Source organism: Exiguobacterium sp. Helios (genome assembly GCF_014524545.1).
Classification (GTDB): Bacteria; Bacillota; Bacilli; order Exiguobacteriales; family Exiguobacteriaceae; genus Exiguobacterium_A.
Genome location: NZ_CP053557.1, coordinates 342,672 through 392,500, shown reverse-complemented (window position 1 = coordinate 392,500; position 49,829 = coordinate 342,672). Strand labels below are relative to the sequence as shown.

The window sequence follows — 49,829 nt, the reverse complement described above, 5'->3', positions numbered from 1 at the left end:
TTGACGGAAACCGTCGATTTTCCGACGCCGCCTTTACCGGAAGCAATCGCGATGAATGTCGTGCCCGACTCCGGTTTAAGAATCGATGGTGTCGTCGCAGCCTGGATCCCGTGGTCACCGAGCGCCTCGAAACGTAAGCCGACCGTCTTGAATCCTTTTTCTTTCAACTCTTTGACGATCTGTTGCTGTAAGGCAAGCTGTTCGCCGGATCCTGCCTGCGCCAGTGCGATTTTGAGACTGACATAGTCTCCTTTGATTCGGACATCACGAATCCCGTTCGTATCTGTAAGCGAGCGTTCAATCGTCGGATCGATCAATTGCCCGACCACCTCGCGAATTTCTTGTTCATTCAACATAGTGCCTTCCCCCTGAGAACGTTCGATTTAATCCATTTCAGTATAACAAAAATAAGATAGCGCTTGCACATTTCGACTCGGAAAGCATGACATTTCCTTGAAGACTCGTAAGGAAGCTACCCGAAAGATGAAAAAAAGAGATCCTCCTCTTCACAACTGCAAAAAGGGAACCTCTACACGGTTAAAACATCCGATTCCATGTTGCGGGTCCGACGACACCATCGACCGCTAATCCTTGACGTGCTTGATAGGCACGTACTTTATCGACGGTCTCCGCATCAAAACGTTTCGTGACAGTTGCCTTGACTGCCCGCTGAATCCGTTCGATGTCCCGACTGTTCATATTGACCGCTCCTTTATAGAGCGGTTGTCCCGGATAAGGTACTAAGACATCCGTTGTCGTTTTGTTCAGCTCAAAGTGCGGGTAGTCTTTAAATCCACTCCAGTCTCCGCCCCAGGAGAAACCTTGCCGCTTCATCGCCTGGACGATTTGCTGAAAGTTGGCATCGGTATTAAAGATGGCTTCCGTCCCGTCCATGGAGTATTGAAACAGATCAACGGCAATCCCCCGGTTATGATTCGATTGTCCCCCACGGGCGTTCGTCACAATCGCGCCCGGAGTTGTCCGTCCTTGTGCATACAACTTCTCCTGCTCGGCGTAGGACCGGAATCCTTGCGCCACCCCGACATAAATGCCTTTGACATGAAGTTCACGGATGACTTGTCGTGTCTTTCGGGCAACTTCCGGTGAAAGTCCCGGAACATTCAGTTTCTGGTTGGCCCGTTCTATTAACCAACTGACTGATACAGTCATCGTTCACCACACTCCTTTGTAGACTGTTCCCGAAAACGGATTGCAGTATACTTGACGAAGGCTTGTTTCACTCATTATTCGGAAAAAGGAGTTTTTTGATGAAAAAAAATTTCGTCTTCGCGGGCGGCTTGACCGTTCTCTTACATATCGGTTATGCGATCTACTTTTATACAGTGCATGAAGCGAACGCGACTTATCAGCCCACCCTTCCTAAAAATAGCACCGTGCTAAGTCAGGATACGTCCTTCGTCGGGAAAGTCGGTTCACAAACAGAGTCCGATCCCAGCTCTTTTTTTCAGGACCTGTTCTTGTGGAGCATCCCGCTGACCTTCATTAGTTTGATGGTACTTCTATTCTTCATTCAAAACATACAACGTCGTACATCTTGAACAATAGACCGCTTTTTGACCATTTCCGGTCGAGAAGCGGTTTTTTAACAAAAAAAATCTCCCACCCGTAAGGATGAGAGATAAAACGATTAACGTTTTGAGAACTGAGGTGCACGACGTGCTGCTTTAAGACCGTATTTTTTACGTTCTTTCATACGAGCATCGCGTGTGAGGAAACCTTTAGCTTTAAGTGTGCCACGGAAGTCTGGATCCGCTTGAAGAAGAGCACGTGAGATACCGTGACGGATTGCGCCTGCTTGACCAGTGAAGCCGCCGCCTTTAACCGTTACCATGATATCGTATTTGCCTTCTGTTTCTGTGAGTACAAGTGGTTCTTTTGCAGTCATGATTAAAGTTTCATAACCGAAGTATTCGCTGATATCGCGCCCGTTAACTGTGACTTTACCGTCTCCAGCAACGAGGAAAACGCGAGCTGCCGCGTGTTTACGGCGACCAGTGCCGTAGTAACGTACATCTGCCATCGTGTAGTTCCTCCTAAATTCGTATTAATTAACCGCGAAGTTCGTAAACTTCTGGTTGTTGTGCTTCTTGCTTATGAGTATCTCCAGCATAAACGTGGAGTTTGTTGAACATTTGACGACCGAGGCTACCTTTTGGAAGCATCCCTTTGATCGCGAGTTCAAGCATACGCTCAGGTTTGTTAGCGAGTAAGTCGCGTGCGACAGTCTGCTTCAAGCCGCCTGGATGACCAGAGTGACGGTAGTAGACCTTTTTGTCGAGTTTGTTACCAGTTAAAACGATTTTCTCAACGTTGATGAGGATAACGTGATCCCCACAGTCAACGTGTGGTGTGAACGTAGGTTTGTGCTTACCGCGGAGAAGTGAAGCCACTTCGCTCGAAAGACGACCGAGTGTTTTGCCTTCTGCGTCGATAAGGAGCCATTTGCGTTCTACATCAGTAGCTTTCGCCATGAAAGTTGTGCGCATGTAAAATACCTCCTAAGGAATTTAAAAATTTCTTTTTTGATTTTTCATTTATTCACTGTTTGAATCTATCAGAATCTTAGGTGTACGGGGCTAAGATTGTGGTTTCATAATAAATGAAATGCCAATAAACATTGTATGTTTTTTAGCGGCTAATGTCAAATGCCTTTTTTAGACTCTGGGTAGAAAACTTCCCAAAGGTATAACCCGTGCGGTGGTGCCGTCACACCAGCGACGTTTCGATCCTTCGCTTCGAGCATTCGTTTGATGTCTTCCGGAGTAAATCGACCGTGTCCGACATCAAGCAACGTGCCGACCATGATCCGAATCTGATTGTAGAGAAAACCGCTTCCCTGAAAACGGAAAATCAACTCTGCTCCTTGTTCAATCAGTTCCGCTTCATAAATCGTCCGAACACGATTGTCCGTCTCTGTCTTCGCGACACAGAACGAACTGAAGTCATGAGTCCCGACTAAATGCGCTAATCCCAGACGAATTTGCGCAACATCGAGTGAATACGGAATCAAGACGGATTGATGACGTCGAAACGCATCTTCCGTCTGGCGCACGAAGTACCGATACTCTTTCCCTACTACATCATACCTTGCTTCGAAGTCAGAAGCGACCTCTTTACAGTCACGAACGCGAATATCGTCCGGTAATAACGTATTTAGGGCCTTCACCATGCTTGCGGGGGCAATCGCCAGCTCCGTATCAAAATGAATGACCTGCCCCTGCGCGTGTACACGCGCATCCGTTCGTCCGGAACCGATCACCTTGACCGGGTGCTTATGCATCCGCCCAAGCGTCTTCTCGAGGACTTCCTGAATCGTCAGACCGTTCGGTTGTACCTGATACCCGGAATAGTCCGTCCCGTCATACTGAATCGTACATTTAAAGCGTCGCATCAAAAGCCTCCCCGTAAATAGACCAGAAGCAGTCCGAGGACGATCAGAAGGACGATCAGTCCCGTATCGCGACCTGTCCATTTGGACTCACGGAGTCTCGTCCGTCCTTCGCCGCCCCGGTATCCCCGGGCTTCCATTGCCGTCGCAAGATCTTCTGCCCGTTTAAACGCCGAGATGAAGAGTGGAATCAGCAAAGGAATGATGGCCCGCAGGCGTTCTTTGATCGGACCCGCCGATAAATCGACACCGCGTGCCTGCTGTGCCTTCATGATCTTTTCAGTCTCTTCTGCCAATGTCGGCAGGAAACGAAGTGAAATGGACAACATCAAGGCAATCTCGTGCGTCGGGACACGGACGACTTTAAACGGTTTGAGTAACAACTCAATCGCATCCGTCAGTTCGATCGGTGACGTCGTCAACGTGACGAGTGTCGTAATCGATACCAAATAAAAGAACCGGAGCGATACGATGATGGCAAGGCGCAATCCTTCTTCATAAATCTTGAACCAGCCAAATTCAAACAAAATGGCCCCTTCACGCGTAAACAACAGCTGAATGATAAACGTAAAGACGATTAAGAATAAGATCGGTCGCAGCCCCTTTAAGACGTAACGAATCGGTAATTTACTACTCGCTAACGCAAAAAACGTAAACAGCAGTAAAAAAATATTCGTTGCCGCATTATTGGCTAAAAAGACAAGGGGAATGAAACAAAAGGCAAAAATGATTTTCGCGACGGCCGACGAACGATGTAAATACGACGTCCCTGGTATATGTTGTCCTACGATCATCGTCCGTCCCCCCGTACACGTAAAATCCATTCAATCAATTCCGCTTCCGTCTGAAGCGACGGGCGCAGCTGTTTCAATTGATCGGCCATCTTCCAGGCAAACGCCAGAACATGGGGTAAATCGAGATGGAATTGACGCAGTAACGTTTCTTGACGGAATAGACCCATTGGTTCTCCATCATATGCGACTTGTCCCTCTTCCATGACGACGACCCGGTTCGTATACTCAAGCACCTGGTCCATATCATGCGTAATCAACAACAAGGTCATCCCGGATTGTGCATGCAACTCAGCAAAGAGAGACAGCATCTGCTTTCGTCCTTGCGGATCAAGTCCCGCTGTTGGTTCATCGACGATCAACACGTCTGGTTGACTAGCGAGTACGCCCGCAATCGCAACACGCCTCATTTGCCCACCAGACAGGTCAAACGGAGAACGTGACCAGAAGACTTCATCGAGTCCGACGGTACGTAAGGCATCTTTCGCTAACCGTTCTGCCTCTGCCGGTGCATGACCAAAGTTCATTGGACCAAACATGACATCCTTCAGGACGGTTTCTTCGAACAATTGATATTCCGGATATTGAAAGACAAGACCCACCCGTTTACGGAGCGCTTTTAAATCTTGTTTTCGTTTTGGTTCGATGACGATGTCATCGACCTGTACCTTACCGGCAGTTGGTTTCAACAAGCCGTTGATATGTTGGACGAGCGTGGATTTCCCAGAACCGGTATGCCCCACAAACGCAACAAGCGCCCCTGACGGAATCTCAAGATTCACATCACGCAGCGCGACTCGTTCAAACGGACTATTGAGTTGGTACGTATAGTTCAATTCCTGGATTAAGATTGGCATAAGCGGTTCACCAAGTCTCTTTCATCTAGTATCGTGTCCTCATAAGTAAGACCACGTGCCGAAAGTTGCTCCTGCACCCGGACGACAAATGGAACATCTAGTCCAATCTGCTCAAGAAACGCGGATTGTGCAAACACCTCTTGCGGTGTGCCTTCTAAAACGATTTGCCCCGCATCCATGACAATGACACGACTGGCCCGTAAGACTTCATCGAGTTCATGTGTAATGGCAACAACGGCCATCGGGTGTTGCTCATATAATTCCTGGACGGTCGACATAACCTCAGTTCGTGCAATCGGATCAAGCATCGATGTCGCTTCATCGAGCACGAGAACATCAGGGCGCATCGCAAGCGCCGAGGCGATTGCGACACGCTGCTTCTGTCCGCCGGATAGTTGATGGGGTTCCCGATCAACAAAATCCGTAAGGCCAACGCGCGCTAGACTGTCGTCGATACGACGAACCATTTCCTCGCGTGGCACACCCCAGTTTTCAAGGGCAAATGCCACGTCGTCGCGCACGGTCGTGCCGACGAATTGATTATCCGGATTCTGAAAGACGATACCGATTGCGCGGCGCATCTCCCACAGTTGCTCCGGTACTGCACTCGAGAATGTCTCGTTGACAGTGACCGTTCCTTCTTCAGGAAGCAACAATCCGTTAAACAGCTTCGTCAGCGTTGATTTTCCAGAGCCGTTGTGTCCAACGATCGCGACCCATTCCTGCGAATGAATCGAAAGAGAGACATTCCGTAAGGCTGGTTGTTCTTGTTCCGGGTAACGGTATGTCACCTGTTCCAACTCAATCAGCTTTGTCATGTCTGCTCCTCCTTCATCAAATCAAAATAATTTCATTTGTAACAAAAGGGCAGAAGCGAGTTACGCACTGCCCTTTTATTCGAATCATTTAAAAATTAAACGAGTTCGATGATGACCATTTCTGCGCCGTCACCACGACGTGGTCCCATTTTCATGATGCGTGTGTAACCACCTTGACGCTCAGCAAAACGTGGAGCAACATCAGCAAACAATTTTTGGATTGCATCTTGTGTTTTACCAGCTTCGTTTTGACCAGCAGCTTCGCGACGAACGAACGATGCAACTTGACGACGAGCGTGGAGATCACCGCGTTTACCTAAAGTGATGAGTTTCTCAACGACTGGACGAAGTTCCTTCGCTTTTTGTTCTGTAGTTTGGATACGCTCATTGATGATGAGATCAGTCGCAAGGTCACGCAAAAGTGCCTTACGTTGTGAGCTTGTACGGCCTAATTTCGAGTATGCCATGGATGGATTCCCTCCTTCGTGCAATTAATAGTTTTAGTCTTCTTTACGTAGGCCCAGTCCGAGTTCATCGAGTTTCGCTTGAACTTCTTCGAGTGATTTACGTCCGAGGTTACGAACTTTCATCATCTCGTCTTCGCTCTTGTTCGCGAGTTCTTGAACCGTATTGATGCCGGCACGTTTCAAACAGTTGTACGAACGAACTGAAAGATCGAGTTCTTCGATCGTCATTTCAAGTACTTTTTCTTTCTGATCCTCTTCCTTTTCGACCATGATTTCGGCATGGAGCGCTTCGTCCGTAAGACCAACAAAGATGTTTAAGTGTTCTGTCATGATTTTTGCACCGAGTGACACTGCTTCTTCAGGGCGGATTGAACCGTCCGTCCAAACATCAAGCGTCAACTTATCGAAGCTCGCATCTTGACCAACACGTGTTTTTTCAACTTGATAGTTTACACGTTGAATTGGCGTGTAAATCGAATCAATTGGAATGACGCCGATTGGCATATCGTCCCGTTTGTTATCTTCAGCCTGAACGTAACCACGGCCACGACGAGCTGTCAGACGCATATGAAGTGATGCACCTTCTGCAAGTGTTGCGATGTGGAGTTCCGGGTTGAGGATTTCGACGTCGCTGTCATGCGTAATGTTCGCAGCAGTAACAACGCCGGCGCCTTGAATATCGATCTCAAGTGTTTTCTCTTCTTCCGAGTAAACTTTGAGGGCGAGTTTTTTAAGGTTCAAGATGATTTGGGTAACGTCTTCTACAACGCCATCAATCGTCGAGAACTCATGAAGAACGCCATCGATTTGGACTGCAGTGACTGCAGCACCCGGAAGTGAAGATAATAGGATACGACGCAATGAGTTACCAAGCGTTGTACCGAATCCACGTTCAAGCGGTTCTACCACGAATTTACCAAACGTAGCGTTATCGCTTAATTCGACCGTTTCAATCTTCGGCTTTTCGATTTCGATCATCTGAACCCCTCCTTGAATATCGTCATGTTGGCCATCGCGTTCAATCGCCAACCGTCTTGTGTACGTTTCTACTGCCTTGCTTGGTCAAACGATCAACGAAAGTCTACTCGAATTCCCGCTTTGCAGTACAAGACGGGTTACACGCGACGACGTTTTGGAGGGCGGCAACCGTTGTGTGGAACTGGAGTTACGTCACGGATCGCTGTTACTTCAAGACCGATTGCTTGGAGCGCACGGATTGCAGCTTCACGACCTGCACCAGGACCTTTAACGTTAACTTCTACAGTACGCATACCGTTATCCATTGCTGTTTTCGCAGCAGTTTCAGAAGCGAGTTGCGCAGCAAATGGAGTTGATTTACGTGAGCCTTTGAAGCCCATGTTACCTGCAGTTGCCCAAGAGATTGCATTCCCTTGCATGTCAGTGATCGTAACGATTGTGTTGTTGAATGTTGAACGGATATGCACGATACCAGATTCAATATTCTTTTTGACTTTACGTTTACTACGAACATTCTGTTTACGTTTTGCCATCTTAGTTTACCCTCCCTTACTTCTTCTTGTTCGCTACTGTACGGCGTGGGCCTTTACGAGTACGCGAGTTGTTTTTAGTGTTTTGACCACGAACTGGAAGACCACGACGGTGACGAACACCACGGTAGCAACCGATTTCGATCAAACGTTTGATGTTGAGTGAGATTTCACGACGAAGGTCACCCTCAACTTTTACTTTATCTAATCCATCACGGAGTTGGTTGAGTTGTTCTTCAGTCAATTCACGAGTACGAGTATCTTCAGAGATACCAGCTTCTTTCAAGACTTTCTGAGCAGTCGTTTTACCAACACCATAGATGTAAGTGAGTGAGATAACGATGCGTTTCTCACGTGGAATATCTACACCAGCAATACGTGCCATGTGTGCACCTCCTTGTTTATTACCCTTGTTTTTGTTTATGCTTAGGGTTTTCGCAAATAACCATTACTTTGCCTTTACGGCGGATAACTTTACATTTTTCACAGATCGGTTTAACCGAAGGTCTTACTTTCATTGTGAATACCTCCTCCTGAAAAAATCGGAGTTTTTATTTGAAACGGTATGTGATCCGTCCGCGAGTCAAGTCGTATGGTGACAACTCAACCGTTACTTTATCTCCTGGTAGGATCCGAATGAAGTGCATCCGAATTTTTCCTGAGACGTGCGCGAGGACCGTGTGGCCGTTTTCTAACTCCACCTTAAACATCGCGTTTGGAAGCGGTTCGATAACCGTACCTTCCACTTCGATTACATCTTGTTTCGCCATCAATTATACCCCTTTCTCTATAAAGTTGATTGGGAGCCCAGACGATTTGTAGCGCTTAGGGGCTTTCTACAGTAGCCGTGAGAGAATCATCGGTCACAAACACGAGTGGATAGCGGCTTATAGAAAGGTGACACCAATAACGCGCACAGCTCACTCTGCATCGACCGTTAAGATCTCGTAGCCTTCGTCTGTGATGGCGATGGTGTGCTCAAAGTGGGCGCACATGCTACCGTCCACTGTCACTACCGTCCAATTGTCGGATAGCGTGCGAACATAGCGTTTTCCAACATTGACCATTGGCTCAATCGCCAAAGTCATGCCGGTTTTCAGGCGCGGCCCTTTCCCCGGTGGTCCATAATGTGGAATTTGCGGATCTTCATGCAAATTTTGTCCCACGCCGTGGCCCACATATTCGCGGACTACAGAAAAATTCGCTGCTTCAACATGTGACTGAATCGCATGCGAAATATCTGTCAGGTGCACGCCAGCTTTGGCGCGCTCCAATCCTTTATACAGAGATTCTTCAGTTACGTCAAGTAACCGCTTCGTCTCTTCAGAGATTGTACCTACCGGATATGTCCAGGCTGAATCTCCGTGATATCCGTTATACTCCGCCCCGATATCAATCGAGATGATGTCTCCATCGTGGAGTACGCGGTCACCCGGAATACCATGGACAAGTTCTTCATTTACTGAAGCACAGATGCTGCCAGTAAACCCATTATAACCTTTAAACGATGGTGTTGCCCCTTGACTTCGAATATAACGTTCAGCAATCGCATCGAGTTGCCCCGTTGTGATCCCTGGACGAATATGAGCTTGCAGCTCCTTATGCGTCCGGGCGACGATTTGTCCTGCCTGACGCATGATGTCGATTTCACGCGGCGCTTTCGTAATGATCATTACTGATCACCAAGAAGTGCTTGAACATCGGAATAAACTTCATTAATCGGACGATCACCGTCCAAATTACGAAGATACCCTTTTTCAGCGTAAAAGTCAATCAAAGGTTGCGCTTGAGCGACGTTGACTTCAAGACGACGGCGAACCGTTTCTTCTTGATCATCTTCACGTTGAACAAGTGCTGATCCGTCGATATCACAGACACCCTCCACTTTTGGCGGGTTATAGATGACATGATATGTTGCTCCACATGTCGGGCAAATCCGGCGGCCTGTCAAACGAGGGACAAGTTTCTCCGGGTTCACACCGATGTGAACGACGTGATCAATTTGTTTATTTAGATCCGCAAGCAATACTTCAAGAGCATCCGCTTGTTTCACTGTGCGTGGGAAACCGTCAAGAAGAAAACCATTTGCACAGTCTTCTTTGGCGAGACGTTCACGTACGATGCCGATTGTGACTTCATCCGGAACGAGTTCCCCCTTATCCATGTACGATTTCGCTTCCTGCCCGAGCGGTGTTTGATCTTTGATCGCCGCGCGGAACATGTCGCCTGTCGAGATGTGTGGAATGGCGTAGTCTTCGATAATTTTCGCAGCCTGCGTCCCTTTTCCAGCACCCGGCAAGCCCATCAATACAAGATTCATGTCGGTAGCCTCCACTTCTATAGACTCTATAGACACAACAGAAAGGAAAGGGATGGTCCCCTTCCTCCCGCCTTATCGGATAAAGCCTTTGTAGTGTCGTTTAACCAGTTGACTTTCAATCTGTTTCATCGTCTCAAGACCTACACCGATGACAATCAACAAACTTGTTCCACCAATCTGCACCGAGTTCGGTAAACCAGCGAACTTAATAAAGAACGTTGGCGTCACCGCGATGACAGCGAGGAAGAGTGAGCCGAAGAATGTCAGACGGTACAGGATCTTCGTGATGTACTGTTCCGTTTGCTTACCAGGACGAATACCAGGAATGTATCCGCCTTGTTTTTGAAGGTTCTCTGCCATTTGTTCCGGATTAACCTGAACAAATGTATAGAAGTAAGAAAACGCGATAATCAGTGCCACATAGATCGACATACCGATTGGACTCGTATAGTCGAAAATGTCACGGATTTTCGTCGCATTTTCCGGACTTGCAAAGAAACTTGCAACCGTTGGTGGCGTCACCATGAACGATACAGCGAAGATAACTGGGATAACACCAGCAGCATTCAGTTTAATCGGCAAGTGTGTCGATTGACCGCCTACTGGTGCACGGTTCACCGTACGCTTAGCGTACTGAATCGGAATCTTACGGGCAGCTTGCTGCACATAGATGACTCCGACGATGACCGCGATGATGATTAAAAGCAACAGTACGATATAAAGCACATTGACAAACAAAGCATCCCCTGCATTTTGGAGCTTTGTTTCATAGATCTGACGGAACGCGTTCGGGAAGCCTGCGACAATCCCAGCGAAGATGATCATTGATATCCCGTTACCAATGCCCTTCTCCGTGATGAGTTCACCGAGGAACATCAAGAATGCGGTACCCGCCGTCAAAACAAGTGCAATCATAACGTACGTCCAGGTGCCGTATTGCTCATCGACAAGACCTGGGTAGATACGGTTAAATCCAAGCGCGATTCCAAACGCTTGGACTAAGCCGAGTACGATCGTTCCATAGCGCGTTACCGTTGCTAACTTCTTACGGCCCGCCTCTCCTTGTTTTGCCCATTCGGCAAACTTTGGAACAACGTCCATCTGTAAGAGTTGGACAACGATCGAGGCCGTGATATACGGCATGATTCCCATCGCAAAGAGTGAGAAATTCTGCAAAGCATTCCCGCCGAAGGAATTCAAGAAACCAAGAATACCATTCTGGTCAATCTTGAATACTTCAGTGTTTACCATTGGGACCGGGATATGTGCTCCGATACGGAACACGATAATCAGAGCCAGGGTAAAGAGAATGCGCCGACGAATGTCGGCTACGCGCCACATATTGGAGATCGCTTGAAACATTAGATCACCTCAACCGTACCGCCGGCAGCTTCGATCGCTTGCTTCGCAGCTTCGGAGAACTTGTGAGCTTTTACTGTCAGTTTCTTTTCAATCTTACCGTTAGAAAGGATCTTCACGCCATCCTTCATACCTTTGACTGCGCGAGTCTCGATAAGAAGTTCTGGTGTTACTTCCGTTCCATCTTCAAAACGGTTAAGTGTGTCAAGGTTGATAACCGCGAACTCTTTACGAGTCGGGTTGTTGAAGCCGCGTTTTGGTAAACGACGGAAAAGTGGGTTTTGTCCACCTTCGAAACCTGGACGAACACCACCGCCTGAACGAGCTTTTTGACCTTTGTGACCACGGCCAGAAGTCTTACCGTTACCAGAAGACATACCGCGTCCTACACGGTTGCGTTCTGAACGTGAACCAGCAGCTGGTTTCAATTCATGGAGTTTCATAGTGGGGCACCTCCTCATAAAATTATATCAAACGTATTACTCTTGAATTTCTTTAACTGTCAATAAGTGTGACACGTGGTTAATCATCCCACGCATAGCAGCGTTGTCAGGTACGACAACAGTTTGGTGCATCTTACGGAGACCAAGCGTACGAGTAGTAACGCGTTGGTTCTCCGGACGACCGATCATGCTGCGTGTGAGGGTAACTGCGAGTTTCGCCATCTGTATTCCCTCCCTTTCTTAACCGCGAAGTTCTTCGACGGTTTTACCGCGGAGTTTCGCAACGTCTTCAGCACGTTTAAGTGAAGTGAGACCTTTAACAGTCGCACGAACCATGTTGATTGGAGTGCTTGATCCAAGTGATTTCGAAAGAATGTCGTTGATTCCCGCTAATTCGAGAACCGCACGAACTGGGCCACCAGCGATGACTCCAGTACCTTCAGAAGCAGGTTTCAAGAAGACGTGACCTGCACCGAAAATTCCGTTGATTTCGTGTGGAATTGTAGTGTTAACGATTGGAACGTTAACCATGTTTTTCTTTGCATCTTCGATTGCTTTACGGATCGCTTCAGGCACTTCCTGAGCTTTACCCGTACCGAAACCTACGTGACCATTCTTGTCACCTACGACGACGAGTGCAGCAAAACGGAAGCGACGGCCACCTTTTACTACTTTCGCGACGCGGTTTACAGTAACAACGCGTTCTTCGAGTTGATCCATGTTAATTTCTAACTGGCGCATGTAGAGGTTCCCTCCTTTTCTTTTAGAATTTGAGACCAGCTTCACGAGCTGCTTCAGCTACTGCTTTGATACGTCCATGATAGAGATATCCTCCACGGTCGAAAACGACTGTTTCAATACCTTTTTCAAGAGCGCGTTCAGCTGCAAGCTTACCAACTGCTGATGCAGCGTCAGTCGTGTTGCCTTTTTCAAGGTCGAGTGATGATGCAGATGCGAGTGTTGCATGTGTTGCATCGTCAATGACTTGTACGTAAATGTTCTTGTTCGAACGGAATACATTCAAGCGTGGACGAGCTGCAGTCCCGATGATTGTACGACGTACACGACCATGACGCTTTTTACGCGTAGCATTTTTGTTTGCCTTTGAGATCATTTATGCCACTCCTTTCCGGTCAATTCGTATCAACGAATTACTTACCTGTTTTACCTTCTTTACGACGAACGACTTCATCACTGTAACGAATCCCTTTACCTTTGTACGGCTCAGGCTGACGGTACGAACGGATCAATGCAGCAACGTGTCCAACACGCTCTTTGTTGATTCCGCGGACGATGATTTGCGTATTCGTAGGAACTTCGACTTCAATGCCTTGTTCCGGAGTGTACTCGATTGGGTGTGAATAACCGAGGTTGAGTACGATTTTGTTACCTTGTTTTTGAGCACGGTAACCAACACCTTGGATATCGAGTGTCTTAGCGAAACCGTTGTTTACACCTTCGACCATGTTCGCGATAAGCGCACGAGTCGTTCCGTGGATTGTACGGTTAGCTTTCTCGTCGTTTGGACGAGTGACAGTCAATTCATTACCTTCTACGTTGATAGCCATAGTCGGGTTGAACTCACGTGTGAGTTCACCTTTAGGACCTTTTACCGTAACTGTGCTGTTTTCAACTGTTACTGTAACGCCTGCTGGGATAACGACCGGCTTTTTACCAATACGTGACATTTAAGACACCTCCGTTCTTTTTATGCGTGAATTACCAGATGTATGCGATCACTTCGCCGCCGACTTTTTGTTGGCGAGCTTCTTTGTCTGTCATAACACCTTTAGATGTTGAAACGATAGCGATTCCGAGACCACCGAGTACTTTCGGGATTTCATCAGCTTTCGCGTAAACGCGAAGACCTGGTTTCGAGATACGTTTGAGTCCAGTGATGACGCGTTCGTTGCTTGCGCCGTACTTAAGGAATACGCGGAGCGTACCTTGTTTGCTGTCCTCGAGATATTCAACATCGCGGATGAAACCTTCACGTTTGAGGATTTCAGCGACTTCACGTTTGATTGTAGAAGCTGGCATTTCCAACTTCTCATGGCGAACCATGTTTGCATTACGAATGCGTGTAAGCATATCTGCAATCGGATCTGTCATAACCATGCGATGTACCTCCTTTCACAACTTTAATGAATTACCAGCTTGCTTTTTTAACACCAGGGATTTGACCTTTATGAGCAAGATCACGGAACTTAATACGGCTGATACCGAATTTACCAATGTAACCGTGTGGACGGCCAGTGATACTGCAACGGTTGTGTAAACGAACCGCTGAAGAGTTACGTGGGAGTTTGCTCAAGCCGATGTAGTCGCCTTGTGCTTTCAATTCTGCGCGTTGTTCAGCGTAGCGCTCTACGAGTGCTTGGCGTTTTACTTCACGTGCGATCATTGATTTCTTAGCCATGTGTGCGGCCTCCCTTATTTTTGGAATGGCATGCCGAGTGCTGTGAGAAGCTCACGTGACTCTTCATCCGTATTAGCAGTTGTAACGATAACGATGTCCATACCACGGACTTTAGATACGCGATCGTAGTCGATCTCTGGGAAGATCAATTGTTCCTTCACGCCTAGCGTGTAGTTACCACGGCCATCGAATGATTTCTTCGATACACCACGGAAGTCACGTACACGTGGAAGTGACACGTTGATCAACTTGTCGAGGAACTCATACATGCGCTCTCCACGAAGTGTTACCTTCGCGCCGATTGGCATACCTTCACGAAGTTTGAAACCAGCGATTGATTTCTTAGCTTTCGTGATGAGTGGCTTCTGACCAGTGAGGAGCTGAAGCTCTTCGACTGCCATGTCAAGTGCTTTCGTGTTCGTAACAGCGTCACCAACACCCATGTTGATTACGATCTTATCGACTTTCGGCGCTTGCATTACAGAAGTATAGTTGAATTTCTCCATCATTACTTTGACGATTTCGTCTTGGTATTTAGCTTTTAAACGGTTCATCAGAAAGTGGACCTCCTTTCTTTAAATCTTCTTATTTATCTAAAGCTTCGCCCGATTTTTTAGCGATACGTACTTTCTTGCCGTCAACCACAGTGAAACCAACGCGTGTTGGGTTTCCTGTCTTAGGGTCGATGAGCATAACGTTCGATACGTGAATCGGTGCTTCTTTCTCGACAATTCCGCCTTGCGGGTTGAGTTGAGAAGGTTTTGAGTGTTTTTTGATCATGTTAACGCCTTCGACGATAATGCGATCTTTTTTAGGCATAGCAGTAAGGACAACACCTTGTTTGCCTTTATCTTTACCAGTCATAACCTGAACTTTATCACCTTTTTTGACATGCATCGTTAGAGCACCTCCTTGTAGGAATTCTTTGGAATTAAAGTACTTCCGGTGCCAACGAGACGATCTTCATGAAGTCTTTTTCACGAAGTTCGCGTGCGACTGGTCCGAAGATACGTGTGCCACGTGGGCTTTTATCATCTTTGATGATGACTGCTGCATTTTCGTCAAAACGGATGTACGAACCGTCTTTACGACGAACGCCACGTTTAGTACGAACGACTACTGCGCGTACAACTTCACCTTTTTTGACAACGCCACCTGGTGTTGCTTGTTTAACTGTGCAAACAATTACGTCACCGATGTTAGCAGTTTTGCGACCAGATCCACCGAGGACTTTGATCGTCAAGACTTCACGAGCTCCTGAGTTGTCTGCTACTTTCAAGCGAGATTCTTGTTGAATCATACGATTGTACCTCCCTCCGGATGTTTATTCATCCGAACTAATTAGAGTTTAGATGATTACTGCTTTTTCGACGACTTCTACGAGACGGAAACGTTTGTCTTTAGAAAGTGGACGTGTTTCTTGAATGCGTACGACGTCACCGACTTTAGCTGTGTTGTTTTCATCATGCGTTTTGTACTTCTTAGAGTAGTTTACGCGTTTGCCGTAGAGCTTATGCTTTACTTTAGTCTCAACTGTAACTACGATCGTTTTATCCATTTTGTCAGATACGACGCGTCCAGTTAACACTTTGCGGTTGTTTGTGCGTTCCATTGAGTGTTCCTCCTCTCAGAATCCGAGTGAATTATGCGTTGTTGATGCCGAGTTCGCGTTCACGAAGAACGGTTTTCGCGCGTGCAATCGACTTGCGCACTTCACGGATACGAGCAGGGTTCTCAAGCTGACCAGTCGCAAGTTGGAAACGAAGGTTGAACAACTCTTCTTTCCACGAACCGACTTTACCGTTGAGCTCTTCTGTAGTTTGCTGACGGAGATCAGTTGCTTTCATTCGTATCACCACCATTTTCTTCACGTTTTACGAACTTACATTTTACTGGAAGTTTGTGTGATGCAAGACGGAGAGCTTCGCGTGCGATCTCTTCCGATACTCCTGCGATTTCGAACATTACTTTCCCCGGTTTGACGACTGCAACCCAGCCCTCCGGAGCACCTTTACCTGAACCCATTCGGACTTCAAGAGGTTTTTTAGTGTATGGTTTATGTGGGAAAATCTTGATCCACACTTTACCACCACGTTTCATATAACGAGTCATCGCGATACGCGCTGATTCGATTTGACGGCTAGTGATCCAGCTAGCTTCTTGAGCTTGGATACCGAATTCGCCGAAGTGTACTGTAGTACCACGTTTCGCTTTACCACGCATGTTGCCGCGGTGAACACGACGATATTTTACACGTTTTGGTAACAACATGTTGTGTTGCCTCCTTCCCTAGACGGATGTGGATTATTGTTCGTTAGATGCTGCTTTTTTCGTAGGAAGCACTTCACCGTGGTGGAGCCATACTTTTACGCCAATTTTACCGTAAGTTGTATCAGCTTCAGCAGTACCGTAATCGATGTCTGCACGGAGTGTATGAAGTGGAACTGTTCCTTCTGAATACTTCTCTGAACGAGCGATATCAGCGCCGCCAAGACGACCAGAAACTTCAGTCTTGATTCCTTTGATACCTGAACGCATCGAGCGTTGGATTGATTGCTTCATTGCACGACGGAACGATACACGGCCTTCAAGTTGGCGTGCGATGTTCTCAGCGACAAGTTTAGCAACTGCATCCGGGTTTTTCACTTCAACGACGTTAACGTGAACGCGTTTGCCTTTTGCAAGGTTAGTGATGTCTGTACGAAGTGTTTCGATTTCAGAACCGCCTTTACCGATAACCATACCCGGCTTAGCAGTGTGAAGTGAGATGTTCAAGCGGTTTGCTGCGCGCTCGATTTCAACTTTAGAGACACTAGCGTCTTTAAGACGTTTTTCGATATATTCACGAACTACGTAGTCTTCATGAAGGAGATCAGCATAGTCTTTATCTGCGAACCAACGTGATTCCCAGTCTTTGATGATACCTACGCGAAGACCAGTTGGGTTAATCTTCTGACCCACGGTAATCCCTCCTTATTTTTCAGATACCACGATGTGAACGTGGCTCGTACGTTTGTTGATGCGGCTTGCGCGACCCATTGCACGTGGGCGGAAACGTTTGAGCGTTGGACCTTCGTTGACGTAAGCCTCTGTTACTACGAGGTTTTCGATGTTCATGTCGAAGTTGTGCTCAGCGTTCGCGATTGCCGATTTCAATACTTTCTCAACGATTGGCGTTGCTGCCTTGTTCGTGTAAGCAAGAATCGAAAGTGCTTCACCGATTTGCTTCCCGCGGATTAAGTCTACTACTAGACGTGCCTTACGAGGAGCAATGCGAACCATATTAGCCGATGCTTTTGATTGCATAATGAGTACCTCCCCTCAGATTAACGTTTAGTCTTCTTATCGTTTCCAGCATGTCCTTTGTAAGAACGTGTTGGCGCGAATTCACCAAGTTTGTGACCGACCATATCTTCTGTCACGTAAACCGGTACGTGTTTACGACCATCGTAGACAGCGATCGTGTGACCGATGAACTCTGGGAAGATTGTAGAACGGCGTGACCAAGTTTTGATAACATGCTTGTCACCAGCTTCGTTGGCTTTATCAACCTTAGCGAGCAAATGGTGATCTGCAAATGGACCTTTTTTCAAGCTGCGACCCATAGTTGTACCTCCCTTTGGCATGATTCAGGAACGGTTCCTGCGAACCGTTCGAAAATCACGTAATTATTTTTTAGAACGACGGACGATATATTTATCGCTCGCTTTGTTTTTCTTACGAGTTTTGTATCCGAGTGCCGGTTTACCCCAAGGAGTAAGTGGGCCCGAACGACCGATTGGAGCACGTCCTTCACCACCACCGTGTGGGTGATCAACTGGGTTCATTACAGAACCACGAACTGTAGGACGTTTTCCGAGCCAGCGTGAACGACCAGCTTTACCGATATTGACGAGCTCGTGCTCTTCATTACCGACAGCGCCGACTGTTGCACGGCAAGTAGCAAGGATCATACGTGTTTCGCCTGATTGGAGACGAACGATCGCGTATTTACCATCTTTACCGAGAAGCTGAGCAGAAGTACCAGCTGAACGAACGAGCTGACCACCTTTACCTGGCTTAAGTTCGATGTTGTGGATCAATGTACCAACTGGGATGTTTGAAAGTGGAAGAGCGTTACCGACTTTAATGTCAGCCTCAACTCCTGACATGACTTGCATGTCAACTTTCAATCCTTTAGGTGCGAGGATGTAGCGTTTTTCACCATCGATGTAGTGGACAAGAGCGATGTTTGCAGAGCGGTTCGGATCGTACTCGATTGTAGCGATACGGCCAGCGATGCCATCCTTGTTCCGTTTGAAGTCGATGATACGGTATTTACGTTTGTGTCCGCCACCTTGGTGACGTACTGTCAAGCGACCTTGGTTGTTACGTCCGCCCTTTTTCGAAAGCTTTTCAGTTAACGATTTTTCAGGACGTGAAGCCGTAATCTCAGCAAAGTCAAGCGCAGTCATATTACGACGACCGTTAGTGGTCGGTTTAAACTTTTTAATTCCCATCGAGAGTTCCCTCCTTTTCTACAGAGTACCGATTAACCGAGGTAATCGAGTTCTTTGCTATCTGCAGTAAGCGTGACGACCGCTTTTTTGCGGCGTGCTGTGTAACCAGCGTGACGACCTACGCGTTTTGCTTTTGGTTTTGAGATAAGTGTGTTGATTTTTTCAACTTTAACGCCGAAGATCGCTTCAACTGCATCTTTGATTTGTGGCTTAGATGCCTTTACGTCTACTTCGAACGTGTACTTTTTCTCAGCCATTTGGTTCACTGAGCGTTCAGTAATTACAGGACGTTTGATAATGTCGTGTGCGTTTGCCATTATGCAAGCACCTCCTCTACTCTCGCAACAGCATCCTTCGTGAAGATGACTTTGTCGTGTGCGACAAGATCAAGGACGTTTACTCCAGCAGCGTCAACGACTGTGACACCAGGAATGTTGCGTGTTGAAAGAACGACTGTCTCGTTGTAATCAGCAGTAACGACGAGGACTTTACGTTCGATTGAAAGAGCAGCGAAGACCGAAATCATATCTTTCGTTTTCGGAGCATCGATTGTCAATCCTTCAAGAACGATGAACTCGTTGTTAGCGACTTTCGAAGAAAGTGCTGAACGTAATGCGAGACGACGAACCTTTTTAGGAAGTTTATAAGCGTACGAACGTGGTGTTGGACCGAAGACTGTTCCACCGCCAACCCATTGTGGCGAACGGATCGAACCTTGGCGTGCACGACCAGTACCTTTTTGTTTCCATGGTTTACGGCCGCCACCGCGAACTTCCGAGCGACCTTTTGTATCATGTGTACCTTGGCGACGTGAAGCTTGTTGCATGACGATTGCATCGTATACGACTGCTTCGTTTGGCTCGATTCCGAAAACGGCATCTGCCAACTCGATGTCTCCAACTTGTGTACCTGTTTGGTTAAGCAAAGCTACTTTAGGCATTCGTTATTCCTCCTTTCCTTGCAAACAAATTAGTTGCCTTTTACCGCAGTTTTGACGACAACTTGGCTCTTACGTGCGCCTGGGATAGCACCCTTGACGAGGAGTAAGCCGCGTTCTACATCAACTTTTACGATTTCAAGGTTTTGAACAGTGACTTGCTCTCCACCCATGCGTCCTGGGAGCAATTTCCCTTTGAATACACGGTTTGGAGCGACAGGACCCATTGAACCTGGGCGACGGTGGTAACGCGAACCGTGAGCCATTGGACCACGTGATTGGTTGTGACGCTTGATTGCTCCAGCGAAACCTTTACCTTTCGACGTACCTGTTACATCAACCATTTCGCCTGCAGCGAAAGTATCTGCTTTAATCTCTTGACCGATTTCGAAATCTGTTACAGATGTACGGATTTCTTTAATGAAGCGCTTAGGTGTCGCACTAGCTTTCGCTGCGTGACCTTTTTGCGGTTTGTTTTGACGACCTTCTTTGATATCACCAAAGCCGAGTTGGACTGCTTCGTAACCGTCCACTTCCATTGTCTTCAATTGAAGAACAACGTTACCCTCTACTGAAACAACAGTAACTGGTACTACTTCGCCTGACTCGTTGAAGATTTGTGTCATACCGAGTTTAGTTCCTAAGATTCCTTTAGCCATGAGATACACCTCCTAATATTGAATGATTTTGATCTTCTGGCTAGTATCAACTATTTATAGAAGAAAAATTAAAGTTTGATTTCGATGTCAACGCCCGATGGAAGTTCAAGACGCATAAGCGCATCAACTGTTTTCGGTGTTGGGTTAACGATGTCGATCAAACGTTTGTGTGTACGCATTTCGAACTGCTCACGAGCATCTTTGTACTTGTGAACGGCACGAAGTACTGTGTAGATCGCTTTCTCCGTTGGGAGTGGGATCGGACCAGATACAGTAGCACCAGAACGTTTTGCTGTTTCGACAATTTTCTCAGCCGATTGATCAAGCACGCGGTGATCGTATGCTTTCAAACGGATCCGAATTTTTTCATTTGCCATGTTGTTTCCCTCCTTTTCGCCTATTTTGTAAATAGACATTCTCCGCGGAAATTTCCACACTAGCCATGGCAATGCCGCCTGGTGTGTCATAACCTCCCGCTTCATCGCGTTGTGTTTGTGACCAACATATACTAGTTTACTTAATTCCAAGCTAGAAAGCAAGTAAAATAAAATAGAATTTGTTTTCAAGTCTCTCACCACTCGCACAAACACTTTCCTCAGTATATAAGATGTCTGACCATGTTGCAAGACTGTTTTGAAAGAAATGAAAAAAGGCCTTCCGTCACGGGAGACGGAAGACCTTTTTGTCTTAAAAATTACTCAACGATTTCTGTTACTGATCCAGCGCCTACTGTACGGCCACCTTCACGGATTGAGAAACGAGTTTCTTTTTCAAGAGCGATTGGCGCGATGAGTTCAACAGTCAATTCGATGTTGTCCCCAGGCATTACCATTTCAGTTCCTTCAGGAAGTTGGCACATACCAGTTACGTCAGTTGTACGGAAGTAGAACTGTGGACGGTAGTTACCGAAGAATGGCGTGTGACGGCCACCCTCTTCTTTTGAAAGGATGTAAACTTGCGCTTTGAAAGTTTTGTGCGGTGTGATTGTGTTTGGTTTCGCGAGAACTTGTCCACGCTCGATGTCATCACGTGATACACCACGGAGAAGTGCTCCGATGTTGTCGCCAGCTTCAGCATAGTCAAGAAGCTTACGGAACATCTCTACACCAGTACATACTGATTTTTTAGTTTCTTCGTGAAGACCAACGATTTCAACTTCGTCGTTGACTTTAAGAACTCCACGCTCAACGCGGCCAGTAGCTACTGTACCACGACCAGTGATTGAGAAAACATCCTCAACTGGCATCATGAAGTCTTTTTCAGTGTCACGAGTTGGCTCAGGGATGTACTCATCAACAGCTGTCATGAGTTCCATGATTTTTTCTTCCCATTTAGCTTCGCCGTTAAGCGCGCCGAGAGCAGATCCTTGGATAACTGGGAGGTCATCGCCTGGGAAGTCGTACTCAGAAAGAAGTTCGCGGATTTCCATTTCAACGAGTTCAAGAAGCTCTTCGTCGTCAACCATGTCGACTTTGTTCATGAATACTACGATGAAAGGAACACCTACTTGACGTGAAAGCAGGATGTGCTCACGTGTTTGTGGCATTGGACCATCAGTTGCAGAAACAACGAGGATCGCGCCGTCCATTTGTGCAGCACCAGTGATCATGTTTTTAACATAGTCAGCGTGACCTGGGCAGTCAACGTGTGCATAGTGGCGTTTTTCTGTTTCGTACTCGATGTGAGCTGTTGCGATAGTGATACCGCGCTCGCGCTCTTCTGGAGCACCATCGATTTGGTCAAACTTAGTTGCAGCTTTACCTTGTGCTTTTGCAAGTACAGCTGAGATAGCTGCTGTTAAAGTTGTTTTACCGTGGTCGACGTGGCCAATTGTACCAACGTTAACGTGCGGTTTAGAACGGTCGAATTTTTCTTTACCCATTCTGAATTCCTCCTCTATGTGTCTAATAATATTTTATAACTAGGAAGGTGAATCGTCGAATAACGTACACCTTCCTTAGCTTACACTAATCATAAAAGCGTGACAACCTGTGAAGGATTAGCCGTTTGCTTTTTTGATGATTTCTTCAGCAACTGATTTCGGTACTTCTTCATAGTGATCGAAGTGCATCGAGTACGTTCCGCGACCTTGTGTGCGTGAACGAAGACCAGTAGCGTAACCGAACATCTCTGAAAGTGGAATCATCGAACGAACGACTTGAGCGTTCCCGCGAGCTTCCATACCTTCAACGCGTCCACGGCGTGATGTAACATCACCCATGATGTCTCCCATGTATTCATCTGGGATAACGATTTCAACTTTCATCATTGGCTCAAGGATAACAGCGCCGCTCTTATCTTTAAGTTGTTTGACGGCCATTGAAGCCGCGATTTTAAATGCCATCTCGTTTGAGTCGACATCGTGGTACGATCCGAAAACGAGTGCCGCTTTAACGTCAACTACTGGATAACCAGCAAGGATACCGTTTTGAAGCGCTTCTTCGATTCCGTGTTCAACCGCTGGGATGTATTCACGTGGAACAACACCACCGACGATTTTGTTGTTGAACTCAAAGCCAGCACCTTCTTCGTTTGGCTCGAATTCTACGACGACGTGACCATACTGACCACGACCACCTGATTGACGAGCAAACTTAGAATCGATTTTCGCCGCTTGGCGAATCGTTTCACGGTAAGCTACTTGTGGAGCACCAACATTTGCTTCGACTTTAAATTCGCGACGCATACGGTCAACGATGATGTCGAGGTGAAGCTCACCCATACCTGAGATGATCGTTTGACCAGTCTCTGGGTTTGTTTCCGTGCGGAATGTTGGATCCTCTTCAGCAAGCTTAGCGAGTGCTTGACCCATTTTATCTTGGTCAGCTTTCGTTTTTGGTTCGATTGCGACCGAGATAACTGGTTCTGGGAATGTCATTGATTCGAGAACGACGTTGTCTTTCTCTGCACAAAGCGTATCTCCAGTAGTAGTATCTTTAAGACCTACAGCTGCTGCGATGTCACCAGCGAAGACCATTGGGATCTCCTCACGGCTGTTCGCGTGCATTTGAAGGATACGTCCAAGACGCTCACGTTTCCCTTTTGTTGAGTTCTTGACGTAAGATCCTGCCGAAGCTGTACCAGAGTACACACGGAAGAACGTCAATTTACCAACATACGGGTCAGTCATAACTTTGAATGCAAGTGCAGAGAATGGCGCTTCGTCAGTTGACTCACGAATGATCTCTTCTTCTGTATCCATGTTAATCCCTGTGATTGCTTTTACGTCGACTGGTGATGGGAGGTAATCAAGAACTGCGTCAAGCATAAGCTGAACACCTTTGTTCTTGAATGCCGAACCAACGAGAACTGGGTAGAAATCTACTGTAAGAGTCGCTTTACGGATACCCGCTTTAAGCTCTTCAATTGTGATTTCCTCGCCCTCGAGGTATTTCATCATCATTTCTTCTTCGTAATCTGCAACTGCTTCGATTAATGATGCACGAAGTTCTTCAGCTTCTTCTGCGAATTCTGCAGGGAAACCGTCAGTTTCTTCGATATCAGTACCGAGGTCGTTACCGTACATGTATGTTTTCTTTTCAACGAGGTCGATGATTCCTTTGAATTCATCTTCTGCGCCGATCGGGATTTGGATTGCGTGTGCGTTAGCTTGAAGGCGGTCGCGAAGCGTTCCAACCGAGTACAGGAAGTCTGCACCGATTTTATCCATTTTGTTAACGAAAACGATACGTGGTACGCCGTAAGTTGTAGCTTGGCGCCATACTGTCTCAGTTTGTGGCTCAACACCAGACTGAGCATCAAGTACTGCTACCGCACCATCAAGTACACGGAGTGAACGTTCAACTTCAACAGTGAAGTCTACGTGTCCAGGTGTATCGATGATGTTTACGCGGTTACCTTTCCATTGTGCAGTTGTTGCTGCAGATGTAATCGTGATTCCACGTTCTTGCTCTTGCTCCATCCAGTCCATCTGTGAAGCACCTTCGTGCGTTTCACCAATCTTGTGGATACGACCCGTATAATAGAGGATACGCTCAGTCGTTGTTGTTTTACCAGCATCGATGTGGGCCATGATTCCGATATTACGGGTGTTCTTAAGGGAGAATTCTCTTGCCATCTTTAAACATTCTCCTTTCGCATTTTAGTTTAGTGTCCGTGTGTTGCCACACGTCATGACTATACCCGAAAGCCACCTCATATTTCCATACAAAATGGCATAGATGAGGTGGTTGATTCCGGATTTACCAGCGGTAGTGAGCAAACGCTTTGTTCGCTTCCGCCATTTTGTGCATATCTTCGCGCTTCTTAACTGAAGCACCAGTGTTGTTTGCAGCGTCCATGATTTCGTTAGCAAGACGAGCATCCATTGTTTTTTCGTTACGGAGACGTGAGTAGTTCACGAGGTAACGAAGTGCAAGTGTCGTACGGCGCTCAGGGCGGACTTCGACAGGAACTTGATAGTTAGCTCCACCTACACGGCGTGCTTTAACTTCAAGAACTGGCATGATGTTGTTCATCGCCTCTTCAAAAACTTCCATTGCATCGCGACCTGAACGTTCAGCGATAGCTTCAAAAGCTTTGTATAAGATTTGTTGAGCAGTACCTTTTTTACCATCTAACATAAGACGGTTGATAAGGCGGGTAACGAGTTTAGAGTTGTAGATCGGATCAGCCATTACATCACGGCGTTCTACTTGACCTTTACGTGGCATTCCGAGTCCCTCCTTTCATATAGTGAGGTGATATCTTCTGATATCTAGATTATTTTTTTGCTGCTTTTGGACGTTTAGTACCATATTTCGAACGACCTTGCATACGGCCGTCAACTCCAGCTGTATCGAGTGCACCACGAACGATGTGGTAACGTACCCCTGGTAAGTCTTTTACACGACCGCCGCGAATAAGAACAACACTGTGTTCTTGCAAGTTGTGGCCGATACCTGGGATGTAAGCTGTTACTTCCATTGTGTTCGTTAAACGTACACGTGCGTACTTACGAAGAGCCGAGTTCGGTTTCTTCGGAGTCATTGTACCTACACGAGTACAAACACCACGTTTTTGTGGTGAGCTGATGTCAGTACGAGCTTTGATAAAGCTGTTGTACCCTTTGTTCAGCGCTGGCGAATCTGATTTCACAACTTTTGATTGACGTCCTTTACGGACTAATTGGTTGATAGTAGGCATCTTTGAGATCCTCCCTTCCTGAATTCATGACAAGTTTCAAAACCACCGAGCCGGGTGGTTCATCGAAAGTCATAATGAAACGTTTTGCGTGGCTCAGGCATTCCATTGCCACACAAAACGTATTATCAAACTTTCTTAATAGCAACAGCAGTTGCTGCAACGTCGATTCCACAAGCCTTACCAAGCTCAAGCTTAGAAGGAACGTTCACGACTGGAACGTTTGCTTGTTTCGCCGCATCGAGCAATGCTTGCTTTACGTGTTCATCTGCGTCATCTGCGATGATCACTTCCGACGCCTTGCCAGATCGCAATGCTTTGAGCGTTTGCTTTTGACCGACAAACTTCAAATCTGCGCCGACTACTTTTTTGTAAGACATGAAGATATCCTCCAAAATAACACAGCCGGTTGGCAACACTATATCATAGTAGCACCGCCATACCGGCGTGTCAAGGCGTTTTATTCTACAGGAGAATCTGCTTCTACAGGTGCTTCGCCTGCAATCTCGAGACCGATTTGACGGTAACGTGTCATTCCTGTACCAGCTGGAACAAGTTTACCGATAATAACGTTCTCTTTCAAGCCGCGAAGGTAGTCGCTCTTCCCTTTAATTGCCGCATCCGTAAGGACACGAGTAGTTTCCTGGAACGAAGCAGCTGATAGGAACGAATCCGTCTCAAGCGACGCTTTAGTGATACCGAGGAGAACTGGTTTAGCCGAAGCGAGTGCTTTACCGGCACGGAGCGCTTCTTTACATGCTTCTTTAAATGTGCTGATATCGACTAGCGAACCTGGTAAGAGTGATGTCTCACCAGACTCGATGACGCGAACGCGACGGATCATCTGACGTACCATGACCTCGACGTGCTTGTCACCGATCTCAACCCCTTGCATCCGGTATACTTTTTGAACTTCTTGAAGAAGATAGTTCTGTACGCCTGATACACCTTTGACGTTCAAGAGTTCTTTCGGGTCGATTGAACCCTCTGTGAACACTTGTCCGGCTACAACTTCTTCACCGAGTTGAACACGAAGACGTGATCCGAAAGGAATCGTGTATGTCCGTGTTTCGCTCAGACCTTGAATCGTCAACTCACGCTTATCACGCGACTCCGTAAAGTCGATGACTTGTCCGTCGATTTCCGAGATGACCGCTTGACCTTTCGGGTTACGGGCCTCGAACAATTCCTGGATACGCGGGAGACCTTGTGTGATATCGTCTCCGGCAACCCCACCTGTGTGGAAGGTACGCATTGTAAGCTGCGTTCCTGGCTCACCGATTGATTGTGCCGCGATGATTCCGACTGCTTCGCCGACTTCGACGTCGTTACCAGTCGCAAGGTTACGTCCGTAACATTTCTTACAGACACCATGACTTGTATTACAAGTGAAGGCTGTACGAATCTCAACATTGTCGATGCCTGCGTCCGTGATGGCACGCGCGATATCTTCGTCGATGAGTTCGTTTGTTGAAACGAGGACTGCTCCTGTTTCCGGGTGAACGACTTTTTCGAACGCCGTACGGCCAACGAGTCGGTCGTAGAGGTTTTCGATTTCTTCCGTTCCTTCGCGGAGTGCTGTAACACGGATACCACGATCCGTTCCACAATCATCTTCGCGAATGATAACATCTTGCGCGACGTCAACGAGACGACGAGTCAGGTAACCTGAATCGGCAGTCTTCAAGGCTGTATCGGCAAGACCTTTACGGGCACCGTGCGTCGAGATGAAGTATTCCTGAACCGTCAGACCCTCACGGAACGAAGATTTGATCGGGAGCTCGATGATCCGTCCACTTGGAGCGGCCATGAGTCCACGCATCCCTGCAAGCTGCGTAAAGTTTGATGCGTTACCACGGGCACCAGAGTCACTCATCATGAAGATCGGGTTCAAACGGTTGAGGGATTTCATCAGACGAGACTGAATTTCATCCTTCGCGTCATTCCACGATTTAACGACACGCTCATAGCGCTCTTCTTCTGTGATGAGACCACGGCGATACGATTTCATAACGCGGTCAACATTATCTTGTGCCTCGACCAGGATTTCCTGTTTATCCGGAAGTACGATGATATCAGCGATACCAACCGTAATACCCGCACGTGTCGAGTGTTTGAAACCAAGGTTTTTCATTCGGTCAAGCATGCGGCTCGTCTCAGTCGTTTCAAAACGCTTGAAGACTTCTGCGATGACATTTCCGAGGAATCCTTTTTTGAATGGTTCGATGATCGGACGGCTCTTAATTTCAGCCGCGATATCCGTTCCTTTTTCAAGGAAGTACTGATCAGGCGTTGCTTCCTGCAGATTGTTCATCGATGGTTCATTCAAGTATGGGAACGTCGTTGGGAGGATCTCGTTGAAGATCAACTTACCGACCGTCGTAACCAGTAACTTCTCGTTTTGCGCTTCAGTGAATGTCGGGTTCTTCAGAACGCCGGCCGGAATCGCAACACGTGTGTGGAAGTGGACATACCCGTTTTGGTAGGCAATCAATGCTTCGTTCACCGTCGAGAATGTTTTCCCTTCGCCGATCGCGTTTTCACGCTCAAGCGTCAGGTAGTAGTTACCGAGGACCATATCCTGCGATGGTGTAACAACAGGCTTACCGTCTTTCGGGTTCAAGATGTTTTGTGCAGCGAGCATGAGAAGACGGGCTTCTGCTTGGGCTTCTGCTGAAAGTGGTACGTGAACCGCCATTTGGTCACCATCGAAATCGGCGTTGTAAGCCGTACATACGAGTGGGTGCAGACGAATCGCGCGACCTTCGACGAGTGTCGGTTCGAACGCCTGGATACCGAGACGGTGAAGTGTCGGGGCACGGTTCAAGAGAACCGGATGCTCACGGATGACTTCTTCTAAGACGTCCCAAATTTCAGGTTGAACACGTTCGATTTTCCGTTTTGCACTCTTGATGTTTGGTGCGATGCCACGTGAGACAAGCTCTTTCATGACAAACGGTTTGAAGAGTTCAAGGGCCATTTCTTTCGGAAGGCCACATTGATACATCTTCAGGTTTGGACCAACGACGATAACCGAACGACCAGAATAGTCGACTCGTTTACCGAGTAAGTTTTGACGGAAACGTCCTTGTTTCCCTTTCAGCATGTGTGAAAGAGATTTTAATGGACGGTTACCCGGTCCAGTAACCGGACGACCGCGACGACCGTTATCGATCAAGGCATCGACCGCTTCTTGCAACATCCGTTTTTCATTCTGAACGATGATGTTCGGAGCGCCAAGGTCAAGAAGACGCTTGAGACGGTTGTTACGGTTGATGACACGACGGTATAAGTCGTTTAAGTCAGATGTCGCGAAACGTCCACCATCAAGCTGGACCATCGGACGGAGTTCCGGCGGGATGACCGGTAATACTTCAAGAACCATCCACTCCGGATTGTTGCCTGAGTTGCGGAAAGCATCGAGGACTTCAAGACGTTTAATCGCACGTGTACGACGTTGTCCTTGAATCATTCGAAGATCTTCACGTAAGCCGGCTACTTCTTTTTCGAGTTCAACGTCACGGAGCAATTTACGAACTGCTTCCGCACCCATTTCAGCGGTAAACGAACTACCGAATTTCTCGCGATAGGCGCGGTACTCTTTTTCTGAAAGAAGTTGTTTCTTCTCGAGTGTCGATTCGCCCGGATCCGTTACGACGTACGACGCGAAGTAAATGATCTCTTCGAGTGCACGCGGTGACATATCAAGGACGAGACCCATACGACTTGGGATTCCTTTAAAGTACCAGATGTGCGAAACCGGTGCTGCAAGTTCAATGTGACCCATGCGCTCACGACGGACTTTCGACTTGGTTACTTCAACACCACAACGGTCACAAATGATTCCTTTATAACGAATCCGTTTGTATTTCCCGCAGTAACATTCCCAGTCTTTTGTTGGACCAAAAATCCGTTCACAGAACAAGCCGTCTTTCTCTGGCTTGAGCGTACGATAGTTGATCGTTTCCGGCTTCTTCACTTCCCCGAAAGACCACGAACGGATCTTTTCAGGGGAAGCGAGGCCGATTTTCATATATTCAAATCTATTAACATCTACCAAGGGGTGGACCTCCCTTTCGCTTATTCCTCTTCAGTAACAACTGGTGCGACAGGCGCTTGAACTTCTTCGAGTGCTGGAGTCGCGTTCGGGATGTTGTCGTCGTCGTCGTCTTTCATTTCGATCTCTTCATCTTCGGCAGACATCATCTTAACATCCATACCAAGGGATTGAAGCTCTTTAATGAGGACTCGGAACGATTCCGGCACGCCCGGTTGTGGTACATTTTCGCCTTTAACGATCGCTTCATATGCTTTAACACGACCGATTGTATCATCGGACTTGATTGTCAGGATCTCTTGGAGCGTATAAGCGGCACCGTATGCTTCCAGTGCCCATACTTCCATCTCACCGAAACGCTGTCCACCGAACTGGGCTTTACCACCGAGCGGCTGCTGCGTAACGAGCGAGTAAGGACCCGTCGAACGTGCGTGAAGTTTATCATCGACCATGTGGGCGAGTTTGATCATATACATGACACCAACCGAGATGCGGTTATCGAAGGCTTCACCAGAACGTCCATCATAAAGGATCGTTTTAGCGTCGCGGTCCATACCGGCCTCTTCAATCGTTGCCCAAACATCTTCCTCACGTGCACCATCGAATACCGGCGATGCAACTTTGATTCCGAGTTGGCGTGCAGCCATACCAAGGTGAAGTTCGAGCAACTGCCCGATGTTCATCCGTGATGGTACACCAAGTGGATTCAACATGATGTCGATTGGTGTGCCGTCTGGCATGTACGGCATGTCTTCTTCAGGCAGGATACGTGAGATAACACCTTTGTTACCGTGACGTCCCGCCATTTTATCTCCTTCGTGAATCTTACGCTTCTGAACGATGTACGCACGGATCAACTGGTTGACACCAGGTGACAGTTCGTCGCCGTTATCACGATCGAAGATTTTCACGTCAAGGATGATTCCGTCTCCGCCGTGTGGAACACGAAGTGACGTATCACGAACTTCACGTGCTTTTTCACCGAAGATTGCATGAAGCAGGCGTTCTTCAGCTGTCAATTCCGTTACGCCCTTAGGTGTAACTTTACCGACCAGGATATCCCCGTCTTTAACTTCAGCACCGACACGGATGATTCCGCGGTCGTCGAGGTTTTTCAGGGCGTCGTCACCGACGTTTGGAATGTCACGCGTGATCTCTTCCGGTCCGAGTTTTGTATCACGTGATTCACACTCATATTCTTCAATGTGGATCGACGTGTAGACGTCGTCTTTCACGAGACGTTCGCTCATGATGACAGCATCCTCGTAGTTGTAACCATCCCATGTCATGAAACCGACGAGTACGTTACGACCAAGCGCAAGTTCCCCACCGTCCATCGATGGACCATCTGCAAGAATCTCGCCTTTATCGACAGGATCGCCTACTTTGATGATTGGTTTTTGGTTATAGCACGTTCCTTGGTTAGAACGGATGAATTTCTGGATTTTGTAACGGTCAAGTTCTCCCTGAACGATGTTACCATCGACTTCCGTCGTACGACGGACAAGGATTTCACGGGCCGTTACACGCTCAGCGATACCTGAATGTTTTGCAACAACAGCAGCACCTGAGTCTTTTGCAGACACGTACTCCATTCCGGTACCGACAATCGGTGATTCCGGATCAAGAAGAGGTACGGCCTGACGTTGCATGTTCGCTCCCATGAGGGCACGGTTCGAGTCATCGTTCTCTAAGAACGGGATACATGCCGTCGCTGCCGAAACAACCTGTTTCGGTGAAACGTCCATGTAGTCGACACGAGCTGGTTCGACAGACAAGTTTTGTCCGCGGAAACGTGACAAGACGTGTGTATCTTGGAACGTCTTCTCTTCCGTCAACAACATGTTTGCCTGTGCGACAACGTAGAGATCCTCTTCGTCGGCCGTCATGTAGTGAATTTCATTCGTGACGACACCCGTTTCCGGATCGACACGACGGTATGGCGCTTCGATGAAACCATACTCATTGACTTTCGCGAACGAAGACAGTGAGTTGATCAGCCCGATGTTTGGACCCTCAGGCGTTTCAATCGGACACATACGGGAATAATGCGAGTAGTGAACATCTCGGACTTCAAAGCCGGCACGCTCACGTGTGAGACCACCGGGTCCAAGTGCAGATAGACGACGTTTGTGCGTCAATTCCGCAAGCGGGTTCGTTTGGTCCATGAACTGTGATAACTGCGAGCTACCGAAGAACTCTTTAATCGATGCGATAACAGGACGAATGTTGATCAATGCCTGTGGCGTGATCGCATTCTGGTCTTGAATCGACATCCGCTCCTTGACGACACGTTCCATACGGGAAAGCCCGATCCGGAACTGGTTTTGGAGCAATTCACCGACTGAACGGAGACGACGGTTACCGAGGTGGTCGATATCGTCTGTCGTTCCTACTTCATGCAACAAGTTGAAGAAATAGTTGATGGCAGCAATCATGTCAGCAGGCGTGATGTGCTTGATGTCACGATCGATGTTACCGTTACCGATGATATTGATGATGCGTTCACCTTCAGCATCGTCCGGTGCGAACACCTTGATCGACTGTAAGTTGAAGGCTTCGCCTTGCGTTACGCCGCCAGTTGGCGTCGCTTCGATGTAACCGACAGATCCTTCAAGGAATGGCAAGACTTTGTCGAGCATGCGACGGTCAAGAACCGTTCCTTCTTCTGCGATCACTTCCCCTGTTTCCGGATCGACAAGCGTTTCCGCAAGTTTCTGCCCGAACAGACGATTCTTCAGATGAAGTTTTTTGTTGATTTTATAACGACCAACGTTTGCCAAATCATAACGTTTCGGGTCAAAGAACCGTGACACGAGAAGTGCTTTCGCATTTTCGACAGTCGGTGGCTCTCCCGGACGCAGACGCTCATAAATTTCAATGAGGGCTTTTTCCGTTGTTTCTGTATTATCTTTTTCAAGGGAGTTACGGAGGTACTCATCATCTCCAAGGAGATCGATGATTTCCTGATCCGTACCGAAACCAAGAGCACGTAAAAGAACCGTTACTGGAATCTTACGCGTGCGGTCGATTCGGACGTATACGATATCCTTCGCATCTGTCTCAAGTTCGAGCCATGCTCCACGGTTCGGGATGACCGTTGCCGAAAATCCACGTTTACCGTTTTTATCTAACTTATTGTTGTAATACACACTTGGCGAACGAACAAGCTGGGAAACGATAACTCGTTCCGCACCATTAATAATGAATGTTCCCGACTCCGTCATAAGCGGGAAGTCACCCATAAAGACTTCTTGTTCCTTCAATTCACCCGTCTCTTTGTTTTGAAGACGGACTTTTACGCGTAGTGGTGCCGAATAGGTCACATCGCGCTCTTTTGATTCATCAATCGAATACTTCGGCTCTCCGAGCGAGTAGTCGATGAATTCTAATACGAGATTTCCTGTGAAGTCGGAAATCGGCGAGATATCATGAAACATCTCACGAAGACCTTCCCGTAGGAACCATTCGTATGAATTCGTTTGAATCTCAATAAGGTTTGGAAGTTCTAAAACTTCGCTGATACGTGCATAGCTTCTTCTCTGACGGTGACGACCGTACTGAACAAGTTGACCAGTCAACTGATTCACCTCTCAGACCCAGTTCTTCTTCTTGAGAAGGACGGGTGTAATATCGAACATTGAAGCCATTTTTTGACCGATAAGCGCAAAAAAGCGACGTCTTGTCTACTCAATCATCTGTAGTCGAGAACGCCAGCTGCTTCAAACTGCTTATCCAAAAATCACTCCAATGGCATTTTATAATACTATCATAGACATTAGATAAGGTCAACGACAAATCACTCGATTTGTCAAGACCGAATTGATTTAAATATCGAATACCCTTTATCGCGGGTAACCGTCTCACATGAACCAAACACTTCTTCCATCAACTTCTTCGCTGATGGACCACCTTGTTTCTTTTGAATGACGACCCATAAGGCACCGCCCACTTCAAGATGATCATACGCTTCCCGCAAAATCCGGTGAACAACCGGCTTCCCCGCCCGAATCGGTGGATTCGTCACGATCGCTGCAAACGTCTGTTCAGCCACGCCAGCATATCCGTCACTTACACCGGTCGTCACGGAAACACCATTCGCACGTGCATTGTCAGCCGCAAGCTCAAGAGCCCGCTCGTTTACATCTACTAAAACGGCTTCTCGTCCGGTTGTTTTCGCAAGCGAAATGCCCATCGGACCATATCCGCACCCGACATCCAAAATTGCTCCCGGTACATCCGGCTCCACAAAGGCTTCAATCAGTAAACGCGAACCGAAATCCACGCCGCCTTTTGAAAACACTCCATGATCCGAAGTGAAGCGGAACGTTTCACCACGTAAGACGAATTCCCACGACTTTGGATCCCGTTTCGAGGAGGGATCATTTGTGTAATAATGATCTGCCATGTTTCCTTCCCCTCTCTATATTAAAGTTGAAAACAAAAGAAGCCCGCAAAGCGAGCTTCTTTTGTTTTAAGTGAAGAAGAAAATTACTTAACTTCTACGCTTGCGCCAGCTTCTTCAAGCTTAGCTTTGATTGCGTCAGCGTCTTCTTTCGAAACGCCTTCTTTAACTGGAGCCGGAGTTCCGTCAACGAGTGCTTTCGCTTCTTTAAGACCGAGGCCTGTCAATTCGCGAACTGCTTTGATGACGTTGATTTTACCAGAACCTGCGCTAGTAAGGATTACGTCGAATTCAGTTTGCTCTTCAGCTGCTGCTGCGCCTGCACCTGCTGCTGCTACTGGAGCTGCTGCTGATACGCCGAATTCTTCTTCGATTGTTTTTACGAGTTCGTTAAGTTCAAGAACAGTCATGCCCTTGAGGTCTTCGATAAATTGCTCTTTGTTGAAAGCCATTATGGTTTTCCTCCTTTGATTTAACCCACGTTGGGGTGTGAAAAATTGTGTGTTTGCCTATCCCGCTAAGCGGACATTAAGCAGATTGTTCTTCTTTTTGCTCTGCAATTGCGTTCGTTGCCACCGCAAGACCACGGATTGGCGCTTGAAGCACGCTGAGAAGCATCGAAAGGAGACCTTCGCGTGATGGAAGTTCCGCAAGGGCTTTGACATCTTCTACTGAAGTGACTTTGCCTTCGATGATACCACCTTTAAGCTCAAGAGCTTTGTGGTCTTTCGAGAAGTTGTTTAAGATCTTAGCTGGAGCGATAACGTCTTCATTGCTGAAGGCGATCGCAGTAGGACCTGTAAAGACTTCGTCAAGACCCTCAAGATTGCTTTGAACTGCAGCACGGCGGAGGAGACCGTTTTTGTAAACTTTGAATTCAACACCCGCTTCGCGGAGTTGTTTACGAAGTTCTGTTACTTCGTCTACTGTGAGACCACGGTAGTCGACGACGATTGTTCCAGCGCTCGCTTGCATTTTCTCAGCGATCTCAGTTACGAGATCCGCTTTGACAGCGATAACTTTTTCGTTTGCCATTTCTGTTGCACCTCCTGGTAAATGGAATGTACCGGCGCGAGGGGCTGCTCGATTTCAAATAAAAAGCCTCCGTCTGCAAGGCAGAGGAGGCGTAATCGTCAAAAAGGATACCTGAACAAACAGGCTCTCTGAGCAAGAACACCTCGGAAGGGTTTATGCTCAATCGATGAGCACCTTCTGTCTACGGTATGTCGAATATATCAACGTTTTATACTGTAACAGCGTTCTTAGAACGTTGTCAAGTTCGTTTTAGACGAAATTATTTCGCAAAGTCAGCTGAAGATACTTTTACACCAGGACCCATTGTTGAAGCGATCGCGATGTTTTTAAGGTAGATACCTTTAGCAGTAGCAGGCTTAACTTTAACGAGAGTTTCGATGACTGTGTTGATGTTCTCAACCAATTTAGCGTCATCAAATGATTTTTTACCGACTGGAACGTGGATGTTACCAGATTTGTCGACACGGTACTCAACTTTACCAGCTTTGATATCGTTGATTGCTTTCGTGACGTCAAATGTAACTGTTCCTGTTTTCGGGTTAGGCATGAGGCCTTTAGGTCCGAGAACACGGCCGAGTTTACCAACTTCACCCATCATGTCAGGTGTCGCAACGATAACATCGAAGTCGAACCATCCTTGTTGGATTTTAGTGATGTACTCAGAATCACCAGCGAAGTCTGCTCCAGCAGCTTCCGCTTCTTTTAATTTCTCACCTTTAGCAAAGACGAGAACTTTTTGTGTTTTACCAGTACCGTGTGGCAATACGACTGCTCCACGGATTTGTTGATCTGCTTTCTTCGGATCGACTCCGAGACGAACAGCAAGTTCGATTGTTTCATCGAATTTCGCAGTTGCAGACTTTTTAGTTAAGTCTACCGCTTCAGCGAGTTCGTATGAAACCGTACGATCGATAAGTTTAGCAGCTTCTTTATACTTCTTACCCATTTTAGGTTCCTCCTTTGTGGTTGTGCGGAAAATCCTCCCACATAATGAAAGGGTAGCAAGGCTTCAAGTAACTATCCGCCTGCGACCCTCATCGTTGTTCATTGCAATCAAAAGACTCAGTCTTCGATTACGATACCCATAGAACGTGCAGTACCTTCAACCATCAACATCGCTGTTTCAACAGATGCTGCGTTGAGGTCTGGCATTTTCGTTTCAGCGATTTCGCGAACTTTGTCACGTTTGACAGTCGCTACTTTCTTACGGTTAGGCTCGCCTGAACCGCTCTCGATTCCAGCTGCTTTCTTCAAGAGAACTGCTGCTGGTGGAGTTTTAGTAATAAACGTAAATGAACGATCTTCAAAAACCGTGATGACTACAGGAATAATCAAGCCGGCTTGGTCTTGTGTACGAGCGTTGAACTCTTTACAGAAGCCCATGATGTTCACACCTGCTTGACCGAGTGCCGGTCCAACTGGTGGAGCTGGGTTTGCTTTGCCCGCAGGAATTTGAAGTTTAACTAGTTTCATAACCTTCTTCGCCACGAGACACACCTCCTTAATTCTTTAATGTGGTTTAATTGGACGTTGCGCGTCCTCCCACTCATTCTATTCGACGAGTAATTTATCGAAATAAGCACAACATCAAACAGGAAAAATTGTACCATTAAAATAAAAGTTTCGCAATAGGAAACTTAATCTATTTTCTCAACTTGTGAGAAATCGAGCTCTACTTTCGTTTCACGACCGAACATATCGACAGAAACCTTCATTTTCTCTGTTTCTGTTTCAAGTTCTTCGATCGTACCTTCCAGGTTCGCAAAGACACCTTCTTTGATCCGTACGATTTGTCCCATTGTAAAGTCATAACGACTCTTCATGTCAACAAGTCCCATTGATCCGAGAATGTTTTCCGCTTCTTCTGGAAGAAGTGGTGTCGGTTTTGAACCGCCGCCAACCGAACCGAGGAATCCCGTGACGTTCGGTGTGTTACGGACGACATACCAAGAATCATCCGTCATGACCATCTCCACGAGGACATACCCCGGGAAAATCTTGATTTCACGTTCCTTGATTTTCGTTTCACCTTTTTTGTTTGTTACTTCTTCCTGTACCGTTTCGATTGGAACGAGTACACGGAAGATTTTCTCGTCCATGTTCATGGATTCAATCCGACGCTCAAGATTTGCCTTGACGTTATTTTCGAATCCAGAGTACGTTTGGACAACAAACCACTGCTTATCCATGGTACGTCACCTCTTCTTTTTACTTAATCAACCAACTCATGAATGCGCTGAGCCCTGAATCGATACCAAAGATGAAGACACCCATAAAAATGACCATACCGATTACAGTCAGTGTATACTTCGTCAGTTCTTTTCGTTTCGGCCAGCTCGTCTTTTTCAGTTCATTCCATACGTCACGCAAAAATTTCATCGTACTTTCCCTCCAGGATGTAGTAAATGGGGATAGATGAAGCCTTATTTCGCTTCTTTATGAATCGTATGCGCGTTACAACGGCGACAGAACTTCTTCAGTTCCAAGCGGATGCTGACATCCTCTTTTTTCATCGTCGTGTAGTCGCGGGCACCGCAAATATCACAAGCAAGGCCTACTTTCTTCGCCATCTCAAACGACCTCCTTCTTTGCCACTCCTTCTCTTCAAGAAGAGAATCCTCTCTAAAAAAAAGAGCGTAAAAAAAAACGCCTATGAGCGGCGTCTCGCTAGTAAGGCGCTATTTATACAGTAGCACACCCGGTTAACGGGGTCAATCCACCTCTCGGTCAGACAGTCAGTTTTCGTGCTTCAAGATACCGTTCCAGCTTTTTCTTCACACGTTGAAGGGCATTATCGATTGACTTGACATGACGATCGAGATCATCTGAGATTTCCTGATAGGTTCTTCCGTCAAGATAGAGCGCCAGTACTTTTCGCTCCAGATCACTAAGGATCTCATCCATCTTACTTTCAATATCCGCATACTCTTCCCGGTTCACGATCAACACTTGCGGATCCGACGGGGCTGTCGATGTGATGATATCGAGTAACGTCCGTTCCGATTCGTCATCGTAAATCGGTTTATCGAGCGAAATGTAGGAATTCAGCGGAATATGTTTTTGACGCGTTGCGGTTTTGATTGCTGTGATCATTTGCCGGGTAATACACAACTCAGCAAAGCCTTTGAACGAAGCCAGCTTATCCGTGCGGTAATCCCGGACTGCCTTATACAGGCCGATCATACCTTCCTGGATGATATCTTCCCGGTCCGCTCCGATTAAAAAGTAAGACCGTGCCTTGGCACGCACGAAGTTCCGATACCGCTCGATCAGAAATTCGAGCGCATCACTGTTGTCAAATACCTTCGCTTGTTCCACAAGCGCCTCATCGGTCATGCACTCAAACTGGTCGAACGAAACCAAACTCATCCGTCATCCCTCCAAGCTTCTCTAACAAACTAATCGATTGTTTCTAATTATACAATAATTTCCTGTCTTACGACAATGAAAATTGGCATGACCTCTTTTTTTACTCTGTTGATCGTGCGGAGACGTGACACCTGAAGAATCAAAAAAAGCGAATTTCACGACTTTATCGTGAATCCGCTTTTTCATTTTCTTCATGAATCTGAATTTTTACGCCGCCGGATCTCTTCAAGCCGTTCAATGACATCAGCCGGCATATCGATTGTCGAACGTGGTTTCTTGCTCGTCTTCGACGCAATCGTCTGTCCACGGATGACGGCAACCGCCGCCTTCCAGTCCCGTCGTAATTCCTGCGCCGAGATCCGAAGGGCACCGAGCGTGAAGATGACCCACTGTTCGGTGAAATCGTTTGTCGCAACCGTCAGCTTGACCCGGATATCCTGTAACCATTCCGCCGCTGTTTTCTCAATCCATTCATCCGCCGTTTCGTTTTCCCGTGTATAGATGACTTCGATACCGCTTTTCCTGATCCGGGATTCTCTCCCCGGTTGGAGATAGGCATCGAAGACAATCGTCACATTGATTCCTGTCACGGCCTGGTACTCGGCCATCGCATCGACCAATCGTTCCCGTGCTAATTCAAAATCCTGCTCCCGCAATGTCCGGAATTCCGGCCATGCGCCAATGATATTGTAGCCATCAACGATCAGACGGTCGTATTTCATCGCGAATACGGCTTTCTTGTCCGGTAGACCTCATATAACAACAACGAGGCAGCAACCGATGCGTTGAGTGACGTGACATGTCCTGCCATCGGGAGATGTACAAGGAAATCGCATTTTTCACGGACAAGCCGGCTCATGCCTTTTCCTTCGCTGCCGATGACGATTCCAAGTGGCATCGTTCCGTCGAGCGTCCGGTAGTCATCACTCTCACGGGCATCCGTCCCGACAAACCAGATCCCTTTTTTCTTTAAATCTTCCATTGTCCGCGTCAAGTTCGTCACACGAACGACCGGGATATGTTCGATCGCCCCCGTTGAAGCTTTCGCGACAACCTGTGTCAATCCGACAGACCGGCGTTTCGGAATAATGATCCCGTGGGCACCGACGGCATCTGCCGTCCGGAGAATCGATCCGAGATTATGCGGATCTTCGAGTTCATCGAGTAAAATCATCAATGGCGTCTCGTCTTTCTTTTCTGCCAGTGCAAAGATATCGTCGAGTTCTGCATACTCATAGGCAGCGACGGCAGCAACGACACCCTGGTGATTGTCGCTTCCCGTCAAACCGTGTAATTTCGAGCGTGGAACGATTTGTGTCTGGACACCTGCCTCTTTCGCCATCGCATGGATGACGGCAAGCGGTCCTTTCTGTTGCCCTTCTTGGATGAAGAGCTTGTTCATCTCACGACCCGTCCGTAACGCTTCGAGAACCGGATTCCGTCCGTATAAGAAATCCTGTCCTTCCTCGAGCGGTTCGATCACGATGGTCTCTTCTTGTTTGGGCTCAACTTTCTTCTGTTTCGTTTTTTCGCCATGCGGCTTGTCTTTTTGTTTACGCGCCGATTGGAACGATTTATTTTCCGTCCGTTGCTTCGGCTTCGAGTAATTCGAGCGCTTGTCCGATGAGTTCTTCAAGACGATCCCCTCCTTCTGCAAGATAGACATATCCGAGCAATGCCTCAAACGCCGTTGCGTACCGGTACGTATGGACGTCCGTACTTTTCGGAACGGAACCTGATTTAGCGTTCTTCCCGCGCCGGACGACAGCCTGCTCTTCTTCTGTCAACGTATTTTCATTTAACCAGTGTGTCACGACGAAGGCTTGCGCCTGAGCACGGACATAGCGGATGGCCGCTTGATGCAGTTCACCCGGTTTGACATATCCTTTTTCAAGCAACCGTTCCCGGACATGCATTTCATAGACAACATCGCCCATGTAGGCGAGTGCCAGCGCATTTAATTGTTTGTAGTTCTTCATCCGCGCTTCCACCGCATCCCTTGCGCTGTATCCTCAAGCAGGATGCCTTGGTCACGCAGTTGATCACGGATCGCGTCCGCACGGGCGAAGTCCCGTTCTTTCCGTGCCGTATCCCGATCACGAATCAGCTGTTCGACTTCTTCATCGAGTAACCCTTTTTCGATTGTCAACGTGACTCCGAGGACTGTCGATAGTTCATCAAAGACTGCCAGGAATCGTTCCAGCACTTCTGTTGCGACCTGGTCTTCCCCAAGATAGAGGTTGGCTTCCTTCGACAGATCAAACAAATCGGTCACAGCGTTCGCTGTATTGAAATCATCATCCATCGATGTGATGAAATGCTGTTTGATTTCTTCGATCCGGTTCAGCCATTTGTCCGTTGCCGTTCCAAGATTAGCCGTCATCGTCAAACGGTGTTCGACGTTTGCGACCGATTCACGGATCCGTGCCAACCCGTTTGCTGCCTGATCGATCAGATCACGGCTGTAGTTGATCGGATGACGGTACTGGACTGACAGCATGAAGAAACGTAAGACCATCGGATCGACGGCTTGAATCGCTTCGTGGACCGTCAGGAAGTTGCCCAGTGATTTTGACATCTTTTCATTTTCGATGTTAAGGAACCCGTTATGCATCCAGTAGTTTGCAAACTTCTGTGAGTTGCACGCTTCCGATTGGGCAATCTCATTTTCATGGTGCGGGAATTTAAGGTCTTGTCCGCCTGCATGAATATCAATCGTATCCCCGAGATACTTTTTCGCCATCGCTGAGCACTCGATGTGCCAGCCGGGACGGCCTTCTCCCCATGGACTCGTCCATGCCGGTTCACCCGGTTTCGCTGCTTTCCATAGGACGAAATCGAGCGGATCTTCTTTTTTCTCGCCGACTTCGATCCGCGCACCCGAGCGGAGTTCATCAATCGACTGTTGACTTAGCTGACCGTAATCTTTAAAGCTGCGTGTCCGGAAGTAGACATCTCCGCTTGACGCATAGGCATTCCCTTTTTCGACGAGCACTTCGATGAAAGCGATGATATCGTCCATCGTTTCCGTGACGAGCGGATGAATATCCGCTTTTTGGACATTCAACGCACCTGTATCCGCGTGATAGGCTTCGATGAATCGTTTCGTCAGTGCATGGTAATCTTCTCCGAGCTCATTCGCTGTCCGGATGATTTTATCGTCGACATCCGTGAAGTTCGAGACATATTTAACGTCATAGCCCCGGTACGTAAAGTAGCGGCGGACCGTATCAAAGACGATGGCCGGACGGGCATTCCCGATATGGATGTAGTTATAGACGGTTGGTCCACAAACATACATCTTGACCTTTCCTTCTTCGAGCGGTTTAAACGGTTCCTTTTTTCCGGTCATGCTGTTGTAAAGTTGTATCATGGCGGTGTCCTCCTTTTATTCGTTCAATCTCACGTTTTAATTGTTCAAGTTCCAGTTCAACCCGTTCCTGGCATTCACGAACCGGATCGGGTAATTGATGATCAAGCGGTGCATCGACTTTTATTCCGTCTTGTATCACGACACGTCCGGGAATTCCGACAACTGTCGCATTTGACGGTACATTTTTTAGAACAACGGAGCTTGCGCCAATCTTCGATGAATCACCAATCGTGATATCACCGAGTACGCGTGCTCCGGCTGATACGAGGACACCATTTCCGAGTGTCGGATGCCGTTTGCCCGTTTCTTTCCCTGTTCCCCCCAGTGTCACACCTTGGAACAGGGTGACATCGTCGCCGATAATCGCCGTTTCCCCAATGACGACTCCCATACCATGGTCGATGAAGAGACGCCGGCCGATTGTCGCACCGGGATGAATCTCAATTCCCGTCAGGAACCGGCTGAATTGCGACAACAGCCGTGCGGCAAGATGCAAATTCATCTTCCACATACGATGAGCCAACCGGTGCATCCAGACGGCATGTAATCCCGGATAGGTCAAGACGACTTCCATCGTACTCCGGGCTGCCGGATCCTGTTTAAATACATTGCGGATATCTTCACGCATCCGTGTCATGTTCGTTCTCCTCTCCATAAGAAAAAGCGCCCCCGTGCATCGCTGCACAGAGACGCCAATCAGCGCGGTCCCACTCTGTTTGGATGAACTGAATCATCCCTCTCCGGTCCGTTAACGCCGGAGATACGTCTACGCCTACTCTCACTGATTTCGGGCAGCACTCAGAGGGGCATTTCGAAAGCGCATCCGTTCAAGCTTTCTCACCACTCAAGCTTGTCTCTGTACAACGGACATCGTTCCTACTTTCCTCATCTACGCTTTATTTTATGCGTCCAGACGCGCAAGTACGCGGTCTTTTCCTAATAATTGAATCGTGTTCGGAAGCTCCGGTCCGTGTGTTTGTCCGGTCGTTGCGACACGGATTGGCATGAACAGATTTTTCCCTTTTTGTCCGGTTGCTTTTTGGGTTGCTTTGATTGCCCCTTTAATGGCTTCCGGTGTCCATTCTTCAAGTGTCCGCAACTGGTTCGCGAATTCACTCAAGACTGCAGGAACGGTTTCTCCTGCCAAGACAGTGTTTGCCTCTTCATCATACACCAGTTCATCCTCAAAGAACATCTCTGAAAGCTCGACGATTTCTGCGCCATGTGTCATCTGTTCCCGGTATAATCCGACCAGGTTTTGTGCCCAGACGAGCTCTCCTTCCGTCGGTTCGCTTGAAACACGTCCCGCGTCTTGCAGGAACGGCAGACTTGCTTCGAATACTTCTTCGAACGATTGGTGTTTCATGTATTGACCGTTGATCCAAGCCAGTTTTTGCTGGTCAAAGACAGCTGGACTTTTCGAAAGACGGGACGCATCGAAAATCTCGATGAACTCTTCTTTTGTGAAGATTTCCTGTTCACCGACCGGCGACCAGCCAAGTAACGTCACGAAGTTCAGTAATGCTTCCGGCAAGTAACCGAGATCTTTATACTGCTCGATGTATTGGATGATCGACTGATCACGTTTCGAGAGTTTTTTGTGTTCTTCGTTGACAATCAATGTCATGTGACCGAATGTCGGATAGTCCCAACCGAACGCATCATAAATCATCATCTGCTTCGGTGTGTTCGAAATATGGTCGTCTCCACGCAGGACGTGGCTGATTTCCATCAAGTGATCATCAACGACGACAGCAAAGTTGTACGTCGGAATCCCGTCTTTTTTAACGATGACCCAATCGCCGAAGTCTTTTGATTCGAACGAGACGTCTTCTTTGACGATATCGTTCCATGTGTAGGTGACGCTTTCCGGAACACGGATCCGAATCGACGGTGTCCGGCCTTCTGCCACAAATGCATCTTCTTGTTCTTGCGTCAGATTACGGTGTGCACCTGAATAACGGGGTGCTTCCCCACGTGCGATTTGCGCTTCCCGTTCCGCTTCGAGCTCTTCCGATGTCATGTAACAGCGGTAAGCTAGTCCTTTTTCAAGTAACTCGTCTGTGTATTTTTTGTACAGATCGAGTCGCTCCATTTGGAAGTAAGGACCATAGTCGCCGCCGCGACCCGGACCTTCATCCCAGTCGATGCCGAGCCATTCGAGGTACTTCATCTGACTTTCCACACCACCATCGATGTTTCGTTTCTGATCCGTATCCTCAATCCGTAAAATCATCTTACCGCCTGCGTGTCGTGCAAACAGGTAGTTAAACAATGCTGTTCGTGCATTTCCAATATGAAGGTGTCCCGTTGGACTTGGTGCATAACGTACACGTACTTCTGCCATTACCGATCCACTCCCTTAGTCTAAAATTCGCTTACCTAGTATACCTTATTCTTCGATTCGTTTCAGCAAAATCACAGCCTGACATGCGATTCCTTCTTCACGCCCCGTAAAACCGAGCCATTCCGTCGTCGTCGCCTTGACATTGATTTGTTCGATATCCGCTTCAAGCAGTTCCGCGATTCGCGCCCGCATCGTATCGATGTATGGACGTAACTTCGGCGCTTGCGCAATGACGGTCGCGTCTAAATTACCCAGTTCATAGCCTTGTGCTTTGACCAGTGCATACACGTGCTGCAACAATTTTGCTGAGTCAGCATCTTTAAAATCCGGATCCGTATCCGGGAAGTGTTTCCCGATATCGCCCGCCGCAATCGCACCGAGTGCTGCGTCAGCAATCGTATGTAACAGGACGTCAGCATCCGAGTGACCGAGCAACCCTTTCGTATGCGGAATCTCAATCCCGCCTAAAATCAGTTTGCGGTCCTCTGCAAAAGCATGTACATCAAATCCTTGTCCAATTCGGATCATCTTCATTTCCCCCGTTTCGTTAGAATGGCTTCTCCAAACAATAAATCGTCCGGCGTCGTCACTTTAATGTTCTCGTATTGTCCGGTGACCCAAGTCACCGTTCCTCCGTCCCATTCTATCAAACTTGCGTCATCCGTACCTAAAAATTCCGTCGCTGCCTTCGCATGAACAGTTCGAATCCGCTCTAACTCAAAGGCTTGCGGTGTTTGGGCTGCCATCAGCTGATCCCGGGGAACCGTCTCGACAATCGCGTCGCCGTCAATCCGTTTGACGGTATCTTTGATCGGCACACCTAAAATCGCAGCTCCGGTCTGTTCAGCTGCTTTGACGACCTGCTGAATCGATTCGATGGTCACGAATGGTCGGGCTCCGTCATGAATCAGGACTATACCGGGTGCTGTCACCGCTTCTAATCCACGCTTCACACTTTCCTGACGCTCGCGTCCACCCGGGACGAGACGGATCGACGTCTTGTATGGTGCCGTGATACGTTCGAACCACGATTGCTCCACCGGATTGATCGCCAAAATGATTTCAAGACAAGCCGGGTCCTGCTCAAAGACATCCAGTGTCCATTCGATGATGGACCGGTTTCGTAACGTCAGCATTAATTTGTTTCGATCCGCCCCCATCCGTTTCCCTGCTCCGGCGGCCGGAATGACAATCCGGTATGTGTGCTCTTTCATCTAGTTCCCTCTTTTCCCATAAGTAAAGACTGCCAAAAGAGATTTGGCAGTCTGCTGTTTATTTTTCCTGGGGTTTCGCGAAAATCATCCGTCCGGCAGACGTCTGCAGAACACTGGTCACGACAACACCAATCGTTTTCGAAATCAAATGTTTTCCTTCTTCAACGACGACCATCGTTCCATCCTCGAGGTAGGCAATTCCCTGTTTTTGCTCTTTTCCTTCTTTGATGACGAGGACCGTCATCTCTTCACCGGGGATGACCACTTGCTTGACGGCATTCGCCAAATCGTTGATGTTCAAGACCGGTACGTTCCGTACTTCACAGACCTTATTTAAGTTGTAGTCGTTCGTGACGACGATTCCTTTAATCAGTTCTGCCAGCTTAATCAACTTGATGTCGACTTCCGGAACATCCTCAAAGTCCCCGTCATAAATCTCGACTTCCATGCCGGGAATCGATTGCAATTCCTTCAGCACATCGAGCCCGCGACGTCCGCGGTTTCGCTTCAGTGTATCTGATGAATCCGCAATATACTGCAACTCGCCGATGACGAATTGCGGAACAATCAGTTTGCCTTCGACAAATCCTGTTTTTGCGATATCCGTAATCCGACCATCGATGATGACACTCGTATCGAGGACTTTACTGTTTGATTTTGTGACAACAACAGGCTCAGCCGCTTTTTTCTCCGTCTGATTGTTACTGTTGCGCAAGAAGACTTTCGTCAGTTCGTGACGCTTCCGGTAGCCGACCGTAAATCCGAGGTAACCGAACAGTACTGCGACTATCATGGTTAACACATTACTGAGTAAAGGAATACCGACAAGTTCAATCAGCATGCTGACAAGAAAAGCCATGACGAGACCAACCAATAAGCCGAATGTGCCGAAAAATAGATCGGCGACAGGTGCTTTCACTAACTTTTCTTCTAAAAACCGGAGAAGCCGAATCACAGAATCCGTAATGAATAATCCAATTAATAAAAATATGAGTGCACCAATCGTTCCTGTTACGTATGTGGTCATCAACCATTCCGGGAAAGCCATCTTCGTCGCCGCTTCAATCAGCTGAAACAATTGAGGAAGCAACAAGATACCAAGCGCAAGACCTAGTAACGCAAAAAAGATCCTGATGACGATTTTCAATCTTCCCACCTCCTTTTATTATTTTAAGTTCATTGTAACATGTATTTATTTGAATCACCTACGCCTTAAGATGGGGAAACTGTTTACAGGTCTGTTACACCTTCCCCATCTTTTGCCGTAGTTGAAACCGCTTAAAACGGAATCGTTTCCCGTAATGCTTCATCCACACTCTCGACTCCGATTACCGTGATACCGGGTGGATATGTCCAGCCCCCCAGATTGTTTTTCGGAATGATGGCACGGGTGAAACCAAGCTTCGCCGCTTCCGCGACCCGTTGTTCGATCCGTGAGACGCGTCTGACTTCGCCCGTCAGGCCAACTTCGCCGATGACGACATCTGTTGGTCGGGTCGGCTTATCGCGGAAACTGGATGCGACCGCGACACAAATTGCTAAATCGATGGCCGGTTCATCAAGTTTGACTCCACCTGCCGCCTTAAGATACGCATCTTGCGTCTGGAGCAACAAGCCCGACCGTTTTTCTAAAACAGCCATCAGCAAAGCGACTTTATTCTGATCAATCCCGGTCGCCATACGACGCGGGTTACCAAACGATGTCGGAGAAATCAATGCTTGCAGTTCCACAAGAACTGTCCGAGTTCCCTCCATCGAGGCGACGATGGTCGAACCGGATACACCGGATGTCCGTTCTTCGAGGAAAATCTCCGATGGATTCAAGACTTCTTCAAGACCGGATTCACGCATTTCAAAAATACCGATTTCATTCGTCGAACCGAACCGGTTTTTGACCGCCCGTAAAATCCGGAACGTGTGGTGGCGTTCTCCTTCAAAGTACAGAACGGCATCTACCATATGCTCAAGTAAACGCGGTCCGGCAATCGATCCTTGTTTGGTTACGTGACCGACGATGAAGATTGCAATACCACGACTCTTAGCGATTTTCATCAGCATCGCTGTACATTCCCGGACTTGCGTGACACTGCCCGGAGCCGACTGAATCTCATCGATATACACGGTTTGAATGGAGTCAATGATCAAAAAGCCCGGGTTTTCTTCATCGACGACCCGTTCGATCATGTTCATGTCTGTCTCACTCAAGACAAACAGGTCCTGTGTCGGTAATCCGAGGCGTTCCGCCCGCAGTTTCGTTTGTTTCAGCGATTCTTCCCCTGAAATGTACAGGACTTTTTCTCCACGCGCCGCAAGACGGGCACTGGTTTGAAGCAAGATCGTCGACTTCCCGATTCCGGGATCGCCGCCGACAAGAACCATCGAGCCCGGTACGATTCCACCACCGAGGACCCGGTCAAATTCACCGCTGCCTGTAAAGACACGGCTTTCTTCCTGTGACAAGATATTCGATAAGCGTTCCGGTTTTAATTGTTTGGTTGTCGTATGCACGAAGGCAGAACCGCGCCGTGCTTTTTTCTCTTCAACGACTTCTTCGACCATCGTGTTCCATTCGCCACAGCCGGAACAGCGTCCCATCCATTTGGGAGATTCCGTACCACAACTCTGGCAGACAAATTTCGTCTTTATTTTAGCCACGCGATTCATCCTTTCTTTTTATCAAGAAAAAAATCCAGCTTTCGCCACATACTTGCGAAAGCTGGACCCTGTTGATCAATTATTCGGTCGTTGCTGGTTCAGCCTGATGACGGCGGACGATGAATTCACCATCTTCGACATCAAGTGCCACCCGCTCACCTTTTTGAATATCACCTGCAAGCAAGGCTTCTGACAAACGATCCTCTGCTTCCCGTTGAAGAGCACGACGGATCGGACGGGCTCCGTATTCCGGATCGTATCCGATATCCGCGATTTTCGAAAGCGCGGCTGGCGTCAACTCGAAATGCACTTGTTGTTCCGCAAGACGTTTTTCAAGCGTTTTCGCCATTAATTTCACGATTTCTTCGATGTGTTTTTTCTCGAGTGAGTGGAAGACGATTGTTTCGTCAATCCGGTTCAAGAATTCAGGGCGGAAGGCTTTTTTCAGCTCATCCATGACTTTCCCCTTCATGTCTTTGTACTCGCGGTCCGTATCATCGGAGACTGCGAAACCAACGTATTTGTTACGTTTGAGTGCACTTGCTCCGACGTTTGACGTCATGACGATGATCGTATTTCGGAAGTCGACTGTCCGGCCTTTTGAATCCGTCAAGCGACCGTCGTCAAGCACTTGAAGCAAGATGTTGAAGACTTCAGGGTGTGCTTTTTCGATTTCATCAAGCAAGATGACAGAGTATGGTTTCCGGCGTACTTTTTCTGTTAACTGACCGCCTTCTTCATACCCGACGTATCCCGGAGGAGAACCGACAAGACGACTTGTCGCATGTTTCTCCATGTATTCGGACATATCGATCCGGATGATGGCATCTTCGTCACCGAACATCGCTTCCGCGACAGCCCGGGCCAGTTCCGTTTTACCGACACCGGTTGGTCCGAGGAAGATAAATGAACCAATTGGACGTTTTGGATCTTTTAAACCGGCGCGTGCACGACGGATTGCTTTGGAAATCGATTTAACGGCTTCATTTTGACCGATGACACGTCCATGAAGGATTTCTTCAAGACGCAATAAGCGGTCGGTTTCTTCTTCTGCAATCTTCGTGACCGGAACACCTGTCCAGTTGGCGACGACTTGTGCGATATCCTCTTTCGTCACTTCTAATTTTTCGTTGCCTTGCTTGTTCTGCCATTCTTCTTTCAAACGTTCCAATTCATCACGCAATTTTTGTTCTGTATCACGGAGACTGGCTGCTTTTTCGAATTCTTGACTTTGAACGGCTTCATCTTTGTCTTTACGAATACCTTCAAGCTTCGCTTCGACTTCTTTTAGGTTCGGTGGTGCTGTATAGGAGCGCAAACGAACTTTTGAAGCGGCTTCATCAATCAAGTCAATCGCTTTATCCGGTAGGAAACGATCCGAGATGTAGCGGTCCGAGAGTGTTACCGCTTCTTGGATTGCTTCATCCGTGATCGTCACCCGGTGATGTGCTTCATAACGGTCACGAAGACCAAACAAGATTTGTGTCGCTTCATCTGTTGTAGGTTCAGCCACTTGAATCGGTTGGAAACGACGTTCGAGTGCCGCATCTTTTTCGATGTATTTCCGGTACTCATCGAGTGTCGTTGCTCCGATACACTGGAGTTCACCACGGGCGAGTGACGGCTTGAGGATGTTCGAGGCATCAATTGCCCCTTCTGCTCCGCCGGCACCGATCAATGTGTGCAATTCGTCGATGAAGAGAATGATATTACCGGCCTGACGAATCTCATCCATGACTTTTTTCA

The 49,829-nt window shown here is 47.6% G+C and carries 66 protein-coding genes and 2 other annotated features (2 of these 68 cut by a window edge); of the genes, 1 reads left to right on the top strand and 65 read right to left on the bottom strand.

Annotation, left to right across the window (positions count from 1 at the left end; genetic code table 11):
• Positions 1-356, bottom strand: the beginning of a protein-coding gene (locus HNY42_RS02140; protein WP_131504442.1) for a P-loop NTPase. Its footprint begins 676 nt before the window's first position; only the first 356 of its 1,032 coding nucleotides appear in the window; it begins with the start codon at positions 354-356; its stop codon lies beyond the left edge, outside the window.
• 181 nt (positions 357-537) lie between these two features.
• A complete protein-coding gene (locus HNY42_RS02135; RefSeq protein WP_131504441.1) occupies positions 538-1,170 on the bottom strand; it encodes a M15 family metallopeptidase in 633 nt (210 codons plus the stop codon).
• A gap of 98 nt (positions 1,171-1,268) precedes the next feature.
• Between HNY42_RS02135 and HNY42_RS02130 the strand changes: the two genes are divergently transcribed.
• The gene (locus HNY42_RS02130; protein ID WP_131973664.1) at positions 1,269-1,559 is read left to right on the top strand and encodes a hypothetical protein; all 291 of its coding nucleotides are present in this window, start codon (positions 1,269-1,271) and stop codon (positions 1,557-1,559) included.
• A gap of 89 nt (positions 1,560-1,648) precedes the next feature.
• Here the strand turns inward: HNY42_RS02130 and rpsI are convergent, their stop codons facing one another.
• The 63 genes from rpsI to clpC form a co-directional block, all read right to left on the bottom strand.
• The gene (rpsI, locus tag HNY42_RS02125; RefSeq protein WP_012369042.1) at positions 1,649-2,041 is read right to left on the bottom strand and encodes a 30S ribosomal protein S9; all 393 of its coding nucleotides are present in this window, start codon (positions 2,039-2,041) and stop codon (positions 1,649-1,651) included.
• Positions 2,042-2,069: 28 nt separating this feature from the next.
• On the bottom strand, positions 2,070-2,507 hold the full coding sequence (gene rplM / locus HNY42_RS02120) for a 50S ribosomal protein L13 (protein ID WP_012369041.1): 438 nt from the start codon (positions 2,505-2,507) through the stop codon (positions 2,070-2,072).
• Positions 2,508-2,662: 155 nt separating this feature from the next.
• Complete coding sequence (gene truA / locus HNY42_RS02115; protein WP_188004985.1) at positions 2,663-3,412, bottom strand: tRNA pseudouridine(38-40) synthase TruA; 750 nt, start codon at positions 3,410-3,412, stop codon at positions 2,663-2,665.
• Positions 3,412-4,203: an energy-coupling factor transporter transmembrane component T family protein gene (locus tag HNY42_RS02110; RefSeq protein WP_131504438.1), complete on the bottom strand. Its 792-nt coding sequence runs from the start codon at positions 4,201-4,203 to the stop codon at positions 3,412-3,414. The genes truA and HNY42_RS02110 overlap by 1 nt, the downstream gene beginning before the upstream one ends.
• Positions 4,200-5,057 carry an energy-coupling factor transporter ATPase gene (locus HNY42_RS02105; RefSeq protein WP_188004984.1) on the bottom strand — a complete coding sequence of 286 codons (858 nt, stop codon included), beginning with the start codon at positions 5,055-5,057 and terminating at the stop codon, positions 4,200-4,202. The genes HNY42_RS02110 and HNY42_RS02105 overlap by 4 nt, the downstream gene beginning before the upstream one ends.
• Entirely contained in the window at positions 5,045-5,875 is an 831-nt protein-coding gene (locus HNY42_RS02100; RefSeq protein WP_026826922.1) for an energy-coupling factor ABC transporter ATP-binding protein, read from the bottom strand. Before HNY42_RS02100 ends, HNY42_RS02105 begins: the two co-directional genes overlap by 13 nt.
• Positions 5,876-5,970: 95 nt before the next feature.
• Positions 5,971-6,342, bottom strand: a complete 372-nt coding sequence (gene rplQ, locus HNY42_RS02095; RefSeq protein ID WP_012369036.1) for a 50S ribosomal protein L17 — start codon at positions 6,340-6,342, stop codon at positions 5,971-5,973.
• Positions 6,343-6,375: 33 nt separating this feature from the next.
• Positions 6,376-7,320, bottom strand: a complete 945-nt coding sequence (locus tag HNY42_RS02090) for a DNA-directed RNA polymerase subunit alpha (RefSeq protein ID WP_012369035.1) — start codon at positions 7,318-7,320, stop codon at positions 6,376-6,378.
• A gap of 137 nt (positions 7,321-7,457) precedes the next feature.
• Entirely contained in the window at positions 7,458-7,853 is a 396-nt protein-coding gene (rpsK, locus tag HNY42_RS02085; RefSeq protein WP_012369034.1) for a 30S ribosomal protein S11, read from the bottom strand.
• Positions 7,854-7,869: 16 nt separating this feature from the next.
• A complete protein-coding gene (rpsM, locus tag HNY42_RS02080) occupies positions 7,870-8,235 on the bottom strand; it encodes a 30S ribosomal protein S13 (RefSeq protein WP_012369033.1) in 366 nt (121 codons plus the stop codon).
• Between the two features lie 19 nt (positions 8,236-8,254).
• Positions 8,255-8,368, bottom strand: coding sequence for a 50S ribosomal protein L36 (gene rpmJ / locus HNY42_RS02075; protein ID WP_003156543.1), 114 nt, complete (start codon positions 8,366-8,368; stop codon positions 8,255-8,257).
• Positions 8,369-8,401: 33 nt separating this feature from the next.
• Positions 8,402-8,620, bottom strand: coding sequence for a translation initiation factor IF-1 (gene infA / locus HNY42_RS02070; RefSeq protein WP_012369032.1), 219 nt, complete (start codon positions 8,618-8,620; stop codon positions 8,402-8,404).
• 150 nt (positions 8,621-8,770) lie between these two features.
• Positions 8,771-9,523 (bottom strand): type I methionyl aminopeptidase, encoded by a 753-nt coding sequence (map, locus tag HNY42_RS02065; protein WP_114597367.1) that lies wholly within the window; start codon positions 9,521-9,523, stop codon positions 8,771-8,773.
• A complete protein-coding gene (locus HNY42_RS02060) occupies positions 9,523-10,170 on the bottom strand; it encodes an adenylate kinase (protein ID WP_026826920.1) in 648 nt (215 codons plus the stop codon). The genes map and HNY42_RS02060 overlap by 1 nt, the downstream gene beginning before the upstream one ends.
• A gap of 72 nt (positions 10,171-10,242) precedes the next feature.
• Positions 10,243-11,532, bottom strand: coding sequence for a preprotein translocase subunit SecY (secY, locus tag HNY42_RS02055; RefSeq protein ID WP_012369029.1), 1,290 nt, complete (start codon positions 11,530-11,532; stop codon positions 10,243-10,245).
• A complete protein-coding gene (rplO, locus tag HNY42_RS02050) occupies positions 11,532-11,972 on the bottom strand; it encodes a 50S ribosomal protein L15 (RefSeq protein WP_012369028.1) in 441 nt (146 codons plus the stop codon). The genes secY and rplO overlap by 1 nt, the downstream gene beginning before the upstream one ends.
• 36 nt (positions 11,973-12,008) lie before the next feature.
• Positions 12,009-12,194: a 50S ribosomal protein L30 gene (gene rpmD, locus HNY42_RS02045; RefSeq protein ID WP_012369027.1), complete on the bottom strand. Its 186-nt coding sequence runs from the start codon at positions 12,192-12,194 to the stop codon at positions 12,009-12,011.
• An 18-nt stretch (positions 12,195-12,212) separates the two neighbouring features.
• Positions 12,213-12,713 carry a 30S ribosomal protein S5 gene (gene rpsE, locus HNY42_RS02040; protein ID WP_012369026.1) on the bottom strand — a complete coding sequence of 167 codons (501 nt, stop codon included), beginning with the start codon at positions 12,711-12,713 and terminating at the stop codon, positions 12,213-12,215.
• 22 nt (positions 12,714-12,735) lie between these two features.
• On the bottom strand, positions 12,736-13,086 hold the full coding sequence (gene rplR / locus HNY42_RS02035) for a 50S ribosomal protein L18 (RefSeq protein WP_012369025.1): 351 nt from the start codon (positions 13,084-13,086) through the stop codon (positions 12,736-12,738).
• Between the two features lie 37 nt (positions 13,087-13,123).
• Positions 13,124-13,660, bottom strand: coding sequence for a 50S ribosomal protein L6 (rplF, locus tag HNY42_RS02030; RefSeq protein ID WP_026826919.1), 537 nt, complete (start codon positions 13,658-13,660; stop codon positions 13,124-13,126).
• Positions 13,661-13,691: 31 nt separating this feature from the next.
• On the bottom strand, positions 13,692-14,090 hold the full coding sequence (gene rpsH / locus HNY42_RS02025) for a 30S ribosomal protein S8 (RefSeq protein WP_012369023.1): 399 nt from the start codon (positions 14,088-14,090) through the stop codon (positions 13,692-13,694).
• Between the two features lie 31 nt (positions 14,091-14,121).
• Positions 14,122-14,391: a 30S ribosomal protein S14 gene (gene rpsN, locus HNY42_RS02020; RefSeq protein WP_012369022.1), complete on the bottom strand. Its 270-nt coding sequence runs from the start codon at positions 14,389-14,391 to the stop codon at positions 14,122-14,124.
• Positions 14,392-14,405: 14 nt separating this feature from the next.
• On the bottom strand, positions 14,406-14,945 hold the full coding sequence (gene rplE / locus HNY42_RS02015; RefSeq protein ID WP_012369021.1) for a 50S ribosomal protein L5: 540 nt from the start codon (positions 14,943-14,945) through the stop codon (positions 14,406-14,408).
• 31 nt (positions 14,946-14,976) lie between these two features.
• The gene (gene rplX, locus HNY42_RS02010) at positions 14,977-15,288 is read right to left on the bottom strand and encodes a 50S ribosomal protein L24 (RefSeq protein ID WP_014969156.1); all 312 of its coding nucleotides are present in this window, start codon (positions 15,286-15,288) and stop codon (positions 14,977-14,979) included.
• A gap of 34 nt (positions 15,289-15,322) precedes the next feature.
• Positions 15,323-15,691, bottom strand: coding sequence for a 50S ribosomal protein L14 (rplN, locus tag HNY42_RS02005; protein ID WP_012369019.1), 369 nt, complete (start codon positions 15,689-15,691; stop codon positions 15,323-15,325).
• Positions 15,692-15,739: 48 nt separating this feature from the next.
• The gene (gene rpsQ / locus HNY42_RS02000; RefSeq protein WP_026826917.1) at positions 15,740-16,003 is read right to left on the bottom strand and encodes a 30S ribosomal protein S17; all 264 of its coding nucleotides are present in this window, start codon (positions 16,001-16,003) and stop codon (positions 15,740-15,742) included.
• Positions 16,004-16,034: 31 nt separating this feature from the next.
• Positions 16,035-16,238, bottom strand: a complete 204-nt coding sequence (gene rpmC / locus HNY42_RS01995) for a 50S ribosomal protein L29 (RefSeq protein ID WP_012369017.1) — start codon at positions 16,236-16,238, stop codon at positions 16,035-16,037.
• Positions 16,225-16,662: a 50S ribosomal protein L16 gene (gene rplP, locus HNY42_RS01990; protein ID WP_012369016.1), complete on the bottom strand. Its 438-nt coding sequence runs from the start codon at positions 16,660-16,662 to the stop codon at positions 16,225-16,227. The genes rpmC and rplP overlap by 14 nt, the downstream gene beginning before the upstream one ends.
• A gap of 33 nt (positions 16,663-16,695) precedes the next feature.
• The gene (gene rpsC / locus HNY42_RS01985) at positions 16,696-17,352 is read right to left on the bottom strand and encodes a 30S ribosomal protein S3 (RefSeq protein WP_012369015.1); all 657 of its coding nucleotides are present in this window, start codon (positions 17,350-17,352) and stop codon (positions 16,696-16,698) included.
• Between the two features lie 12 nt (positions 17,353-17,364).
• Positions 17,365-17,697: a 50S ribosomal protein L22 gene (rplV, locus tag HNY42_RS01980; RefSeq protein WP_012369014.1), complete on the bottom strand. Its 333-nt coding sequence runs from the start codon at positions 17,695-17,697 to the stop codon at positions 17,365-17,367.
• A 20-nt stretch (positions 17,698-17,717) separates the two neighbouring features.
• A complete protein-coding gene (gene rpsS / locus HNY42_RS01975) occupies positions 17,718-17,996 on the bottom strand; it encodes a 30S ribosomal protein S19 (RefSeq protein WP_012369013.1) in 279 nt (92 codons plus the stop codon).
• A gap of 63 nt (positions 17,997-18,059) precedes the next feature.
• Positions 18,060-18,890 (bottom strand): 50S ribosomal protein L2, encoded by an 831-nt coding sequence (rplB, locus tag HNY42_RS01970; RefSeq protein ID WP_012369012.1) that lies wholly within the window; start codon positions 18,888-18,890, stop codon positions 18,060-18,062.
• 32 nt (positions 18,891-18,922) lie between these two features.
• Entirely contained in the window at positions 18,923-19,207 is a 285-nt protein-coding gene (rplW, locus tag HNY42_RS01965; protein WP_014969151.1) for a 50S ribosomal protein L23, read from the bottom strand.
• Entirely contained in the window at positions 19,207-19,830 is a 624-nt protein-coding gene (rplD, locus tag HNY42_RS01960; protein WP_012369010.1) for a 50S ribosomal protein L4, read from the bottom strand. The genes rplW and rplD overlap by 1 nt, the downstream gene beginning before the upstream one ends.
• A 29-nt stretch (positions 19,831-19,859) precedes the next feature.
• A complete protein-coding gene (rplC, locus tag HNY42_RS01955) occupies positions 19,860-20,486 on the bottom strand; it encodes a 50S ribosomal protein L3 (protein WP_012369009.1) in 627 nt (208 codons plus the stop codon).
• A gap of 68 nt (positions 20,487-20,554) precedes the next feature.
• Positions 20,555-20,863, bottom strand: a complete 309-nt coding sequence (gene rpsJ / locus HNY42_RS01950) for a 30S ribosomal protein S10 (RefSeq protein ID WP_012369008.1) — start codon at positions 20,861-20,863, stop codon at positions 20,555-20,557.
• 317 nt (positions 20,864-21,180) lie between these two features.
• On the bottom strand, positions 21,181-22,368 hold the full coding sequence (tuf, locus tag HNY42_RS01945) for an elongation factor Tu (RefSeq protein ID WP_026834301.1): 1,188 nt from the start codon (positions 22,366-22,368) through the stop codon (positions 21,181-21,183).
• 117 nt (positions 22,369-22,485) lie between these two features.
• Positions 22,486-24,564, bottom strand: coding sequence for an elongation factor G (gene fusA / locus HNY42_RS01940; RefSeq protein WP_114597366.1), 2,079 nt, complete (start codon positions 24,562-24,564; stop codon positions 22,486-22,488).
• A 124-nt stretch (positions 24,565-24,688) separates the two neighbouring features.
• Positions 24,689-25,159 (bottom strand): 30S ribosomal protein S7, encoded by a 471-nt coding sequence (rpsG, locus tag HNY42_RS01935; RefSeq protein WP_012369005.1) that lies wholly within the window; start codon positions 25,157-25,159, stop codon positions 24,689-24,691.
• Positions 25,160-25,208: 49 nt separating this feature from the next.
• A complete protein-coding gene (gene rpsL / locus HNY42_RS01930) occupies positions 25,209-25,631 on the bottom strand; it encodes a 30S ribosomal protein S12 (protein WP_012369004.1) in 423 nt (140 codons plus the stop codon).
• A 125-nt stretch (positions 25,632-25,756) separates the two neighbouring features.
• Entirely contained in the window at positions 25,757-26,008 is a 252-nt protein-coding gene (locus HNY42_RS01925; protein ID WP_012369003.1) for a ribosomal L7Ae/L30e/S12e/Gadd45 family protein, read from the bottom strand.
• Positions 26,009-26,088: 80 nt separating this feature from the next.
• Positions 26,089-29,688, bottom strand: coding sequence for a DNA-directed RNA polymerase subunit beta' (rpoC, locus tag HNY42_RS01920; RefSeq protein ID WP_114597365.1), 3,600 nt, complete (start codon positions 29,686-29,688; stop codon positions 26,089-26,091).
• A 20-nt stretch (positions 29,689-29,708) separates the two neighbouring features.
• The gene (gene rpoB, locus HNY42_RS01915; RefSeq protein WP_131504436.1) at positions 29,709-33,266 is read right to left on the bottom strand and encodes a DNA-directed RNA polymerase subunit beta; all 3,558 of its coding nucleotides are present in this window, start codon (positions 33,264-33,266) and stop codon (positions 29,709-29,711) included.
• 230 nt (positions 33,267-33,496) lie between these two features.
• Positions 33,497-34,093, bottom strand: coding sequence for a class I SAM-dependent methyltransferase (locus HNY42_RS01910; protein WP_131504435.1), 597 nt, complete (start codon positions 34,091-34,093; stop codon positions 33,497-33,499).
• 83 nt (positions 34,094-34,176) lie between these two features.
• Positions 34,177-34,542: a 50S ribosomal protein L7/L12 gene (gene rplL, locus HNY42_RS01905; RefSeq protein ID WP_012368999.1), complete on the bottom strand. Its 366-nt coding sequence runs from the start codon at positions 34,540-34,542 to the stop codon at positions 34,177-34,179.
• Positions 34,543-34,618: 76 nt separating this feature from the next.
• Positions 34,619-35,125, bottom strand: a complete 507-nt coding sequence (rplJ, locus tag HNY42_RS01900) for a 50S ribosomal protein L10 (protein WP_131504434.1) — start codon at positions 35,123-35,125, stop codon at positions 34,619-34,621.
• A 50-nt stretch (positions 35,126-35,175) separates the two neighbouring features.
• Positions 35,176-35,330: a sequence feature (ribosomal protein L10 leader region), on the bottom strand.
• A 54-nt stretch (positions 35,331-35,384) separates the two neighbouring features.
• Complete coding sequence (rplA, locus tag HNY42_RS01895; RefSeq protein ID WP_034769418.1) at positions 35,385-36,071, bottom strand: 50S ribosomal protein L1; 687 nt, start codon at positions 36,069-36,071, stop codon at positions 35,385-35,387.
• A 116-nt stretch (positions 36,072-36,187) separates the two neighbouring features.
• Positions 36,188-36,613 carry a 50S ribosomal protein L11 gene (rplK, locus tag HNY42_RS01890; protein ID WP_012368996.1) on the bottom strand — a complete coding sequence of 142 codons (426 nt, stop codon included), beginning with the start codon at positions 36,611-36,613 and terminating at the stop codon, positions 36,188-36,190.
• A gap of 149 nt (positions 36,614-36,762) precedes the next feature.
• On the bottom strand, positions 36,763-37,314 hold the full coding sequence (nusG, locus tag HNY42_RS01885; RefSeq protein ID WP_026826909.1) for a transcription termination/antitermination protein NusG: 552 nt from the start codon (positions 37,312-37,314) through the stop codon (positions 36,763-36,765).
• A 19-nt stretch (positions 37,315-37,333) separates the two neighbouring features.
• A complete protein-coding gene (secE, locus tag HNY42_RS01880) occupies positions 37,334-37,504 on the bottom strand; it encodes a preprotein translocase subunit SecE (RefSeq protein WP_014969138.1) in 171 nt (56 codons plus the stop codon).
• Positions 37,505-37,548: 44 nt separating this feature from the next.
• On the bottom strand, positions 37,549-37,695 hold the full coding sequence (gene rpmG, locus HNY42_RS01875; RefSeq protein ID WP_012368993.1) for a 50S ribosomal protein L33: 147 nt from the start codon (positions 37,693-37,695) through the stop codon (positions 37,549-37,551).
• 157 nt (positions 37,696-37,852) lie between these two features.
• Positions 37,853-38,494 carry an RNA polymerase sporulation sigma factor SigH gene (gene sigH, locus HNY42_RS01870; RefSeq protein WP_012368992.1) on the bottom strand — a complete coding sequence of 214 codons (642 nt, stop codon included), beginning with the start codon at positions 38,492-38,494 and terminating at the stop codon, positions 37,853-37,855.
• Between the two features lie 191 nt (positions 38,495-38,685).
• On the bottom strand, positions 38,686-39,216 hold the full coding sequence (locus HNY42_RS01865) for an NYN domain-containing protein (RefSeq protein ID WP_131504432.1): 531 nt from the start codon (positions 39,214-39,216) through the stop codon (positions 38,686-38,688).
• Complete coding sequence (rlmB, locus tag HNY42_RS01860) at positions 39,213-39,977, bottom strand: 23S rRNA (guanosine(2251)-2'-O)-methyltransferase RlmB (protein ID WP_026826906.1); 765 nt, start codon at positions 39,975-39,977, stop codon at positions 39,213-39,215. The genes HNY42_RS01865 and rlmB overlap by 4 nt, the downstream gene beginning before the upstream one ends.
• A 91-nt stretch (positions 39,978-40,068) precedes the next feature.
• Positions 40,069-40,473, bottom strand: coding sequence for a Mini-ribonuclease 3 (locus tag HNY42_RS01855; RefSeq protein WP_131504431.1), 405 nt, complete (start codon positions 40,471-40,473; stop codon positions 40,069-40,071).
• A complete protein-coding gene (gene cysS, locus HNY42_RS01850) occupies positions 40,470-41,867 on the bottom strand; it encodes a cysteine--tRNA ligase (RefSeq protein WP_131973666.1) in 1,398 nt (465 codons plus the stop codon). Before cysS ends, HNY42_RS01855 begins: the two co-directional genes overlap by 4 nt.
• Entirely contained in the window at positions 41,821-42,504 is a 684-nt protein-coding gene (gene cysE / locus HNY42_RS01845; protein ID WP_034769411.1) for a serine O-acetyltransferase, read from the bottom strand. The genes cysS and cysE overlap by 47 nt, the downstream gene beginning before the upstream one ends.
• A gap of 45 nt (positions 42,505-42,549) precedes the next feature.
• Positions 42,550-42,768, bottom strand: a binding site (T-box leader).
• On the bottom strand, positions 42,769-44,214 hold the full coding sequence (gene gltX, locus HNY42_RS01840; protein WP_188004983.1) for a glutamate--tRNA ligase: 1,446 nt from the start codon (positions 44,212-44,214) through the stop codon (positions 42,769-42,771).
• A gap of 45 nt (positions 44,215-44,259) precedes the next feature.
• Positions 44,260-44,742 (bottom strand): 2-C-methyl-D-erythritol 2,4-cyclodiphosphate synthase, encoded by a 483-nt coding sequence (gene ispF / locus HNY42_RS01835; RefSeq protein ID WP_188004982.1) that lies wholly within the window; start codon positions 44,740-44,742, stop codon positions 44,260-44,262.
• Between the two features lie 2 nt (positions 44,743-44,744).
• On the bottom strand, positions 44,745-45,428 hold the full coding sequence (ispD, locus tag HNY42_RS01830; protein WP_131973667.1) for a 2-C-methyl-D-erythritol 4-phosphate cytidylyltransferase: 684 nt from the start codon (positions 45,426-45,428) through the stop codon (positions 44,745-44,747).
• Between the two features lie 58 nt (positions 45,429-45,486).
• Positions 45,487-46,575, bottom strand: a complete 1,089-nt coding sequence (locus HNY42_RS01825) for a PIN/TRAM domain-containing protein (protein WP_188004981.1) — start codon at positions 46,573-46,575, stop codon at positions 45,487-45,489.
• Positions 46,576-46,706: 131 nt separating this feature from the next.
• On the bottom strand, positions 46,707-48,083 hold the full coding sequence (radA, locus tag HNY42_RS01820) for a DNA repair protein RadA (RefSeq protein ID WP_255508409.1): 1,377 nt from the start codon (positions 48,081-48,083) through the stop codon (positions 46,707-46,709).
• 79 nt (positions 48,084-48,162) lie between these two features.
• Positions 48,163-49,829, bottom strand: partial view of an ATP-dependent protease ATP-binding subunit ClpC gene (gene clpC / locus HNY42_RS01815; protein WP_131504426.1) — the 3' portion only. The gene runs 781 nt beyond the window's last position; 1,667 of the gene's 2,448 nt are visible here — the last part of the coding sequence; the start codon falls outside the window, past its right edge; the stop codon is at positions 48,163-48,165.

Bases quoted from the DNA above. Each gene is read 5' to 3' on its own strand.
- rplO (WP_012369028.1), bottom strand. From the start codon at position 11,972: ATGAAACTCCATGAATTGAAACCAGCTGCTGGTTCACGTTCAGAACGC.
- rplF (WP_026826919.1), bottom strand. From the start codon at position 13,660: ATGTCACGTATTGGTAAAAAGCCGGTCGTTATCCCAGCAGGCGTTACA.
- HNY42_RS02100 (WP_026826922.1), bottom strand. From the start codon at position 5,875: ATGACAAAGCTGATTGAGTTGGAACAGGTGACATACCGTTACCCGGAA.
- rplJ (WP_131504434.1), bottom strand. From the start codon at position 35,125: ATGGCAAACGAAAAAGTTATCGCTGTCAAAGCGGATCTCGTAACTGAG.
- map (WP_114597367.1), bottom strand. From the start codon at position 9,523: ATGATCATTACGAAAGCGCCGCGTGAAATCGACATCATGCGTCAGGCA.
- rpsQ (WP_026826917.1), bottom strand. From the start codon at position 16,003: ATGGAACGCACAAACAACCGCAAAGTGTTAACTGGACGCGTCGTATCT.
- HNY42_RS01865 (WP_131504432.1), bottom strand. From the start codon at position 39,216: ATGAAATACGACCGTCTGATCGTTGATGGCTACAATATCATTGGCGCA.
- secY (WP_012369029.1), bottom strand. From the start codon at position 11,532: ATGTTTCAAGCGATCTCCAATATGTGGCGCGTAGCCGACATTCGTCGG.
- fusA (WP_114597366.1), bottom strand. From the start codon at position 24,564: ATGGCAAGAGAATTCTCCCTTAAGAACACCCGTAATATCGGAATCATG.
- rplC (WP_012369009.1), bottom strand. From the start codon at position 20,486: ATGGCTAAAGGAATCTTAGGAACTAAACTCGGTATGACACAAATCTTC.
- tuf (WP_026834301.1), bottom strand. From the start codon at position 22,368: ATGGGTAAAGAAAAATTCGACCGTTCTAAACCGCACGTTAACGTTGGT.
- HNY42_RS01925 (WP_012369003.1), bottom strand. From the start codon at position 26,008: ATGTCTTACAAAAAAGTAGTCGGCGCAGATTTGAAGTTTGTCGGTCAA.
- rpsJ (WP_012369008.1), bottom strand. From the start codon at position 20,863: ATGGCAAATGAAAAAATTCGGATCCGTTTGAAAGCATACGATCACCGC.
- rpmD (WP_012369027.1), bottom strand. From the start codon at position 12,194: ATGGCGAAACTCGCAGTTACCCTCACACGCAGCATGATCGGTCGTCCG.
- rpsL (WP_012369004.1), bottom strand. From the start codon at position 25,631: ATGCCTACTATCAACCAATTAGTCCGTAAAGGACGTCAATCAAAAGTT.
- rplX (WP_014969156.1), bottom strand. From the start codon at position 15,288: ATGCATGTCAAAAAAGGTGATAAAGTTCAGGTTATGACTGGTAAAGAT.
- rplB (WP_012369012.1), bottom strand. From the start codon at position 18,890: ATGGGAATTAAAAAGTTTAAACCGACCACTAACGGTCGTCGTAATATG.
- cysS (WP_131973666.1), bottom strand. From the start codon at position 41,867: ATGATACAACTTTACAACAGCATGACCGGAAAAAAGGAACCGTTTAAA.
- HNY42_RS01910 (WP_131504435.1), bottom strand. From the start codon at position 34,093: ATGGCAGATCATTATTACACAAATGATCCCTCCTCGAAACGGGATCCA.
- rplA (WP_034769418.1), bottom strand. From the start codon at position 36,071: ATGGGTAAGAAGTATAAAGAAGCTGCTAAACTTATCGATCGTACGGTT.
- cysE (WP_034769411.1), bottom strand. From the start codon at position 42,504: ATGACACGGATGCGTGAAGATATCCGCAATGTATTTAAACAGGATCCG.
- infA (WP_012369032.1), bottom strand. From the start codon at position 8,620: ATGGCGAAACAAGATGTAATCGAAGTGGAAGGTACGGTTATCGAACCG.
- rplE (WP_012369021.1), bottom strand. From the start codon at position 14,945: ATGAACCGTTTAAAAGCTAAATACCAAGACGAAATCGTCAAAGTAATG.
- rpsN (WP_012369022.1), bottom strand. From the start codon at position 14,391: ATGGCTAAGAAATCAATGATCGCACGTGAAGTAAAACGCCAAGCACTC.
- rplQ (WP_012369036.1), bottom strand. From the start codon at position 6,342: ATGGCATACTCGAAATTAGGCCGTACAAGCTCACAACGTAAGGCACTT.
- rpsS (WP_012369013.1), bottom strand. From the start codon at position 17,996: ATGGGTCGCAGCTTGAAAAAAGGTCCATTTGCAGATCACCATTTGCTC.
- rpsG (WP_012369005.1), bottom strand. From the start codon at position 25,159: ATGCCACGTAAAGGTCAAGTAGAACGCCGTGATGTAATGGCTGATCCG.
- rplV (WP_012369014.1), bottom strand. From the start codon at position 17,697: ATGCAATCAAAAGCATCGGCTAATATGGTTCGCATTGCTCCTCGTAAG.
- rplR (WP_012369025.1), bottom strand. From the start codon at position 13,086: ATGATCTCAAAGGCAAACAAAAATGCTACGCGTAAAAAGCGTCATGGT.
- rplD (WP_012369010.1), bottom strand. From the start codon at position 19,830: ATGCCTAAAGTAGCTTTGCTTAACCAAACAGGTACACAAGTTGGAGAC.
- HNY42_RS02130 (WP_131973664.1), top strand. From the start codon at position 1,269: ATGAAAAAAAATTTCGTCTTCGCGGGCGGCTTGACCGTTCTCTTACAT.
- HNY42_RS02110 (WP_131504438.1), bottom strand. From the start codon at position 4,203: ATGATCGTAGGACAACATATACCAGGGACGTCGTATTTACATCGTTCG.
- rpsI (WP_012369042.1), bottom strand. From the start codon at position 2,041: ATGGCAGATGTACGTTACTACGGCACTGGTCGCCGTAAACACGCGGCA.
- gltX (WP_188004983.1), bottom strand. From the start codon at position 44,214: ATGGCAGAAGTACGTGTACGTTATGCACCAAGTCCAACGGGACACCTT.
- rplL (WP_012368999.1), bottom strand. From the start codon at position 34,542: ATGGCTTTCAACAAAGAGCAATTTATCGAAGACCTCAAGGGCATGACT.
- rpsK (WP_012369034.1), bottom strand. From the start codon at position 7,853: ATGGCAAAACGTAAACAGAATGTTCGTAGTAAACGTAAAGTCAAAAAG.
- truA (WP_188004985.1), bottom strand. From the start codon at position 3,412: ATGCGACGCTTTAAATGTACGATTCAGTATGACGGGACGGACTATTCC.
- HNY42_RS01855 (WP_131504431.1), bottom strand. From the start codon at position 40,473: ATGAAGAACTACAAACAATTAAATGCGCTGGCACTCGCCTACATGGGC.
- rplW (WP_014969151.1), bottom strand. From the start codon at position 19,207: ATGGCAAACGCACACGACATTATCAAACGTCCTGTAATTACTGAACGC.
- secE (WP_014969138.1), bottom strand. From the start codon at position 37,504: ATGAAATTTTTGCGTGACGTATGGAATGAACTGAAAAAGACGAGCTGG.
- rpsE (WP_012369026.1), bottom strand. From the start codon at position 12,713: ATGCGCCAGTTAGAAATTAACATGGATCAACTCGAAGAACGCGTTGTT.
- HNY42_RS02135 (WP_131504441.1), bottom strand. From the start codon at position 1,170: ATGACTGTATCAGTCAGTTGGTTAATAGAACGGGCCAACCAGAAACTG.
- rpmC (WP_012369017.1), bottom strand. From the start codon at position 16,238: ATGAAAGCAACTGATCTCCGTCAGCAAACTACAGAAGAGCTCAACGGT.
- rpmG (WP_012368993.1), bottom strand. From the start codon at position 37,695: ATGGCGAAGAAAGTAGGCCTTGCTTGTGATATTTGCGGTGCCCGCGAC.
- nusG (WP_026826909.1), bottom strand. From the start codon at position 37,314: ATGGATAAGCAGTGGTTTGTTGTCCAAACGTACTCTGGATTCGAAAAT.
- rpmJ (WP_003156543.1), bottom strand. From the start codon at position 8,368: ATGAAAGTAAGACCTTCGGTTAAACCGATCTGTGAAAAATGTAAAGTT.
- HNY42_RS02105 (WP_188004984.1), bottom strand. From the start codon at position 5,057: ATGCCAATCTTAATCCAGGAATTGAACTATACGTACCAACTCAATAGT.
- ispD (WP_131973667.1), bottom strand. From the start codon at position 45,428: ATGAAAGAGCACACATACCGGATTGTCATTCCGGCCGCCGGAGCAGGG.
- rpsH (WP_012369023.1), bottom strand. From the start codon at position 14,090: ATGGTTATGACAGATCCGATTGCAGATATGCTTACACGCATTCGTAAT.
- HNY42_RS02060 (WP_026826920.1), bottom strand. From the start codon at position 10,170: ATGAATCTTGTATTGATGGGCTTGCCGGGTGCTGGAAAAGGGACGCAG.
- HNY42_RS02090 (WP_012369035.1), bottom strand. From the start codon at position 7,320: ATGATCGAAATCGAAAAGCCGAAGATTGAAACGGTCGAATTAAGCGAT.
- sigH (WP_012368992.1), bottom strand. From the start codon at position 38,494: ATGAGTTTGGTTTCGTTCGACCAGTTTGAGTGCATGACCGATGAGGCG.
- rplM (WP_012369041.1), bottom strand. From the start codon at position 2,507: ATGCGCACAACTTTCATGGCGAAAGCTACTGATGTAGAACGCAAATGG.
- rpsM (WP_012369033.1), bottom strand. From the start codon at position 8,235: ATGGCACGTATTGCTGGTGTAGATATTCCACGTGAGAAACGCATCGTT.
- rplN (WP_012369019.1), bottom strand. From the start codon at position 15,691: ATGATTCAACAAGAATCTCGCTTGAAAGTAGCAGACAACTCAGGAGCT.
- rplP (WP_012369016.1), bottom strand. From the start codon at position 16,662: ATGTTGTTACCAAAACGTGTAAAATATCGTCGTGTTCACCGCGGCAAC.
- ispF (WP_188004982.1), bottom strand. From the start codon at position 44,742: ATGATCCGAATTGGACAAGGATTTGATGTACATGCTTTTGCAGAGGAC.